This window comes from Legionella jamestowniensis (assembly GCF_001467745.1).
Taxonomy (GTDB): Bacteria; Pseudomonadota; Gammaproteobacteria; order Legionellales; family Legionellaceae; genus Tatlockia; species Tatlockia jamestowniensis.
This window is the reverse complement of sequence record NZ_LNYG01000001.1, coordinates 115,343-173,013: the sequence shown is the minus strand read 5'-3', so window position 1 is coordinate 173,013 and position 57,671 is coordinate 115,343. Positions and strand designations below refer to the sequence as shown.

Genomic DNA, 57,671 nt, shown 5'->3' with positions numbered 1-57,671 from the left:
TGGAGAAATAGGAAGCAGCTAGATGTTCAACCCACACTAACCCGTTCGTGAAACGTCCTTGATAATAAGGTGGAGACTGGGGCAATTTTTGATGCATGTATTCATAGAGATTGCCGTTATCCGATAAACTATCACCAAATACAACTATGTTATTTAAAGGTTTTGCAGCTACCAATCCTGAAAAAAGAAGGATAAAAAAGGTAAATAAGGTTTTCATCTGCCACCTAATCAGTTGATTTTCCATAGAAAAATGTCGGATTATATAGAGAAATGCGTAAATTAGCAATTTTTACATCACGCTTTTATTGAAGACATGAGGCATTCAAAATTATTACAATAGTTTTTCCCCTACATAAGCCATCAATTTTAAAAAGGATTTTTTATGACAGAGCCTCAACGCCAATTTTTTTTAATTTTTTATACAAAATTATTAGCACTTCTTAAAGACAAGGAACATTTGTTAAAAGCACAGGCCGATTTTGAGCAGAACGACCAAAACCCCCAACGTTATGCTTGTTTATCATTGGGGCTTGGTAAGTGGACTAATGTCGATGCGCGTCTTTTTAGTGCAGCAGTAGCAGAAGCTTTAAGGGAAACAACATTAGCATTTTATGCTGACAATGAAGAAACGCTGCAATTCAATCAATCCTGTATCGATTTACTTAAAAATAGACGTATTCCTAAACTCATTGCACAGGTGGATCCAAGTAAGCCTTTTGAGAAAGTTGAGCAAAGAATTAACCAAGAACTACACCAACTTTCTCAAACAGGATCACTCTTAAACAATCGCTATGCTTTATTCGGGGGCATGGCTGCTGCTGCAGTTATCACTGCAATTACTGTAAAGATGATTCGTCCTGAATTCTGAGCAATTTTCCGTCCTCCCGAACGAAGTGAGGGATCCCCTTTGTGTCAGGAGATGTCTCACTTCGTTCGACATGACGTACGTCTTTGGGAGCAAAGCGAAGGATTGTTATCAGGTTAGGCACTACCCAAAGAGGTAAGTTTAAGTTGACGACCACACACCCGTGCGCTGTTCAAATCTTGGAAGACTTTTTTATTCATGCCTTGTGGTAATCGTACTGTGGAATGATCGTCATGAATCTTAAGACCAGTAATATAACGACTTTCCAAGCCCGCTTCATTAGCAATCGCACCTACAATATTACCTGGTTTTACTCCATGAATGCGTCCTACATCTAAACGAAACAACTCCTGCGGGTAATCTTCACGGGACTGTCTACTTTTCCTATCAGATTTACTACGATTGTTAGATTTAAAATCCCTCTCTTTTTCAAAATGACGAGTTTCCTTAGCCGCACGCACAGGTTTGGGCAATTCAGTTTTCCAGGCTTTATCCTGATTCAGTAGAAGAGCCAATGCAGCTGCAACATCCACGGCGGAAGCTTGGTTTTGTTTTAAAAATTCTTCAATAATATGTTTGTAAGACGGCAAATACTCATGCTGCAGGCGCGTTGCAATATTAGCCATAAAACGTTCTTGTTTTGCCACCTGAATCATATAATCATTGGGCACAATAATTTTTTCAATACGTTGTCGGGTATGACGCTCAATAGTATTTAACATGCGCCCTTCTTTAGGGGTAATAAATAGGATAGTAACGCCGCTACGCCCGGCACGACCCGTTCTTCCGATACGGTGAACATAAGTCTCACAATCAAAAGGAACATCATAGTTGATAACATGAGTCACACGCTCCACATCCAAACCTCGTGCAGCCACATCAGTCGCTACCAAAATATCAATGCTACCCTGTCTAAACTGAGCAATCACTTTCTCACGTAAACTCTGGGTTATATCACCATGAATGGCCATGGCGCGATGTCCTTGCTGCTGCAGCAACTGAGCTACTTCTTCCGTACTGCTCTTAGTACGCACAAATACGATAACCCCTTGATAATCCTCGACAGCTAATACGCGTAACAAGGCATCAGGTTTTTGAGCCACTGAGGCAAACAAAAATCGCTGTTCGATTGCTTTTACAGTCGCGGTTTCTGAACGAATTTCTACCGATGCAGGATTATTTAAGTAACTATTTGCTATTTTGCGAATTGGTGTAGGCATTGTTGCTGAAAATAAAGCGATTTGTTTTTCTGTTGGTAATTTAGCCAGGATTGTTTCCACATCCTCAATAAAGCCCATTCTTAGCATTTCATCTGCTTCATCAAGCACAAAAGTTTTTAAATTGCCTAGTTGTAATGTAGTGCGGTCGAGATGATCAAGGATACGTCCTGGAGTCCCAACGACAATTTGAGCGCCATCCCGTAATTGCTTTAATTGTCTTCGATAGTCTTGCCCACCACAAAGAACGGCAACGGATACGTGGTTCATACGGGTACTTAACAGCTCAAATTGCTCTGCAACCTGAATGGCTAGTTCGCGTGTAGGTGCCAGAATTAAAGCCTGGGTTGCCTGCGAATTGACAGAGATGCGCTGTAAAATAGGTAGTGCAAACGCTGCCGTCTTACCTGTACCCGTTTGGGCCTGGGCAATTACATCCCGTCCTTGAAGAAGTAAAGGGATCGTTTGTGCCTGTACCGGTGAGGGCGTTTTAAACTTCATGTCCTCAAGTGCTTTTAGTAATGTATCGGATAGATTGAGGGCAGTAAAGTTTAATAATTCTTGTGTCATAGAAAATCCAAAAAAGAGTCAATGTGGCGTGCTAAATTTGTGAAAAAAATTAGCGCAGTATAATAGCAAAATAAACAAGATGATGCACGAAATTATTCTTCTTCACCCATTGTGATTACTTGCGCCACCCGTAAATCATTACGCTACGAGTGACTATTATAAGACCTTTGAGGCGAAAACTCAATCTATTTGTAAAATAATGAGACATTTTTGATATACTTACATTAGAACAAATACTAAACTAAGATTCAGGATGAACAGGTCTAATGACTGAACATGTAATAAAGCGACCTCTTGTAGTAGTCCGTAATGCTAACATTAGTGACATTCCAAGTATACGCAAGTTAGTTGCGCGGGCTTATCCAGATAATATGGAGACTTATTCGCCCGATGCACTTCGCGGACAAATTCATCATTTTCCCAAAGGCCAGTTTGTTGTTGAATATGAAGACCAAATCGTAGGCTATTGCGCAACATTTAAGATTAGTGGTGATATAGCCCTTCAGCCCCATACCTGGAATGAGATTACGGGTGGCGGTTTTGCTTCTCGCCACGACCCCAATGGCGATTTTTTGTACGGGATGGAGGTTTGCGTTCATCCAGAGTATCGTGGGTTACGGATTGGTAATAGATTGTACACGGCCCGCAAAAAATTATGCCAGCTTGAAGGTTTAAAAGGTATTGTTTTTGGGGGTCGAATTCCCCGCTACTATAAACAGCATAAAAAATATCCTAATGTGAATGATTATGTCAGTGCTGTCATCAACAAGGAAGTCAGGGATCCTGTATTGTCATTTCAGTTGCGTAATGACTTTCAACTCATTAGTGTACTCCCCAACTACCTTCCTAATGACAGACAATCGATGGGCTACGCTGCTCACTTAGTCTGGTATACACCCATTGCCATGATTACAGAACAGTCCAAACAAAAAATCACACCCGAACCAATCGTTGATAAAGTTAGACTAAGTGTGGTGCAATACATGCAACGGCCAGTCAAGTCTTTTGAGGAGTTTTCTCAACACGTTGAATATTTTGTTGATGTGGTTGCCGATTATTATGCCGATTTTGTTCTTTTCCCCGAACTATTTACCATGCAATTATTATCCATCCAAAATGTTGACTTAAGTCCGGATAAAGCTATTTTACAACTGACTGAATATACAGAACCTTATTTAGAATTAATGTCTTCGCTTGCTGTTAAATACAATATTAATATTATCGGGGGAAGCCACCCTACCAAAACGGAAGATATGATTTATAACGTGGCTTATGTTTTCTTACGAGACGGACAAGTCCACGAACAATATAAAATTCATCCTACCCCTAATGAACGCTATTGGTGGAATATTCATGGGGGCGATCAATTAACTACGATTATGACAGATTGTGGCCCTATTGCTGTATTAATTTGCTATGATTGTGAATTCCCAGAATTAGCCAGACATGTTATCAATCAAGGGGCCAAGCTGCTGTTTGTGCCGTTTTGTACGGATGAGAGACAAGCTTATATGCGCGTTCGCTATTGTGCCCAGGCGAGAGCCATTGAAAATCAATGTTATGTTCTTATGGCAGGCAATGTAGGCAATCTGCCTGGCGTCGCCAACATGGCCATTCAGTATGCACAAAGCAGTATTTTTACACCTTGCGATTTTCCATTTTCGCGGGATGGCATTGCTGCCGATACCACGCCGAATGTTGAAATGGTTTGTTTTGCCGATCTAAGCATGCATAATTTAGAGATTGTACGCAATCAAGGTACTGTTCTTAATCTTAAAGACAGGCGTCATGATTTGTATTCTGTTCGATGGAAACATAAGTGATTCGTTTAATTTTGCAGGAAACCTAATATCCCTTCTTATTTATAAAAAATAGTTTTTGACATAAAAAACAAAAATGGTTGATAATTTTCCACTCATTCTGACTATTTAAGAGAAATCTCATGCGACTTAAAAGACTGACTACAACCTTTGTGGCCCTATTTATTATCAGCAGTGCTTGGGCGGAGAATATTACTATTATTGGCTCAAAGGAACATCTATTAAAACAAACAAAACCGAACGTATCCTTAAATAGTGCATCTGATAACGCTATCGCTAAAAGAATTCAATTACTACAGGTTCAATTATCAGAGCAAGAAAAAATTCGTTTAAAAAATCGTGCGAAAGAAGCTTTGCAGCATACTCGCCAGTTTTCAATGCACGCAGTAAACCCACCCAGCAAAGTACAACTGGGAATGAATAAAGTTCCCGTGCTTGACCAAGGTATACATGGAACCTGTGTGACTTTTGCCGTGACGGGTGCTCTTGATGCAATAATGAACAAAGGGGATTACATTAGTCAGGTCTGTAATCTCCAGCTCGGTAGTTATCTAGAGAAACATGGTTATGGTTTAAGTGGATGGGATGGCAGCTATGCGATTTCTGTCATTAATCAAATGGAACAATATGGGGTAGTTAACAAAAAAAATCAAAAAACAAAAGGGTGTGGTGGCCTAAAAGAATACCCTACTTATTCATCCCACAACCCCAATTCGTTTATTGAACCTGAGAAATATCGCTCAATGAGTGAACTTATTTTCGGCAGTGTTGTCAATTGGTCTGATGTATATCAAAAAAATGATCCTGTTAAGACTTTAAATGACGTTAAAGGAGCGCTTGAGTCAGGAGATAGGTTGGTTTTTGCAGTCCTGCTTCCAAGGACTGATCTGGGTGTTGTAGGTGCAGTGGGTAAGCATAATACCTGGTTTGCCAAAGACAGTTGGGTTTTAACCCCTGAAATAGCAAAGGATGTCGACAACGTAGAAGATGCACATGAAATGATTATTACAGGATATGATGATAATGCGGTGGCTGTTGACGACAAAGGAAAAAAACATAAAGGGTTGTTAACCTTACGTAATTCCTGGGGTGATTCTGTGGGTGATTACGGTGAGTTTTATATGTCATACGATTACTTCAAATTACTCGCCTTTGATGTGACGCGATTTTCACCCCCTTCCATTTAAGTTTATTAAAAATCAATAGCAAACTGTCTAAGGTGGCAGTTTGCTATTGATCTTCTATTACATAAAAACAAATTCATCCGCTTCCGAATCAATCTCGTTTTCAAGGGTTGCTGTCGAGGAAGTAGTTACTTCAGATTGCGGTTTAGGTTTACTTGGCCATATTGAACACCAAATACCAGCACTACGGCTGCTACTTTTTGAAGCTTTTGCCCCCTCTTTCGCCTCAGTGCTTTCTTTATTTTCCATGTATTCGCCAAGCAAGGCGAACGCTGCACGCGTATAATCACCAAATTGGTAAGGTTTAGCAGCAGTCGATGAGGAAGAGGAAGCGGCTGACATGGAAGAATTGGCTGCCAGTAAGTATTCTTTAATCAGTTCTTTTGCCTTTACCAAATCAGCAATACTTACCTCAGAAAGTTTAGCTGGATCTTCATTTGCTAATTTATTGTTATAGTCAATGGCTGCAGTCACCAAAAGATTATAACGAGGACCACGCTGCAGCGGTTGGATAAGGTAATCAGCCAGACCAAGCTTGCCCGGATAACTCTCCGAAAGATAAATACTTAATTCATCAAATTCGGCAGGGTTGCCTGACGTTTCTTTCACATAGATTTCATACCAGCTTGCATACTCCCGATATAAAGTGAAAAAAGCCTTGAGCAATTGAATTCGCTGAATTTTTAATTGATTAAGGGAAGATGAATCAACATCGTCTTTCAAAGACATCGTTACATTGAGTAATAACATGTCAGACACGTTTTTTAATTGCGGAAGATAAACCCCCAGTTTGGCGAAAAGCTCATTATCAGGCATTCGCGCTGCCGGTATTTCAAGTAAACGAGCCAAGGATTCATTATAGGTTTTTTCGGTATCTAACATTTCTTGAATCGCTTTGTGCTCAGTGAGTGACTCTTGAATTTGATTAACAGGTAACATGAAAAGCTCCAAACAAAATGCAATTTGCGCATTAATTAAACATGGCAATAGTAACATTCGGTTTGTTAAGTAAGGCTTAATAGAAAAGGCTTTCAGCACGAAACTTTGGCAATGTTAAAAAACCAATTGGAATGATGACAAGATGTCTAGGATAAGGCCGCAGCAGATAGTTTAAAACGAGTTATTTTAAATGAAATTACTATCTTGCACAAAAATCAAATTTTATGCCGTCATTGCGGACAAGGTGAAGCAATTCCAGAACAGATTTTTGTTCAAAAATCGTACTATATTGCTTCGCTGACGCTCGCAATGACGCGCTGCCAGGTTTTGTCTTGCAGATACATATATCTATTAATTAAAATTTTTTTTAGAATGTGCCATCCTTTGCGGTATACGCCTGCTTTTATAGGAATGAAAACGGTTAGGACTAAATGGCAAGGGATCCGCAATTAAATCCTCACCGGTCATCATTTCAGCAAGTAAACGACCAGTCACCGGTCCTAACGTCAAACCATGATGTGCATGACCAAAAGCAAACCAGAGGGAAGTATGGCGAGGGGCTTGTCCAATGATAGGCAGCATATCAGGCGTACAAGGCCGACATCCCATCCAGGGCAATTCATCAAGGCGCTTGGTGATAGGAAATAGTGTACGTGCAATGGGTTCTACACTATTAAGTTGCACCGGTGTTTTTCTGGAATCTCTTGCCGCAAATTCAGCACCGGTAGTCAGTCGAATGCCGCGTGTCATTGGGGCTATCACGTAACCATTTTCTATATCCAGAACAGGATGAGTCAATTTTGCACCATCTTTTGCTTCATAATGCATGTGATAACCCCGTTTCACCGCGAGCGGGAAACGATAACCCAGACGAGAGAGAAGACTATCTGACCAAGGGCCTAAGGTAATGACTGCTGTATCTGCCTTCACGATGCCTTGCTCTGTGTCGACTGCCCACTGGTTCGCCAAGGTATTTGCATTTCCAAAGAAGAAACGCCCGCCAAGGTGTTCAAAGTAATTAGCATAGGCTTTAACCAAAGCACCAGGATCAATTACCGCTTCAGACTGCGTATAATGAAGTGCTCCTAGCAGAGAGTTATCAAGCGCTGGTTCAAGCTTCCGTAATGAAGTGGGATTAAGAATTTCAAACTTGATGCCGTGTTCCTCTCGGCATTTTTCCGCAAACTTAGTTTCTGTATCCTGTATTTTTGCAGAACGAAAAACCTTAAACCATCCCCCTGCCCTTATTAGATGACTTACTCCGGCTAACTCTGCGAGCTTATGGTGCTCGCTTACACTGTGCGCAATTAAATTGGCATAGGAACTCGCAATCTCAGCATGTCGCAAAGGGTGTGAATTGAACCAATACTTCCATAGAAAAGGGGCTAATTTCACTAACGTACGCGGATGATATCTTACTTCAGGCGAGCGATTAAAGGCATATTTAATTAATGAGGAAAGTTCTCTTGGAAACCCATAGGGATAAACGCCCTCCCGCTGAATTAACCCCGCATTGCCAAAGGAGGTTTCACTACCCGGGGTTTTTACATCAACCAAGGCGACGGAGCGACCACGCAATTGTAAATGCACAGCCACTGATACGCCGATAATCCCACCACCAAGCACCAAGACATCAAATTTCATTCATTACATCCTTTTAAATTTCCTACTTCCCGACTACAGGACAAGTTCCGGTGAGAGCTAAACCAAAAAAGGAACAATCTCGAATCACACTATTCTCTGAACTTAAAAAATTAATTCCGGGTGTGTTATTGGAGGTCACACTCAGTGCTGAGTTAAATAAAACAGCAGAGCTAGAATTAACAGCCTCAACGCCGACAGCCCTTGCATTGTTTCCTGTAGCTGCGACATTATAAGTCATGTGCGTACCAATACGCCTATTGCTGGTAATATTATTGTCAAAGTGGCTATCACTTAATTCTACCCCTTTAGCAAGCGCTACCTGAGTACCATTTGCCTGCGCAGTAAATGTTGATGGCAAGAAGGTTCCATTTCTACTTGTAACCTCATTAATAAAAGTATCGAAGGCCGTTAACGCCTTAGAGGTTGCTGTATTAGTCGAGGTAGCAATGCTTGTAATATCCATTCCTGCAAAATTTACAGTAGCTGCTGATGTGTTTATTCCATTAGAGGTTGCAATATTAGCTGAGTTAGCACTACTTGTAATTTCTATTCCTGCAGCATTTACAAACCCTGCTGTTGCATCTATTCCAGTTGAAAGACTGATTCCGTTTGTTGTTTGGTTCAAACTATCAACAGTTAGTGTTGAATTAATAATAACGGGGCTACCGCTATTAACAGTAATTCCTGCTGCTGTGGCCGTACTATTTACTCCATTACCAGTACTAATGACATTCGTATTTAATGTAGAATTTCTTATGTTAACAGGGTTCGTGAGATTCATGCTAGCAATAGAAATCCCTTGAGCATTCGCATCCCCTCCCGCTAAATTTCGTACGTTAACATTTACCTGTACATTATTCAGTTCTTTCTCTTCACCTCCTGATAATACTACACCTCGACCTGTTACCGTATTTGCTGTTCGCTGGGTTGCATTTACATTGATGATGTTATTGACGAGTCTGACACCACTTCCACTGAAAATAATCACACCCGAGGCGGTAACATTGACATCGTTCGTATTATCTACAAAAGCCTCCAGGCGGCTATTTTCAATAGTAACATTGGATATGCTTGAGTTCGCTTCAGCGCTCATTATCACCGCGTTTCTAAAACCAAGCGCATTACTGTTGGTGCCAATTACTGAATTTGAAATCGTTACATCACCCCCCGTAATACGAATTCCATCCGTAAATTCACTATTATCATTCAGGAGGAGCATAGAGTCATAGGTATTACCTCCGGAAAGGGTAAAACCACCACTTATTGCCCTTAATTGCGTCAGAGTAAAGTCGCCATTGCGTCCATACACAGACTGTCTTGGGTTTAATGCTAATCTGGTCAGGAAATCGGCCTGTTGCACCACAGCGGAGGATGAAAAAGAGGTGCCGCTGAACGTGCCGTAATTACCTGGGCCCAGATAAAGATTTGCAGCGGGTGAAATTGCATCAATTGCATCTACCGTGGTTTGGCTAAAGGACGTATCCAAACAATTATTCTCATAAGTACAATTGCTAAACCCATTGGCTGCCACAAAGGGAGTGCCTGCGCTACTGAAAAACCAGATATTATCGCGAGTCAGTACGCGAACCCCAGTATTGACGTAAGCCTGTTGACTAGGGATACCAGAGCCAGTATTCCAGGTACCTAAATGGCGTCGAATCGGATCAAGCAAGCGATCCTCTACCTTAGGCTGTTCGCCTTTTTCCATTGCCCCAAGTGTGAGACGAATGCCCAGTTGTGCGGTATTTCTTTGAACCCTGTCGTAACTATCGCGCAGCGACACGGTAAAATAATTGTTCAGTGGCATTTCAACACCACCAATAATGCCGTTAATATCCCGTGCTTCTTTAAAAGAAAAATGATAACCACCGGTATAAAAGCGAAGGTTTCTAAAGACAGGCAATGTGAGACCTACTTCACCATCTACCCCGTTTCCTACTTCTTCTACCAGGTTAATTAAATTATCAAATTGATTATGACCTGTAAAACTGATGTATTGCGTCGTACCTAATTGCTCCCCTAAAAATCTTCCTTCAACTTTTTGTTTAGGAGAAGTGGGGAAATACCCGTTCACATGAATATCCCAGTAATTGGTCATTAACTCCAAACCAGGATTTACTACCGGAAAATGAGGTCCTCGCGCGACACGGTTAAAATCGCCAAATACATAGGCACCCCATAAAAAACGGTCATCATAAATACCCCGATAACCGCCACCAATACTTCCTAAATAACCATCATCATCGCCTGTCTTGCCCAGGCCATCAATGTAGAAGATTCCGCCATGGTTTCCGAAAAGAGGAACCAGCGCGTCCGCTTCCCCCAGTGTTTCGTCACCAAAAAAACCCTCGCCTAACACTCGAGGCATAAAGGGAAAAAGGCTGGGATGAAACTCAGCCTGCACTTGAGAGCTGGCAAATAATAATGAAAGGCTCAAAAAAGATAGTTTAGGAAAACGTGACATGAAAAATCCATTTCTTACATGAGGAGAGACAAAATATAAGGGATTAGAAGCAGTTATTCAATACGAGCAATTAATCACTCCCTAGTTTATGCACAGGACAAAATCTCATCTTTGCGAGTGCCCAGCCCTCATCGGAGCAAATATTGGAAAAGAATCTACACGGAAGTTCTAGTGCCACATTCAGGAGATCCTTCAAGCGACTATGTCGCTTTGAGGATGACGTATCGAAGTCTTTAGGAATGTTTACATTGCGTCATGAATTGACGACAAGATTTCTCCACAGATCATTTACAAAAATTGACGAAATGTAAAATAGCACCACACCTCAAACACGTCAATCCACCTTAACGTATCGAAGTCTTTGGGAATGTTACATTTCGTCATGAATTGACGACAAGATTTCTCCACAGGTCAAACACGTCATCCTGAAAGCGACATAGTCGCTTGAAGGATCTCCTGAATGTGGGACTTAAGAGTAAGCCTGTTATCGCCCTGTATTAATGACTAATATTATAAAATAGCTGCCAGCCGACAAGCCTGATTAATGGCATGTCTTGCGTCCAATTCCAATGCTTTAAATGCCCCGCCGATTAAATGGACCGATTTACCTTCCTGTTTTAATGGTTCATAGAGCTCTCGTAATTCCTTTTGCCCGGCACAAACAATAACTGAATCGACATGAAGCAATTCTTTCTTTTCATTCCTATGTAAATGCAGACCTTCGTCATCTATTCGTTCATATTGGACACCTGAAAGCATTTTAACATCGCGATGTTTTAAACTCAGGCGATGAATCCAGCCCGTTGTTTTACCCAAATTTTTACCGTGTTTTTCTTTCTTGCGCTGCAATAAATAAATCTGGCGCGAGCTTGGTGTTTTTTGCGGGGTTTTTAATCCGCCTCGATGTTCCATCTGAATGTCAATCCCCCATTCATCGTAGAATTGTTTTTCATGCTCCTTGCCACTATGCGTTAATAATTCAGCCACATCAAAACCAATACCACCTGCACCAATTATTGCTACTCGTTCTCCTGGTGCTTTTCTCCCCTGAATCAACTCAATATAACTCATGACTTTGTCATGGTTAATTCCTTCAATATCGGGAATGCGAGGGGCAATACCGGTTGCCAGAATAATTTCATCAAAACTTGCCAGCAACTCTTTGGTAGCTTGGGTTTTTAAGCGCACCTCAACCTGAAAATTTTCCAATTGATGGGTAAAATAATTAATGGTGTGCTGAAATTCCTCTTTGCCGGGAATTTTTTTGGCCAAATTAAATTGTCCTCCCAGCACCTCACCTTTTTCAAAGAGTGTCACTTTATGACCACGCTCCGCTGCAACAGCAGCAAATGCCAATCCCGCAGGGCCTGCACCTACTACCGCAATCTGTTTGGGTTGGTCCACTGTTTCATAAACCAACTCGGTTTCGTTACAGGCGCGAGGATTGACCAAACAGGAAGCGGTTTTATTGACAAAGACCCGATCCAGGCAAGCCTGATTACAAGCGATGCATATATTAATTGCTTTTGTATCACCCGCTTTTGCTTTTTGGGGAAACTGTGGGTCAGCCAGGAAAGGTCTTGCCATTGAAATCATATCAGCCATCCCTTCTTCAAGAAGTCGGTTAGCAAGCTCTGGGGTGTTAATACGATTTGAAGTAATCACAGGGATTGATATTTCTGGTTTAAGCTTTTTGGTAATTGGGGTAAACGCCGCAGGGGGCACCAGGGTGGCAATGGTAGGAATGCGTGCTTCATGCCAGCCAATACCGGTATTAATTAATGTGGCGCCTGCCTCTTCAATGGCTTTTGCCAATTGAACAACTTCTTCCCAACTACTGCCTTCATTAATCAAATCAAGCATTGATAAACGATATATAATAATGAATTTTTCCCCAACCGCCTCACGAACACGGCGTACAATTTCAACAGGGAAACGCATACGATTAGTAAAAGAACCACCCCATTCATCAGTACGTTGATTAGTATGGGCCACAATAAACTGATTAATGAGATAGCCCTCGCTACCCATGATTTCCACACCATCATAACCCGCCTGTTTGGCAAGACGCGCGCATCGAGCAAAATGCTGGATGGTTTTTACAATGCGGCGCTTACTCATGACCCAGGGTTTGAAAGGGCTAATAGGCGATTTCAAATTACTTGGTGCTACCACAAACGGGTGATAACCATAACGCCCTGCGTGCAAAATTTGTAAAGCGATTTTACCTCCAGCATCGTGCACCGTCTGGGTGATGAGTTCATGGCGCTGCTGTTCTTTCGTTGACGTTAGTTTAGCGGCAAAAGGCGCTAAGCGACCTGCACGATTAGGTGCAAAACCTCCTGTCACAATTAAGCCAGCGCCTCCTAATGCTCTTTCTTTATAAAACGTGGCCAAACGTAGCAAGTTTTCCTTATCTTCCTCCAGGCCTGTATGCATTGACCCCATAAGCAATCGATTTTTTAACTGGGTAAAACCTAAATCAAGCGGCTGAAATAACGATTTAAAAGGGGTGTTATCAATTTTCAATTCCATTGAGTACTCACTAAAAACAATTAAACTTAAAGTATAATATACTTAAAGTGCAGACAGGAGATAAGTTATGAAAAATCACGAAAAAAAGGATCACCCCGAAATCAAAGACATAAAAAATATTTGTGATGTGTCACCCAATACAGAGCAAACAAAGGATGTTTGTGACGTCCATAAGAAAGAAACTAATCGCAAGAGCGAGCAAAAAAAGAGCAAATAGCAAACATTTGTTTGCTCCCTTTTAATAGTTTACTATCTTATTTTTTAAAATAATAATGCAGGGAGCACTAATGCATAAATTACCTACTTTTTTTCTCGCTTCTCTTTTGAGCGTTTCTAGTTTTGCCGGCCAGGCTGAGGCTATCCTTTATTCAACAGCAAATGGCAATAAAGAAATCGGTAAGGTACTGTTTAAAGATACCGATTACGGTTTATTGATTATCCCAAGCCTCGATGCATTGCCGCCTGGCCTGCATGGATTTCATCTACATCAACATGCCGATTGTGGTGATAAAGGAAAGCATGCAGGTGGCCACTATGATCCGAAAAAGACCGACAGCCATCAAGGTCCTTATGGCAACGGACATTTAGGTGATTTACCGGTGTTATATGTAGCAACTGATGGACGTGCAACTACCCCTGTTCTAGCTCCACGATTAAAAACAAGCGATCTTAAAGGGTTGTCCGTGATGGTCCATGCAGGTGGTGATAATTACAGTGATAATCCACCCTTAGGCGGTGGCGGTGATCGAATCGCTTGTGGGCCAATTAAATAGAGGGTAAATTTTTTGAATTCCGCAAACTAGCCGATGTGGGTGCATAAAGCACGGTACGTGGGCAAGAGATACACCATAGATATTACATTCAAGCAGGCCCATAATTACTCAAAATGCCTACCTCTCTACTTTAAGTGTCTACCTTCCGCGCTTTATGCGCGGAATCTAGCTTTTGGGATTTGTGGCGAGCTCTATGGCAAGGGTCGCGGACGTAGAAAAGTATATCTAAATTATGGAGTAGGCTGATATCTATTGGATACTCCTCTCATCTATAGGTCAAGACTTACCACAGTACTATGGATAACAGCGCTAATGCGACCAATGCGAGAAAGGGCCTGTGCGGAAAGACCATGCTCCCTAAGTTGACGAGTATGGGCACTAATACAGGCACCACAACCATTCAATATGGATACCGCCAACGACAACACTTCGAAAGTCGCCCGATCAACCCCTGGATTCATCATGCCCTGCATACGTAATCCAGCAGGGATTTGCGCCAGTTCAGGCTGCTCACTTAAATGAACAAAACGGTAATAGACATTGGTCATTGCCATTAAACTTGCAGCAAGTTTAGCGCTCTCACTCATTGACTCTGCGTGGGGCAAAGTCAGTAACTCGTCCACTAATTGCTTCTTTCCTAAATGATAAGCCACAGCAAGCGCACTACCTACAACCTGTTCTTCACTCAAGCCATCCGTTTGCGTTAAATCAAGGACCTTACCTAAATTAATGCGCATGTCTTTTGCAAACTCTGGTAATTGCTGTTTAATTGTCTCAAGCATAATTTTATCCTTTATTGGGGGTCTTGACGCCAATAGCGCCAAAACCGCTCTTCACCAATTATTCAATATGAATTGTTTCTTCCCCTTTCTTCCAATTGCAAGGGCAAAGCTCATCCGTTTGTAATGCATCAAGCACACGTAGCACTTCTTGTGGATTACGTCCCACATTTAAATCAGTGACCATGACAAAGCGAGTGACTCCTTCGGGATCAACGATAAAAGTAGCGCGTTGTGAGACCCCCTCCTCTTCATCAAGAATGCCTAAACCCTGACTTAGCTCGCGTTTTATGTCAGCTAACATTGGAAAAGGCAAATCATGCAGATCAGGGTGCTGTTTGCGCCAGGCTAAATGAACAAATTCACTATCGATGCTGGCACCTAGGATTTGTGCATCTCGATCATGAAATTCACTATTTAGTGTGCCAAATTCTGCTATTTCGGTTGGACATACAAAGGTAAAATCTTTTGGCCAGAAGAATACTACCAACCATTTGCCTTGATAGGTTTCATTGGAAATAACTTTAAAAGCATCATGCACATCATTACTAACGGTGGCCTTTAAATGAAATTCTGGAAATTTTTGCCCTACCTTAATCATTTTATTCTCCTAACTATTTATTGTCCTCTTTAATGTAGCTTGCGATATTTGATATGTAAAATTGAATGTTTTTATAATATCAATAGAAATAATTGATTATTGAAGTGTAAACTTAAAACTTTTTGTTTATTTTTAAAATTCCGTATGGTAAAAATGGCCACTTTTATTTTTAAAAATTTAAGGAGAAGGTAGTGAAGCCCATTGTTTTTTTTACGGATGCAGGCAAAGATGGCGATGATTTATTAGCGACTATTCACAGTATTTTACAAGCAAAATCAGCAGGTATTATCCCAATGGATACCCCCATTCATTTGGTCACTACCGATGAAATACCCTGTGACGACAAAGGAATTCAGCATCCTGAAGGACAATATGGCTTACGGGCACTTTATCTCACCATGCAGCTTGCCAAGCTTCAGCAACAATTAAAATTACCTCCTGAAGCTTATCCAACCATTCTTGTGGGACCTCAAACAACCTATTATTCCTTTGATCAAGAAAAACAAAAATTTTACCATCAAGAAACAGACAGTTTTGCTTTTTATCCTGGTGAAGAAATAGAACAATACTATTCTAAATCAGACATCGATAGGTCTGGGTGTGGCTTAAAAGATTCCAGTGTATGGGTTGAAAAACTACAGCACGCTACTCCTGATGGCGCAACATTGGTTAGCATTGCAGGGTTTGATGCCGTAAGTGATTTCATTGCTGCAATTCCCTCTGAGCAGCAGCAAAATTTCAGCCTGACAACGATGGGTTATAACAAACCATATTCCGATGCAGACTATGAATTAAGAACAGCGAGTAAGCATTTCCCTTATAATGCCCGCATTACTGATCCGCATAAAGCCTCTGAAGCAATAATCAATATACTGAAACTCAATGGTTTTCATGTCGTGTCAGAAACCACCCGCACCCTCCCCAAATATGATCAAAATAATTGGTTAGCGAGCTTTTCAGAAATTATGGCCCGTGCGTATCCTCTCCATACAGGACAATATTCCGAATCGTTATTGTCTGCAATGGTAGCATTCTTAAAACATTCTAAATACCATGGATTTTGGCCTCATGACGTGGTTAGCACGTTGGCGGTGTTGCTTGAACATGGGCAGTGGGAAAAACTTGAATTACCGAAACTGAAAAAAGAAATGCTTTTCACCAGCGTTGAAAACGCCCTGGCCCAACAGCTAAGTTTCCGGATGGTGGGAACCACAGGAGTAGTCATCGATTCTACCGTGGCTACAGAAGAAAACGATATCAAGTTGGGTACCGAAGGCCAATTTTTTACTTACGGCAAAGAACTGGATCCCATTTTCTTTACTTCCCTGCTTCATTTTTTAGCAATAGAAGCCTTGCCCGTTGAGAATAAAAAAGCATTCACTTCATTACAAGCCAGTTATAAAACTATTTTGCAGTTGAAAGCACGACTTTTTGAATTAAAGCAAACTGCTGACAGCGAGCCTGCGGTATTACAAGCACTTGAACAAGAAATTAAAGCACTTTGGACGCTGACCAGCCTTAAAGAGTTACAAAACCAGCTCGCTTTAATGATGGAAGATGAACTGCTAAGCGAAGACATTCAATATATTTTAGGTACAGAAAATACGGGGTTCTCGATAGCTAAATTTACTACACAGCAAGCGAAAGGTTTTCACCATTTCATAAGCACCCTCATCACCTGGGGCGAACAATTAAATGATAAATCCATGTTGAGTGAAGAGTTACTGAAATGGATTAAAGAGTTAGCCGAATCCCTGCAAAAAATGAAATTTGAGCTAACCGAACCCATGGTAGCCAATTTGCAAAAAGCCTTGCTGCAAGTTTCCCCCGAGAAGAAATTTTCACCATTAACAACCGCATTAATGAATGAATTGCGGCTGATGAGTTTATACACCGATAGGGTAAGGGAATTGCTTAAAGAAAGAGGCACACTTGGCATTGAGTTTAAGCGTACCGGGAACAGCATGTTATATGCCATCGCAGCACTTAGTGGCCATCTGACTATCCCATTCCCGCGCGGTATTTATGGCATGACCGAGCAGTACAAAGCCTTATTAAGTTTACGTGATCAAAAACCTTCTTATCGACAAGCTTTTCTCTTCCATCTTGCTATACACGATGCGGGTAAAGGAGATGTGATTAAGAATCACGATGCGGGTAAAGGAGATGTGATTAAAAATGCGGTCAGGATGAATGAAAAGGGTAATTATTTTATTGCTATTGAAGATAAATATTACCAACTAGAACCTAATGCTTTGCAAGAAGTTCATAGGGAAGATTTTTTAGCGGCAACAGAACATGTTGATCACGATACAGCACTTGAAGTGTATGCAACAGCAGGAGCAAGGCTAAAACAATGTTCCCTGACTGAGTTTTTAATCTGGGGAGGTCCCTCCACTGAAGTAAACGATAAAGAAACATTTGCCGTGTGTGATGAATTAATTTCTCTATGCAATGAAACAAACATCGCACAAATTGTTCAGGGAGAGATACCATTTATCGGTGTTAAAAAAGGGCTGGATTTATTTTTCGAAGCTTACGCGCAAGATTCAGAGAAAGCCAAGCTCATCTTTATTCATCACTGTTATGATATTTTTGGTGCGGCACCGCTTGATTCTTTTGCCAGTATTACTGGTGGCTTTAGTCCAGAAATTCACATTAAGATTAATTTGCTTTACGAAACGTTATTAGAAGTAGCGCAAGAACAATTGGGCGAAAAAGCCAGTAGTGAAGCCTATCATCGCTATCGTCAAAAGCTAGCGAAAGCCATTCCAGAAATTGCGGTTTTAGAAAATTCTCAAGAAACGGTTATTCTTGCTAAAACACGCGTTGCACAAATGCTACGTTGTCATTTATTTAAGACAGAAACAAATGCTCAGACCAAACAACAAACCATCTCTGAAAACGGCGTTTACGATGAGCATACTCGTTTGTTTGTCAGGAGTATCGAAAAAGCGGTTAATAAGTTGCCTCAACCACTCCAGGATGAGCTCATTGAATTCCTTAACAGGAATACATATCAAGTGGGTAAGCCTGCTGTGATGGTTATGTATGGTCCCAAATTATTATTAACAGGGACTACCGGCGCTGAGTTTGCACCTGTCGATCCTACGGATGAGCAAGTCCTTGTTGATTGTTTGATTCCAATGTTAAGTCTTTATCACGATTTATATGATTTTCAGGCTAATAGATTGCAAGCAAGCTCCACATCTTACGGTGTGATTGACGTCAATGACTTGGCTTTAATTGTGCAACGTGTATTTCCATGGTATCAAAAAGCAGCATTTGCAGAGAAAAATACCTTTGCATCCTTGCTTTTCACCCTGCAGACAAAAGGATTAGCCAAGGAGTTTTTAGCTAAACTGGGGGATCCTAAACTCTTACAGAGTGAGTCACAGCAGCTTGCTAAACTAACCGAAGTTATTTCTACGTTTGATGTTCCTTTTGAAGTGACTGAAGCAGGATTGAGAGTCAAAGTTAGTCCAAGCCTATCAAAGGAAAGTCCTTTAACGCCTGCAACTAAAAGTCCTGACCCCAAAGTCGAAGAAGTACCTTCTGAACCAAAGTTATCAACCTTAAGGGAAAGTGAAGTAAAAATGCCAACGATAGATAAAATTTCTGGTATCCTTGCTGCCATTGACGAGGGACAAACAAAATTCAGAAAACAGGAAATCTTGCTTGAAGAAGTTAACAAGAGACAATTTTCTGTAGAGGAATTTAACTCCCTTTACATGAAAATTAAAAACATTGAAGCGTTAAATGAGCACCGCAACCCTCGTTTAGATAGTTTCTTTGGCCTAAAAAATACAACCTCATGGCGTAAGACACTATCAATATTCAGAGGGCTTGCTTTGAAAGCTTTAGAGGCTGAAGTGAATTGCTGTGACAATGCTGACAAGCAACTTGACATGCTGGAAACAGCAAAAAAACTACCTTTATTCTGTGAACATCGCAATAACTCGGTTTTTAGTGGGGCATGGGGTAGGACAGCAAGTGTTAGAACAATTGATGAGGCTATCAAAGAGATAGAAGAAAAAAGTTCTCTTTCTCTTTCTTAGCTGCAGCTTAGTTCTCATCAAACCTGGTTAGCGCATTAGCGACAACCAGGTTTTCTTTTGCACATTAAAATGACGGCCATGCTCTTGCACTATCCCAGTCTAATTTTGATTGATTCCTAACTAGTTTGGTGTTTAAATACACTATTCTTACCATGGAGAAATTCTATGTCCAAAGAAGAAATAATTTGTCGCCTTGTTCGTACGATAACTCAACACTCGTTACAAAAAACGTGTTGTCGGTGAAATTACCTTCTCTCCAAGAGCTGCTTGCTTATGAAAATGAGCAAGTGGTTCGTTACTTCTGTCATTACCATGCTGCATTCTCCTATGAAAAAGGCCGACAACTGTTCTCCGATTTTCTGGCTTGGCTGTGGTTAAATGCTTCTCGTAAAACCATTAACAAACCGACTTACCTGTTTGGCCCGTTACTAACACTGGATAAAATCTGGCATGTTTTTATTTTGCATACACGAGATTATGTAACCTTTTGTGAGCGTTATTTCAACGCCTACTTCCACCATGACATCGAACCCCTTGGCTCTGAACATGAACTCAGTCCAGAAGAACTTGCTGACTTTCTTAGCGATGCTTATGAATTGATTGGCCCAGAATGGATTGAACGGCATTTCAGTATGCTTCTTAACGAATAATTGAGTTTTTATGCTGTATGAAAGCAATTGTCAACGGAGTTCAGATAACGTATTATCTTTAACTCGACAATCTCGTAAACAAAGCTAATTTTGTCAACTATTGAGACTGCCGAGTGAATAGACCTCATTACTTTTTCGGAGTGAAGCCATGACAGCCGAACGCTTTTCGGCCTCTATTGTGAACCGACTGTCATTACCTGGCGCCCAACAAATGCCTCAAGGCTATTATCGCTCTAAATTGTTTATTGCGCCTTTTACAACCAATCCGCTGGTTGCAGCAGCAGGTCCCTTGCTCTCTCTTCTCGAACGACTATACATCACGCCTACCCTACCATCCATTACTAGTATTCGTGAAAATATTGACCATGAATTACGGGCATTTCATAGCCGTCTAAGTGGCAAAACGTATACGGAAGAATTTGATGCTATTGCCCATTACCTGTTATGCGCAACCATCGATGAATTACTAGGGAAAAACTATTTGCGCCTGTACGGTAAAATTGCTGAATTTAAAGCATTCACACCCTCTTCCCACGATAATATCGGACCGGAACAACGGTTTTTTACCATTGTCAGATATATTAAAGAAAGGCCTAATCAATATTTGGATTTAATTGAATTAGCCTATTATTGTTTAATTACAGGTTTTGAAGGTGAACAACATGGCCGCACGGATGGAAGACAGGTTTTAGATGATTTAATTGAAGAGTTATATCAGCTCATTAAACAACATCGTGTCAACAAATCACACCAATTATTTAAAGAACAGAGGCATATTGATAATTTTCCCAAAAATTATAAACCGCTTATCATTAGCACTATCCTGGCTTTAAGCGTATTGGCAGGTGGCTATTTAGTAAGTCATTTTTTACTTGAAAACCAGGCTAAATTTGTCCAGTTCGGACATACTGTAGCAGCTAAACTGGATGACTGATGGATAAATCGTTAACTGAACTTTGTGACGCGCTCAAAAAGATTCTGAGTTTTTTAAAACCACAAAATACTGCTATTTCATTCTTGATACTCACAGGGAAAGTTAATCAGGGTAAAACCACTTTATTGCGCCAAAGTAATTTAACCTATTACCCTGTTGAAACAGACAGCAGTGCGAACTTCTTTTACAACCAACACGGAATCATCCTTGAACTGGGTGAGTCATGGCTTAATCAGAGTGAAAATTTGCTTGCCTACACCTTGAAACAATTAAATCGCTGCCACAGTAGTGTGAAAGTCACAGGCATTGTTTTATGCGTGGATAGCAATGAATTATTACTTACCGAGCCTGTACAACTTTCAGAGCATTGTAAAGCCCATACACAATTGTTAGAACGTTTTGCCCATGGTTTAGGGTATACGGTTGATGCAGCGATTATCCTGACAAAACTGGATGCTTTGGCAGGATTTTGTGATTTTTTTCAAACTGATCATGCTAATGATCTAATCAAGCCCCTTGGTTTTTCATTAAATATTGTCAAACAAAGAAGAGGTTTACTTGATCATTATCGTCAGCAATTCGATCAAATGATTGAATTGTTAAGTCATCAAATTATCAATAAATTACACCCTGCCCGTTCGAGCGTCAAACGTACTTTGATTCGCGAATTTCCATTGCAATTGGCAAGCCTGCGAATACCGGTGCAATCCTTAATACAAAATTTACCATTGCAACTTTTCCGCTTACAAGCGATTTATTTTACTAGTGCGGAACAAGGTGGCTTAAGTATTGATAAATTAAATAAAAAAATTCAGCATGAATATGCGTTAACTGTCCAGGATAAATATCCGCAATCAAACAATTATCGTGCTTATTTTATTGAGGGCGCTATAAGGGCTTTTCAAGAACAAACAAAACGCTATACAGCTCAATTGAATAACACACAGAAGTGTCTAATTGGACTTGCGGCAAGTATCGTCAGTCTATCCTTAGTCTGGGTTGTCCAACAACATTTCAAAACATCTCGTCTTCTAGATGAGGCTAGCAAGGAACTCATTACCTATGAGACTTTTCTGGGACAAACCAACGATAAGACGTCAGCGCTTTATCACTTATCAATAGCCGCGGCCAAATTGCAGCAAATACCAACCAATATATTATCTGTTACTGCCATCGAACAATTAAAAAATCAACTTCATAACAATGCCAAACATCGCCTGCATGATGATTTTCTTCCTGACCTTCTGGCTGGCATTGAACGTATTATATTGGATCCTGCACAAACTCAAACAGCACGCTATCAGGCTTTAAAAATATACTTAATGCTCGGAGAACCAGAACATTACGTAGAAAAAGAGGTTACCCAATGGTTTAGCGATTACTGGCAAACAACCCATCAGCAAAGTGGATTGCACAAAAAGTTAACCTTACTGCAGCATGCTTTAAGAAAACCAGTGCAACCAGTCGCCATTAACAAACAGTTAGTCAGCGATGTTCGCAATTACCTTAATGCGTTACCCGCTACTTATCTCTATTACACCCTGGCAAAAAATAGCTTCCCTGCTTCCAGTCAATCTATTGCTGTCGAGGGCTTTGAACTGGCGAGTAAAGAGTTGCCCTATTCTTATACTAAAGCTGGATTTCTTGAAATTATAGCGGCACTCCCTAAAATTGCTGCACAACTACAACGTGAAAACTGGGTATTGGCTCGTCAGGATTTAAATAACTTGCCCGCCCAACTTGAACAAGCGTATTGTTTTGAATACGTTACCTGGTGGCAAAATTTTATTCGTCGCACCAGGCCTTTGCATTATCAGGATTACCAACAAGCAAGGCAGCTTACGCAGACGCTATATCGAAATAATGCATTAGAGAAACTCGTTAAGCTGATACAGCAACAAACTGCACCCGATGCCAATGACAATGCAGTTCTGTTTAATCAAAAAATTGCCAATGAATTTACCAATTTAAATTTAATGAGTAACTCTGCCATTAATGATTTAACGCTGAACATCAATGAATTGGAAAAATTTCTAACGACACTATCTCTGGTTAATGACAATGGGCGTACTACTTTTGAGTTAACCAAAAACCGTTTTCAAGGAGGCACTGCTGCTGATCCATTGAGTAACCTTTATAATAAAACCAGGCAACTACCGGAACCAGTTGCGACATGGACAAAACAAATCGCTGATGATACCTGGTTTATTTTTATCAGTGAAAGTAAAGCTTATCTTAATCGCCTGTGGGAGCAACACGTTTATAATGAATATCAGCTCACGATCGCAAACCGCTACCCACTCGATCCTTCACGCACAGAAGAAGTATCACTTGCTGATTTCGACCATTTCTTCTCTCCACATGGTACCTTAAATAACTTTTTCAGTAACTACTTAAAACCATTCCTGGATACATCCTCTCCTCAATGGCAACCTAAAGAAGTGAATGGTTATGTGATGCCCATTTCGAATGATATTACGAATGAGCTGATTCGTGCCAATGTAATTACCAACATGTTCTTTTTACCGGATAATGGAACCAGTAAAATTGAATTCAGTCTGCAAAAAATCAATCTGGATCCTGTCATAGCCAATCTTCAGTTAACCATTGGTAAAACTACGCTTACTGATAACCAAGGCAGCGACTCCTTCACTCAGTTCAGCTGGCCACAGAGTGATGCTAAATTAAGCCTGGACTCTATCGAAGGCAATCATTATGAGCTTGAAGAAATTGGACCTTGGGCATTCTTTAAAATGCTGCAGAAAGTTAACGTTCTCGTAGATAGCGAAGACAGTGCAAGTTTACAAATCCTGTTTGAAGTGAATGGCAATTCCGGCCGTTATTTGTTGAAAACACAAAATCAAATCAATCCTTTTAGCCCAGGAATTCTAACGGGATTTGTTTTGAAAAAAGAAGTTACTTGACGATGCAATCTTTTCCATCTCCAACGTGCTTGATGCACAATATCCATAGATCTCGCCACCAAATCACAAAAGCTAGATTCCGCGCATAAAGCGCGGAATCTAGCTATTTTGATAATTAGGTGTCGCTTAATGTGACATTCTTGCAGTTGCGTCCTTATCCAACGTGCCGTGATTTATGCACCTGTTCTAACAAAACTATCAACGCTTGCTTATCGATAAAACCCACTGCATTAAGTTTATCCAAAGGTTTACCATCAGTATCGAAAAACAGCATTGTCGGAGTGCCATAAATAGCAAAAGTTTCCTTGATTTTCTTCACTTCAGGATTGGCGGTATCACTGAGATTGACTTTCAAATTAATCAAGCCTGACATTGCTTTGGACACTTCAGGTTGATTAAAAACCTTTGTATCCATTTCCTGACAATCACTGCACCAGGACGCATAAAACTCTAAAAAGACTGCTTTATGAGTTTGCTGGGCTTCGGCTAAATGTTTGTTTATCGCTGCCAAATTATCTACATGTATAAAGGGGGCTTTGATTGTGTGAATGGTCCTTGATTCTTGGGAGGCAACAATAGTCGAGATGGTTGAATAAGCAAGAATCCCACCGCCCATCAAGATTATAACCCCGACCCCCTGAATCAGTTTTCCCCATTGACTGGTTTGGGTGCGCAAACTGCCCATACTAATACTGCCTACAATCAATAAAGCAGCCCAAGCGAGTTTTACCCATGTATCAGGCAATAATCGCCCTAACATCCAAACCGTCATGGCCAGCATCAAAAACCCAAAAAGCTGTTTAACCTTTAGCATCCATGAGCCTGTCCTTGGCAATAAGGCGCCTTGACCAGCCCCTACCAACATTAAAGGAATACCCATTCCCAAGGCCATTACAAACAGGATTACGCCTCCCATCCAGGCTTCTCCACTTTGCCCAATGTAAGTTAATACGCCTATCAATGGTGCAGTTACACAAGGAGAAACAACCAAGGTAGAGATTATGCCCATGAATATCACTGAGACCACATTGGCGTGACCACTCTTTTTGCTTAATGAGGTCAGATGAGTAGTGATTTTTTCAGGTAATCGCAGTTCAAATAAACCGAACATTGACAAAGCCATCAATACAAAAACAAGACTAAAAAGAATAATGACTACAGGTCTTTGCATCCAGGTTTGTAAAGTGCTTCCCATATAACCTGCCAGAACGCCTGCAGCTGCATAGGTTATAGCCATACCTAAAACATAACTAGAGGACAGTTTAACCGCTTTAGCAGTCGATAAAGAACGTTGCCCTACGATGATCCCTGATAAAATGGGTACCATCGGCAGCACGCAGGGAGTAAAAGCTAACAAAATGCCAAGACCAAAAAATACACTTAAATAAACCAAGGCACTGTGATTTTGGATAAAGTGCATTATTGTTAATGGATTTGAACTTTCAAATCCTGGTGAAAAAGACCAGACAGCGTGTGAAATAAGCATAAGCGTCAAAACGCCTGCATAACGTTTTAAATTGTTCATAGTTGATCCTGTTAATCAAGTATTAGTAATTAGTAAATAATCAAATTGTTACTGATTTGCAGGGCGATTAAAGTACAATACTCTATTAAGCGCACCTGACTAGCAGGATAAAATGGGCGGTTTGAATAATCTAAAATAAGGTGGGAAACAACGGATTTTTTTATAAACAAAAAAAAGTAGCCCAGCAAAAATCAAGGAATATAAATCAGCACTTATTCCCCATTCAGCCAGGGTATAATTTGTTGACGTTTGGCAAGATGATAATGCAGTGTTCACACCTCCTGAACACTTACTTACCGTACTGTATTGCATTGTAGCTAACGATTGCGGGGAAATCCCATGGCGAAGCAATGGTTTTATCGAAAATAAAACCAGGCTGGCAATGATGACATAATAAAACAGGCGAATTGTTATTTTCATTATCTCATGATAACAATACCCAATCCCTGTGTAAAGTTTACTCAAGAAAACAATTTATCATTGTTCACTAATTCTGGTTGGATTAAGAGGAAGAACAGACAAGAGCAGTGCCTCCAGTTTAGTTACAAGGAAATGTCGGGCTCCTTCACTGGCATATGATTCAGTATTTAAATGATTGAATTACTCCTATTTTCCAAAAAAAACTCTCAGCAAATTTTTTGCTGAAGAGTTTATCAGAAGACACTTTATTGAGCACTTCCATAGCTACGTGATTACGGGCAGGCTTCTGGATGCTCTGGATTGCATGAACCTGTTGATCACATCAGTTTAATGATTTTTTGGCAGCATTTTTACGTTAGGATCTTTCGCATACGCATCAAGAATATCATGGACCAATTGCTCAATAACACTGGCTTTTGCGTCCTCTTCAATAAGGCCTGTTTCTTCCCTCATTGAAGCCAACCGCACTTCAATTTCTCGAGCCACAGAACCATTGGGGAATAAGGCCGCTAATAAACGCCTTGCTTCAGCAGGACCTAAATGACGGTACAGCTGATTTCGCACGCTGGCATCTTCAGCTGTTGTACTAAATGCCCACAACTCAACAGGACCCAAAGTAAGTGTTAGCAATTGCACGTTAACACCGCTTTTAGTCGCATATTGAACCAGAAAGGTTGCCCCTCCTTGACGAGGTCCATGCACACGCGTACGCAAGGCAGTCTTTGCGGTATTTGACAGCCCAAAGATCTGGCTTGTTTTTTCTACAGCTTGGGAGGGACCAGCATCCATTACATAAATTGCCGTACTAAAATCAATCATAATGGGATCAAAGTCTTCTACGGATTGAGAGAGTAATGCAATTTGCACTTTCCACTTACGCCCTTCCCGCATATCAATAATGACTTGATCGCGTACAGCAGCTGATTTGGAGGTTCGATGGAATTCGTCATAGACGATGCGTTTTGGATCTTCTCGAATTTCCAAAACCCTCTCCTTGTGATATTCCTGGTACTGTTCAGGAATATTATTCAAACTTTCTTCCGTTAAATAATAATGGCGTGCCAACACATAACGAGCCAGCATGTACATTACAGCAGTTTGCCTATCGGCTGCATCCCCGCCGCTTTTAGCCACTTCATCCAGGTCAAGAGAGACAACACGGGCATCACCGATATCAAAACTCGTCACCCTCGATAAAATGGGATATTCACGTACTGCGCCTGAAATCATTCGGGAAAACGCATTAATCAACGACTCCCCTGTAGGGGCAGTGACTTTTTCATATAAATCTTCAATAGAAGGAGTTCGACAAATGGAAGCCGCATCAGCAAGTAATGGCATAGCATAACGCTGTGCTAACATTGCTTCATGTACAAACCCTGCCGAATAAAGCGCATCGGTGACTTCCCACCAGGTCGATTTTGAATCTTTTACAAACCCAATTTCTTCAAGAATACTGTCAATAAACTCTTCAACACCTTGTGCATAGGGGGTGGGATTAAATTCATCGGCAAGGCTTTTATAGAGTTCATCAACAATCATTCCAGCCAAGTCAGCCATACCATCATAGGGTTTTGTAGCTCCTAAAGGTGTAGTTAACAGGGTTAAAAAGTTAACTAAAAAAGAACGTTCCAATGCTGTTGGATAACGGCAACCTAATTGAGTATCAAAAGGGTTGATGGAATAATCAGGTGTCATTCGCAATCGATGATAAGCAACAAGATGGCGTTGAGAAGCAGGAAGCGCCTCTTTCAGTAAAGAAATTAACCCACTACTGGAAGGACCAATATCAATAATCGCAATACGAGGTAATCGTGTTAAACCTCCAGACAAACAAAGTGCCAGATTTAATGCATTGGATAATACAGATTTACCAGAACCTGGCCTTGCATACACCAAATCAATCCAGGTTGTTTGCTGGGTAGAACCAGGCTGGAATGGCCAGGGTTTACCATCGGGGGTACGAAACAGCAATGCACCCGTTTCCCAGGGGGAAGCGGGTCTTGTAATAGGCAACATGGTTATCACATGGGATAAAGGTGCAACCGAAGGGACGGCTGCACTATTTAAGGTCGTTGCCAACATACTGGATACAAAACCTGCAAAAGGATCACCACAAATTTCTGAAACATCCGTTGAACCCCACCCCTGAATCGCTTTAACTAATTCAGAGCTACGTCGTCTTAACAGAGGCAATTGATCTTCTGGCGCCCAGGTAGTGGCAACCACGCGTAAACGGACAATAGTATCATCAGTGTTAAGTTGCAGGTATTTTAATAAATTTACAGAATCACTAATTAAGCGATTTTGAGCGGAAGAAAAGCTTAAAATCGCAGCAAGCAGTCCCTTAAGCTTCAACGTATTTAAACCTTCACTTTCTACTAAAAAAGCAATTCGCCATGGGATGTGGGCAGGCAGGATACGTGAAAATAAATTAATAAAAGGACGAATGTCTTTGGGAAAAAGATCAATGAACACGGAGGAGTATAGTTTATTTCCGACTCTAACAGTTCTTAAATCAAGATTCTCAGCATCCCGGGGTATCACTTGTTTTGCTAAAGAAGGCCATAATAGATCAGAAGGATCACCATTGAAACCATTAATTTCCCGCGGCATGATAGTATCGCCGGGTAACGTTGCCTTCCAATCATCAGCGGTAAAATCAGGATCTGCCGTCATACGGATAGCATGAACCGCATCATGCACCTCCATGAGCCTGGCAAAAATATTTAAAGCATCCAAATCATTGATGATTGCTCGGACATAAGCTTCGTGGGTATCCCGCAATTCTGGAATCGCTGCATAAACCGTTTGTGTATTTTTAAATGGAGGTGCTTTCATATCCTTAAGCATCTTCAATTTTGTTTTATTGGCGGTTTTTACTTGTTCTTGTGCCAAATTGTAGGGTCGAGTATACAAAGCAAAATAGACGCGTTCTTCAGCACAATACTGGGCTAAAAAATTTACTCGTTCCGTGAATAAATCATCTAGACTTAATTCTAATCGTCTGGCAGTCGCTTCGGCCGGATCATAAATATCTTGGATTACTTTTTTTATATTTTGCTTATCGTGACTAAAATAAACTTGGAGTGCGTGGCCAGGACGTCCCATAGCAGCCTGAAATGCATTACTTAAGCCTTCTACCAAGCGCTCAAATTCTTCAGCACCCGCAAGCGCTGTAATTCCTTCAATTTTTAAAATTGATAATAGAGTGCCATCGTGATTGACTAAAACAGTGGGGCTATCAGCTGTCTCCAGATCACAATAAGACTCAGTTGTTTGTTTTAACGATGTACTTAACCAGGAAAAAAAGGTATCAACACCCTCAAAAAATGATTCTGCCCATTTCCCCATGTCATTTCCTACTTAACGTGAGTTCAACGGAAGCAATATACCACTTACGTCAAACTATTATAGTATTATTTACTTTCTGTAATTTCTTCCAAAGCACTCGCTGCCCATCGCTCAATTTGTTTGCGGAATTTAGCACGCGATGGTAGCAACCGAATATTTTTAAATAAATTGTCTGCCACTTCCGGTGTCACGCCTGAATCAATAATGAGCTGTCCAAAAATTGCTGGGTCACTTGTCCCTTCACCGTATTTTTCTTCAACGATTTGCGAGCGGAACTTAAAACTTCGATAAATATTTTGAGCACTACTTTTATAACCTGTATCATTTGTAATCGCGCAAAACAACACATGACATAAGCTATTTAGTTCAGGTTGGCTAAGCTCAGGAAGGTAAATCAAAGTACCGCCTCCATATCCACCTACCCCTACAGATTCAATAAAAAAACATTGAGCACAGAAGCAACAAGCTGTAACTAAATTGGATAGGCGATTATTGGTAAAATCATGATCAAGATTCACAACTTCTTGGAAAAGTTTTGCTTGGAAGCCGCAAAATTGACAAGTATAACGATCTCGCTGAAACACTTTTAGTTCATAAGCTTTAAAACGTTCATCAGCTTTCCTGGCTGAATAAAGACGCCAAGAACCAGCACTTGCTACAAGTTTTAAATTAGTACGTTCCTGGATAGCCGCCATTTAATACTCACAATATTTAAGATAATAAAAAATCAGGAAGTCAATTAACTTGGCTTCCTGATTTTTGTAGTGATATTAACCGCCAGAACCCGTGAAGATTGTTCCAGTAGGACCAGCCACAGAACCGGCTTCACCAAACATCGTCTGACCAGTTACACCCAGAATAGATGGGAGGAATAACAAAGCCGCAGCAATAAAAACCAGCGCAATGGGAGTACCAATTGGAATTTGTGTCGGGTTATCCTTGTGCTGTTTAAATTTCATAATTGCACCAATGGAGAAACCAAGCCCAGCCAAATAGGAACCCGCAGTAATTAGCTTAGCTACACTAGTGAAAGAACCTGTAATACTGGATGCCATATTCCCCAAGGTTTTCTGACTTGCAACCGCCTCCCCTCCCGCCAGCATCATCAAACAGACGCAGACAGTAAATATAAGCAGTTGTGTTAAATTGCTCTTTAAATTTAATGGTTTTTCCACTTACTTTCTCCTCTGTAAAAAACTATTAACTCGTGCCATAAATCGTATTATTAATGATTTGTAGCGTTGCTACAATGTTCATTGCCAACATACCACCAAAAACATGAATCAGTCCTTTTCCAGTCCCGCCTGGTGGCTGTCCCTGAGATGCGGAACGGGCGATAAGAACCCATCCTCTAACAAAAGCTATTACGCCGATAACTTGAATAATAATTGCTATCGGTCTACCTATAACACTGCCAGTACCAAATACTGCTGATATCGCCTGATTGTTACTATCTACAGGGGCATATTGCAAAATACTGGACGAACCAAAGGACGTTTGCAACAAAATAGCCAAACCTGTCGGAAAATAAATTAACATGCCGGCAACTAACAAATACATTAAAGGTTCTTTAATACTGGTACTGCTAGACATCATGGTTCGAGCCTCACCATATGCTTTTAAACTATATATTGCTTTAAATGCAAATGCCAGACCTAGTAAATAAGCTGCACCGGTAACCAATCGTTCTACCGGGATTAAATTATTTGCAATATTATTCAATATATCGGCTTGATTATTTAGCCAATTGATAACAGAACTACCAGTATTATTTCCAGTAGACATAGAAATTGCCTCAACTATCTTGCTGACTAAACCTTATCACCCTACCAGAACTTGTGAGCACTCTTCCTTGCCTGGAATCAATCAGCTTAATTACACCATAACCTGCTACTTGCGTTCCTTCTCTAACGGTAATTGTAGACCCATTTTGCGCAATTAACCACGCTCTCCCCGGTATTATAGCTTGAATAAAATAAGAAGGTGGTGGAGGCGCTTTTATCACAACTTTGCGAACAGGTTTTGGCTTAGTCCGTATTGTTAAAACAGAGATCTCTTTTGATTGTTCTTCCACTCGCGTCACAATAACAGTGAGGGTCTGGTTTAGTTGTGCTATTTTTGTAGCCAGGGCATTAAGGTTTGTATTTATAGTTGCCAGTTGACTGTTCAACGAATCCATTTCAGAACGAAGATTCTGCTGATTAACTTCGAGTGCTGATAACCGTTGAGTAATTTCAGTAGTATCAACTGTAGGAGTTGGCTGAGTCACTGGCGGAGTTGTTTCTACAGGCGGGGGAAGTTCAGAAGGAGTAACGGTTTGAACCTGTGGCTGCTGCGGCGCTAGGGTTGCAGGCTGGGATGTAGATGTAGTCGCCAATGACGGTACGGTGTCAGCGGATTGAGGCTTTTTAGTAAAAAGAGGACCTAAAAACTTATAAGCTAACATGGCAATAATGATAACAATGACAGCAACCAATGCATTGCGCCTGATATTAGTATTAGACTCTTTTTTTACGGCATCACTTGAGGTGGTTTCTTCATTTGTATCAGGACTGATTACATCTAAATCAGAAAATTGATACTCATCACTGTATTCATTCTTATCGTCGTCGTCTACCATGTCTTACCTACTCATCAAGTTAAAGTGAGGTTACATCTTGAGTAAATAATATACCCAAGCCAGTACCTGAATAAACTTCTACCGTTGTTGGCGTGCTAAATTGCTGCTGTGCCACTTGTCCCCAACTTTTTCCAACAGTTGCCAAACCAATGATGGCATTTTCTAAAGCAGAACGACCAATACCGTTCTGTACGGTGATGTTATCGCCACCACCAGTACCACCAATAGTTACCGTGGTATTGGCTGATTGAAATGCATTACCAAATCCTTCAATAAAAGAAGAAGCGAACAATGATCCATAACGTAAAAGATAATGGTGGTTAACCTTGCTGGAAATTGCTGTTCGAGCCGTGTTGGGATCAATAGCATAAGCACTAATCGAGGTAGTTCTTGGAGCACCTGGTACAGACATGGTGTTAAAACTAATAACCATTTTATCTGCATTACTTGGCAGATTAAAACTACCTATTAATTTAGCCCCCTTAAATCTTCCAGAAACAATCGTGGCTAGAATTGGTCCAGGTTGATCACTGTTTACGGATGTATCCAATACAGCAAACATAACATCACCGGTTTTAATGATGGCTCTTTGACTGGTAGAACCAGGACCACCCCCTGGACTTATCGTCTGAGTTTGGTCAGCGACTTGCCCAGATACACCAGCAGTGGTTTGAGCAGCTGCAGCTTTTGCAGCTTCCGGCTCTGAAGTAGCATTATAGGATTGCACTGATACTTTCTGCCATGCTTGTAAAGATTGGTTTGCAGTACCCAACATCTGTGACATTCGTTGTTGGATTTTTTGCTGGAAACGTTGATCTGCAAGTTGCTGACTTTGTCTATTTAAAATAGCTTGCAGTTGTTGAGCGTTAGCTGCCTCGGCTGCAGCCGTTGGTTGTGTCCCTGGACCCGCAATACTGGGTATTCCTCCAGGAACACCAGGAACGGCAGAAGGAGCCCCTTCCTGAGTCACAGCAGCCAACCCTGCAACTTCAGAACCAGGAAAACCCGCTGCCTGTAATTCTGCGTCACTAAACCCTGCGCTTTTTAATTCATCAGCAGTAAACCCAGCATCTTTTAAATCTTTGGCCGTATATCCTGCATTCTTAAGATCAGTTGCACTAAAACCTGCATCCTTTAAATCTTTAGCACTGAAACCAGCTGCTTTTAGCTGGCTTGCAGAAAAACCAGCATTCTTAAGATCAGCTGCGCTAAAACCTGCATCTTTTAGTTCACCTGCAGAGAAACCAGCATTTTTTAGATCAGCTGCGCTAAAGCCTGCTGCCCGTAACTCTCTGGCAGAAAAACCTGCATTTTTTAAGTCTGCAGCACTGAATCCGGCATTTTTTAATTCAGCGGCTGTAAAGCCTGCGGCCCTTAATTCAGCAGCAGTATACCCTGCCGCTTTCATCGCAGCGGCACTGCATCCCAGAGTTTGCCTAATAGTAGCAGCTGACACACCCGCAGCTCTTGCTGCCCGCAATGATGCAACGCTGCAATCCGCGTTTCTTCCAGCAGCAATTGCTGCAGCAGTACCCACACCCGCTTGACGTAATTGCTCGGGCGTAAAACCTGCCGATAGGAGCTCTGCGGGAGTAAATCCTGCAGCGGATAACGCCTTGGCACCATACCCGGCATTTTTTAATGCTTCTGCACTACATCCATTCAACTCACGAATTCTTCTTGCAGAAACACCTTGATTAAACAAATACCTTAATTTCGCCGGGTCACAACCCGCAGCACGGATTGTAGCGTCAGAAAGACCTGTTGCTGCTTGGATTTGATCCGGTGTGAATCCAGCTGCTAAAAGTTGTTGTGGAGTAAATCCTGCATCCGCCAGTGATTTGGCATCAAACCCAGCTGCTTTTAATGCATCAAGACTACAACCATTTAAATCTCGAATTCGTTTCGCAGAGACACCTTGTACGAGGAGAGCCCTTAACTTATTTGGATCGCAACCTGCAGCGCGAATGGCAGCGTCATCAACGGGACTGGCAGCTGCAATTTCAGCGGGAGTAAATCCGGCATTAGCTAGATCGGCATCAGAAAAGCCAGCGTCCTTTAAAGCTTGGGCACTATAGCCGGCAGCTCTAAGTGCGGAGGCACTACAACCATTCAGTTCACGTATTCGTTTAGCTGAAACACCTTTTGATAAAAGAATTTTTAATTTATCGGGATCACAACCTGCAGCACGAATTGCATCATCACCCACTGGGCCTGCAGCAGCAATCTGGGCAGGGGTAAAACCGGCATTCGCCAAATCAGCATCCGTGAATCCAGCCGCTTTTAATGCCTCAGCACTGCAGCCTGCATATTGTCTGATAAGCTTGGCACTTACTCCTGCAAGACGTTCCTTTTTTAACGTTTCAATATCGCAACCTGCACTTTTAATATCAGCAGGGGTAATACCAGGAGGCAATTCCGCTTCGGCGGCAGCAATCTCTCCGGGAGTATAGCCAGCATTACTTAATTCATCAGGAGTAAAACCCGCATTAAGCAGATCTCTAGCACTGAACCCTGCTTGTCTTAATTGTGCGGCTGTAAACCCTGCATTTTTTAAATCAGCTGCGCTAAAGCCAGCATTCCTTAATTCAGCAGCAGTATAGCCGGCAGCCTTTAATTGAGCCGCACTACAACCACTAATTCGCCGAATCGCTGCAGCAGTTACTCCTGCAGCACGTAAACGTCTTAAAGCATCTACCTGGCAACCTGCGTTACGTACATCGGCAGCTGTTATACCATCAGGCAAACCACTTGCCTTAGCGATTTCATTATCAGAAAAGCCCGCTCCCTTTAACTCACCATCGGTAAAACCACCATCTTTCATTTGTTGGGCAGTAAACCCTGCATCTCTTAATTCGCAAGCATTAAAACCACAAAGTCGCAATCTTCCGGCATCAAATCCAGCATCTTTCAATTGGCGGGCGTTGAACCCTGCTGCTCGCAATTCTTTACATGAGCAAACCTGTTCCAAATCGGTAATCTGATAACCGACGTCTTTTAACTGCGTACAACTACAGCCAGCCTTTAAATCAGTAATTGTTGCACCCTGATTTACAACATTGGTGACAGCCGCTTTACTACAATTACTATTCTGGAGTGATTGAATCCATAAACTACGTTGAGGCCCAGCTTCATCCTCACGAGCAAGTGTTGCAAATCCCACACCCCCTTCTCCTTGCTGTGGACCTACAGCTTGGACACCCTCTCCAAGGGCTTGAGAACGAATAATAGTTGGAATAGCACTGCCTCCCGTTTTCATCGCCTGTTGAGCCTGGGAGACATTTTGTTCCTGTTGCAATTTTGCATATTGTACAGTGGGATCGATGGCGCCGGGTATGGACTGAATACCAGGGACAGTGGCTACAGTAGAGGTACCTCCATTGATATCCCCAGTCCCCCTTAATCGTATAACACCCACGGCAACAGCAATAATGAGCAAGAGTACAGTGAAAATAATAATTACCCGAGTCCGGGTATTGGTAAACAGTGCTTTTAGATTTTCTTTTTTTCCTGCCATTTATTATAACCCTTCTACCTTAAGTTGCATGACTTTTCCGTGCCAGGAAACAAGTAATACAGGAGATTTTTGCATTTCATAAGCATGCATGCCATCCGCGCTAGTCATACTGGCTATCCAACCGGGAGACAGGATGGTGAGGTTGGTTCTGACATACATTCTTTCATTCAAAAGCCAAGCTCGAGCATCGCCGCCACTTACAGTCAAACGCTGACTGCCTGGAGGAGGTACACCATCTAATACATGTAACAAGAGGTCATTAGCACTCGGAGGAATGCCTTCTTCCATAGGCATGGCTTTCGCATTCGGACCAATACCTTGTACCCGCAAATCCACTCGGTAGTCAACAGCCTTTTGGCCTGGAATTAAAGTCAGCATAACTGGTGTATTAAGGCCACGCAACCTTACAGCAAGGTTACCATAAGTATATAATTTTAATGATTGAATCATTAAGGTATTCCCTGTTTTATCCCATTGGATATTAAAAGACGCAGGATCACCAAGATCATAAGCACTAATGGGCCAAGGAGAACCAGTCGAGTCTAAAAAAACAAGTGAAGAGACAAATCCTTGGGATAAGCGAATGACAGGAGGGGTTGAACCAGGTGATAAATTCACAAATTGTGATGTTGCGGTGGGTTTTGGTGGTGTACCTGCAGTCGCAGCCTGGGCATATTCAGAAGCATTATATATTTGTTTTAATCTAACAATCTGCTCTGGCGTTAGAGGAAATAATTGACGAGTTACCCCTTCAAAAGCCTGAGTATCAATGAGTTCGTTATCCGCTGCCATAGAGGCCGGACTCGTATTAGCCTGTGCCTGTTGTTGGGGTGGAGGTGGAGGTGCTGGTTGATTAGGAGGCCTCTGCCCTGTGGCCGCAGGGGCAGCTGTAGGGGTAGCAGCGGTACCCGCTGGCTGTTGCGCTTGATTCGGTTGGGCTATGGGTGACACAGCACTACTGGTTTGTGAAAGTTTCTGCTGCAATAGCCGAAGCTGCTGTAATGCCTGTTGAGCAGAATCTGATTGCTCAGCCCCATAACTTAAATGTGTGGAACCAAGAATTAGGACGGTAGCTATACCGATACACCGAATCGTTTTTTTATTTTTCATTGAGTTATTCCACCACTAGCCGGCCCTACAACAAACTGTGATATACCAATACCACGTGGAGAGTTCAATGTTGACACGCGTGTTATCAACATAGTTACCACATTGTTTTGCTGAGAAAATTCGCTAGCACTTTGGTAAGTTACCAAAATTGGCATCTGTACTCGCCAAGAATACCTTCCATTCAATATTCCCTTTTGTAATATGATTGGAGCACGGGTAGCAACTGCTGAAACAATCAATTTCTTTGCTTTTACCGCATCCAAGTTATTCGATTCTTGCAAAGCATTTAAAAACTGAGTCCAACCTTCTGACGTAAAAAAGCCTGATGAAGCTTGAAGCTCCTCCCTATAATTTACAAAATTGTAAGTAAATGCTGCAATAGCCGCCTGGTTTGCCCATTGTAAAACGGCAGAATCCGATTGGTTCGGCTCATTTAAAGGAAATAAGGGGGTTATTCGTCCATTAATACTGGTTGCAAAGTATTTAGGCGCAGGAGGATGGGTTAATAAATAAAACGCAAGTGAGCCTAAAATACAGTTTACGAGAATAGAAATTAAAAGAGCTACCATTATCTTGCGTTGGCCATCACGGTAAAATGTATTTCTCATCGCAACAGTTGTTAAAGCATCTTCAGCCATAGTTACCTCGGTTATTGCGGTATGACCCTCGTTTCATCTTCATTAACGGGATCAGGTTCAAGTAAGGGCGTACTCGAATCATTCGGTGTATCACGTGAAGTTAGCTGCACAGGCGGCGTAATCCCACTGGTTGCATAAAAATCAGGTTCCGGCTGATTAAAATGAATATAATAAATTAAAACACTCAATAAAATATTTATAATCAGCGATACAATAACAAATGTTCCACCCTTCCGATAGGTACGAATATAAAATGCTTTAGAACGTTTTATCGTATCCCACGTTTCTCGACCCACTCTACCCTCACCTATATAATTGCATCTCGGAAAGTAATTTCAATACGCGAGTTGGGTGACTGATCGCCCCCTTGAGTGTAAGCCATGATAGGTTTATCACTTCCCGCGCCTATTGTAAAAATAAAACGGCTATCAACGCCCTGTGACCATAAATAATCCGCTACCGCTCTGGAGCGGGCTAACGTCAAGGCGTGCTCACGTTTCGCAGAAACGTATTTACTGCTGTAACTGGTAACAGTAATGGCTACTTTCCGAAACTGTTTTAAAAAACTGGCGACATTATTTAATAAACCGTAAGACGGCCAGGTTAACCGTGGCGATTGATCCGCAAATAACGCGGCTGAAGGTATACTAATTAAATATTCAGAGCCAATAGTTATTACTTTAACCCCACATTTCGCTAACCGTTTTTGCATAAGTATTACTTCTTTATCAGAAGCACCAGCTACTTTTCTGGGCAACTTAGGCCCATCCATTACCAAAACACCGCCCCTATGACAGCCAAATAATAGTAGAGATACGAGCAAAGTGGCATGCCATGTTGCAAACCCCCTGAAGCCAACATGCAATTGTCTCACCTTATACCCTCTCACTTATTAGATTTCTCATTTCATCAAATAAAAACATACAAATCATTGCGTTACAAGCCATTGTTGCAAATTAAGTAATGAAGTGCCTAAGAAAAAAGCATTCTGTGTTTGTACGTGGAGCCAATCTGGAATTTTAGAGCTCTTCTGAAGCTTTGGCGTTTGCTTTTTCACGTTCACTAACTATCTTCTCAGAAAGCATATTCACTAATTGTGACAAATCTGAAGCGCTAACATCATCTCGCTCCTGAGGAGGATAAGTAGTAGCCATTTGAAAGTCCTTAATTAACTCATTTGCCACAGTACCCGCATATTTATCCTTCGCACCACTAATACGTTCGATGATAGAAAGATAATTTCTCGTTTCATTAATTGCTAATAAGGACTTTGAAAATTGCTCCACGTCCTTCACTAGAAGAGGCTGGGCATTCGCTGCACGACGAAGCTTACTGAAAATAGTTAATATTCCTTCTTCCTCTTCTTCAACAATTTCTTCAATTGGAGCAGGTTCATTCTGACCATGAAAGGCCAATAATGCAGCTACACCTCGTTCAATAGGTTCAGTAACAGTAGACTCTCTTAGTGCTTTGGTAATTAAAGTGATTTCTTCTGTTTCTACTTCTTTATTAATACTTAAATCACCACTCTCAAGTATCTTTTGAAAACCAGAAAGTTGCTTTTGTAATTTTACTAAGTATTCATCAGGTGGCGGCTCTACCTTCAAGAATTGATTAAGTTTCAATTGTTTTACCGGCTTGGGATTGGCATAAAACATCCGAGCCCGAACAATTTTTGATTTAAAGAAAATATGGGCCTCACCTTCGGTTTGCTCTTTCAGATCTAATAAATCAATACGAGCCCGTTTCTCGAAAGAAGAACTTTTAGTGTCCAGATAGCTGTTAGCCATACTGGTTTCTTTTGTTTGAAAGGAATCAACTTTTGTAACGTAGGCTTCACCCGCTGTTTTAGTAAAGAAATCCCAAGTTTCAGTAGGATCCTCAAGCTTCATACAAATTTTAATGTTGGTGTTTGCACCAATAGATGCGGCCTCTTCCTTGGAGGCTTTCTGGAACGCTGGTAAATCTTGTCCGGCAAAAATTGCAGAGAATCCTAACGAACGAGCCTGGGCTGGTACGACAGCAAAACCTTGCACGGCGTAATACCCATATTCATCTAGAATGCACATATACGGTGTGGGGGAATTAGTGGGTTTTCTTTCAATCACATCTCGATAATCCCCTTCGACTTGATCTCCCAAACCTGCAGCCATCATCGCTTTTAATGAAGAGACAATTACCTTGCCTAAGTTGGATAATTCATCGGGTGATTTTTCCAAAGCAGGTAACAGTACTACAAGAATACGACGATTAAGTACGACGTCTTTAAAATCTACCTCTGCCAAGTTAGTACGAATAATATGTCCATAGGTATCCGCCAATGAAGAAAACACACGAACCAACTGCATGGTAATAAAACCATGTTGCTCCAGTACTTGAGAGACTTGCTTTCCCTTTTTCTCTTTATTGTAACCTGGTAGGTTAAAGACATAGTTGCGTAACGGGTCCGTAATTAATTTGGGAACCGATTCAATATTAATGCTTTCCTGCTCATCACGTGGAAAAACTTTATCAATAACGATAGATTCCAACCTTCCTAAATCAAAATAGTTACGAATAGTATTTGCATCAAGTAAGATTGCACCTTCGTCACGCATATAGACGAGCAGTTTCATTAACGCTTCCACGAAACTGATAGCCCGGCCTTTCCACATATCACCGTCTGAGGATTGACCTGAAGAGCCCATTAAACTAACGACGAGCTGCGTTAACATACTTGAAGAGCCTTGACAAAAGGGGTTAAGAGTATTGGATAAGCGTCTTTCCTGGGGGCCTACAATATCGCGAGCACCAGTCATAAAATTAATCAACAATAAATCATCTTCCCGCCCCATGCTGCGGACCATGGAGAATACTTTTGCATAGAGTGAATTATCGCCTTTCCCATCAACATAAATAAATCCACTTGCCTGCACCAAAGCATTATAAGCCAGGGAAACTAAGGTTTCTGTTTTACCACTACCGGTGGAGCCAAAGATAAGGGCGTGGGTTCTTAAATCATCGTTTGCAAACCAGAGTTCTTCTTTTGTCTTTCTATCATTCCCAAAAAACGCAATCCCCCTCGCTATATTCGGAGTTCCGATACCCGGTTTTAGGTCATTGTAATCTTTAACCCTTGCAATTTTGGGTAATCGAAACGGAAGTTTTTGTTTACGAGAAAATGCATACAGAAAAAAGCCAGCCCCCAGAAAGAGCATAAGACTGGACACTTGTGATAAATAATAAGCCGTAGCCGCCAAGGACACCAAAACGATGGACACATTAGTGGGATCGGAGAAAAAATCAGCGATACGCTGACCAAGCGTACGCGTATCTCTCAACAGCTGGGTGGGATCTATTTCATGACGTGAATCAATACCTCGCATCATGGTTCTAACTCCTGCAACTCTTTTGGTGTTAATTTCACTTCTTTCACTGCAACTTCCAGCGCCTTAATGGCTTCATCTATCATTGGTACAAGCGAGCGACGGCTCATCACTTTTTCAGCACGCCAATGTGCAAATGGGCCAGCTACTTCTGCAAAAGGGGTTTGCCGTCCTACACAATTAAGCATATACCATAATCGACGATCGATAGGCTTTAACCATAAAAACTCTGAAGTCGGGACTACACCATCTTCGCGGGCAGCCTCCAACAACGAGGCCATTACAGTCAGCAGATAAGCATGTTTTGCTACTATCTCCTGAACAATTTCAGTATTCTGATACTTCTTTAATATAGGCTTTGCTACAGAAAAATCAATTTTGCCTGTGGCATAAGATTTATCGAGTGCTTCTAAAATACTACTGGCAGAATTTCTATCTCTATTCATACGGGCAAGGAACACTGCTGCCAGAGCCGAGGCTTGTGGGGGGCAACGTTCAAAGCCGTCCCAATAAGGTCCCAATTGCAGCGTAAATACGCGTTTGGCATCACCTTTACGTACGCCAGCAGTCATTTCCTGCCCAGGGTCAGGATTATCTAAAAGTGCATCATCTTTTTTAAGTAATTTATATTTGCGGGCAAATTCCATCGGAGTAAGAGCCATTGCCCAGGGCCCTTTGTTAATATCAGCGCTTACTAAATCTTCTTTAACAACAGGCATAATTGCCTTCCAGTTATGCTGCTCCTGTGCACGTAACGTTTTCATATTGTGTGCTCTGCGAAACTTAAGTGTGATATTTGATTTATAGAGAAAAACTCCCAGGACAATAAGGATGACTACCACTGGATAACGAATATAATCACCAACGCTTTTAGTTAAATCAACAAACTGTTCCCAGCCTACAGTCGCAGGATCAATGGTTTGCATTAAATACACGTCATTTTCCAGCTGCGCATTACTAATAAAAAAACTTATTAATTTTGCTTGCAAAATATTTAAGTGGAATACAAAAGAAACAATGTATTGATGCCCCATTTTCCAGACAAGAAAAAGGGTTAAAAACACCAGTACCATAATCCATACTGGCGCCATTGAATTGTCACCGCCGCCTTGTTGCTGTGGTTGTTGAGCCATCCGCTTTATCAGAATAAAAAATAGTAATTACAAGAAAGTATATACTCTCTTTGGCGATGGCGCGACCACTCTAGTTTATTCTGGGGAGAAATTTTTTACCAAGCGCCCTTTTATATAACGATAAACCCCAGATAGATGAACAAAGCGAACAATATTATCGAGATTTAAGGAACGGTCTTTCAAGGTTAGCAAAGGTCGTCCAAAACGATCGGCTGGTGCTTTATCTGCAGACATTTGCAGGATATCACTTTGATTAACATGGGCAACGACATAAGCTTCATTAATCTTATTTTGCTTGGATTTTATAAGGTTTTTAACATCCTGCTCATTCGTATAAACTGGCCTGGATATTATTTGCCGTGGCAAATTGGCAAGAATACGTTCCCATGCCTGCACGTTATTGCCTTCTGTTGTATAAAGACTTATAAAAATTTCCTGCTGACCGGACTGTAACAACATGGCTTCTTTTTGGGTAGAAGCATTACTTTTGGGGGCCTCTGTTGTACTGCCAATTTGATTCGCAAAATTTTGCCGGATTTCACGTAAATTCTTACCAATAACCCGTAAAAAATTAGACTCATCCCAAGGACCCTTTTGAATGGTTTCATCCAATGCCTCTAAGATAGCTTGAGCTTGTTCTGGTGTTAATTCGTCTTTCATGAAAAAATATATAGTGCCAATCTGCACGAGTAATTTAAACAATATGAACAGTATAACAGCATTCAGTAAAAACGCTGCATACTATTAGTATATGTTATTTGTATTAGGTTATTAGCCCATACCTGGGGTTGAAGGCATTGAGGGAGTTTCGTCTTTTTCTTTAGATTGAGTGTTTAAATCCTCTTCTTTTAACTTAGCGGCCGCAGTAGAATCAACCACCTGGAGTATTCGACTCTGGAGTCTTTGCAGAAATGCTTTTGCAGAATTATTATTTTCATCTTTTTTAATAGAAGTCACAGTATTCAAGGGTCCTTCGGCTTTTTTATGCAGATCAGAAATAAGTTTCTGCACATCGGCTTTAATTTTCTCGTTTTCATTTTTAACGGAAAATTTACCCATCAAACTATAGCTGTGTAATGCCTTAAAGACTTTGTTTTTGTTATCATCAGGTGCTGGCATTTCATTTACTCCTACTGCTTACTTAAGTTTAGAGTAGCATTTGTATCCTTAAGAAAAACTTAACTCATTCTAAACTTTCGCTTTTTTTACAATTAAAATTTTTTTATAAACCATCAGTCATACATTAATTCATCTAAAGGGGTATAATCCCTGCTCGGACCTCCTTGAATTAACTCATTTAAAACATCCGTCATACAAAGCAGGCGTAATGCATTCGGCGTTACTTCATCAAAAACAACCCTTATCCCCAATAAGGCATTCTCAGCCTCATCAAAGGTAACGCCTAACCCATAGCCAAGACAAAGCGAACATAATTGGTCTGCTCTGCGGGCAATCGCTGGTAGTAAACCTGTTTCAGAAAAAACTTCTTCAAAACTCACAAAGCGATCATTCAAATAAAATTTGGCGTTCATACTACTAGCAATCAAGGCCATACTTTTTTTTATATCCGTTTCCATTAGTGGCGCCACCAAGGTTGTGAACTTTTAATGGATCCTGCCAGAAACTGTCTCAGCCACCGTAAAAAAACCGGCACTGTGAAACCATAATGCTCAATAATGCCAAAAATAAGGGCAGAAATAAGAACCAAAATACCCGTCCAGATTCGAATATGCATTAAAAAAAGAAAAATAGGAAATGCTGCTCTTGCATCGACCATAAAAAAACGAGTACTTCTTGCTGAGTCACGCCAATGGGCTGTTTCAGCAAAACCACCAGCCATATAATCCTCTTACCACTTGACTTCTATATTAACAGTATATCGTTCGGCAGTGAGAATTCAAGCAATAAAGATAGTCTATAGAGCACTAGTGGTAACATATTAATTTATCAATACTCTTATCTTTAGCGAACTGCTTCCTTAATCTTAACTTCCATTTCAGGGGTCACTTCAGTGCTGCGTGCAGGGAGTTCGTTTGTACCTCGTTTCCCACGGAGTTCGATATCTTCAATGAGTAGCTCCATCACCGCTATTTCCCGCACTTGAGCCTCAATGATTTGATCTGCAAGTTTACGGACGCGTGGATCGCTAATGCTGGCCTTACGAGCATTATTGATAGCAATTGAATGATGGGGAATCATTGACTTCATAAAGTTGATGTCTTCAATCAAAATCTGACTTCTATTCACAAACAGTAGGATAACGCCACCTATCACGGCCAGAATAAGGATTCCAATTTTTGTCCCCACTCCTTTATACATCGACCACATGAAGCCCAGCATTACTATAGTCATAACACACCCCATCACTAATGAGGCAATCAGGCGATTAACACTAAACACTGCATGGTCAAACGAGTAGATGAGTTGATACATAAGGAAGAACATAATAAAGGTTGAAGTAGCGATCATTGCCGCGAATCGCCCCCAGCTCATACCTTCCCTTTGCTTGATATGATTCATTTATGATTCCCTTCATATTGTAATAATTGCAATGATAACTTTATCTTGGGAAAACTGATAGGTTTAGCAGGGGGTAGCGGTTTAGCTTATTAGGAATATGGTGTGTTACTAAGCTGGTCTTTTTTAATTAAACATTCTTGTACCAGTTTTTGCATTGAAGATTCTTTTGCAGACGCCTTGGCGTTACTTGTTGAAATAACCGGGGCAGCTTCTGTAGCGGATTTATCGGACGAGGTCTTTTCCATTCGAACCAACATGTATTTTGTGCTATTTGCCATCACAACCTCCGTGATAATTCATAACTACATCATATCAAGTGAAGATTAAGGCTTTATTAAGTCATTTAAATTTTTTTAGCAAAATGGCTTAAGATTAACAGAATGACAAAAAATATAACCTTTCTTATTAAGTTGCCTGAATTTGCCCGGAAGCACAAGTAAAATATGTAAAATACCTGCAAGACAAATAAGGCATATCATCTTTTGATGCAAAACCTTACAATAACTTAACATTTACAGTGGTTTATTTGAGTTATTATTAATGCATAAAATTTAATCTAAAAAAATGCATACCATGCGTAAATATAACTCAGAAGAAGCTCTGCTATTTGCGTGGCGACAAAAACTTGCGACGATTAAAACAAATAGAGAGTCATTAAAAACTGAATTACTTAATATCCTTGATGCTGAAAAAAGTACATACCTTCGATTGTCGCGTTTTTCCGACAAAAGAAGGGAATTATTAAGTGAGGAACACCAGCAAGGTTGGAGTTGGACTGCCAACTTTAATTGGTTATGGAACTTCCTGTCTTTTATATCGTTTGGACGGTTTACAATTAATCCACAACCGGGCTCAAGATTACGCGATGCATTATTAACCCCCCCAGAAATTAATACTGAGTTAATCACCGCAGATGCTAGTTCAACTGAAGCACTTCAGTTAGATGACTTGCAATTTGAAACGGCCCTTTTCTCTGAACCTCAAAAAGCCTTTCAAGATTTTCACAACCGCTCTAGACAACTAACAAATGCAGCAAGCCCCACAGAAAAAGGACGTGTAATTGAACGATTGGAAGCCTTGAAATTAAGGCTGTCACCCCACGATTATCACCACGCTTTAACGCAATTATTTGAACAGGCTCCCCAGGAATGCCTCACTTACTATTATGCGCTTTATCGTAAAGAAAACTCATTCGACGTCCTTACTGAGCATGATTTCATCGAATGTTACCTGATGGCTGAAACATTCGTGAGATTGTATATTTCACCCGAAAAAGAAATTCCCTCGAACATTGAGTCTCACCCTTTTATTTTTGCTGCGCAGGAATTAGTTCTTATTTTAAGTGTTTTAAATGGCAACACCAAAATTGATCCCATAGAAAAAATGCTCTCTGAACCCTCTTTTACTGCAGCAAGAGAAGGCGTTTACCTGGAGGTTAAAGAGCAAATTTTAACAGCGCTCGAACAACATATTTCCCCTGAGCGATTTAACTATGATTCTTACCAAACACAGTCAAAAGTAATGGAAGACTTATATCAACACATTAAACCTAAACCACACCCGTTGCTTATGCAGGTTACCCGATTAATCGTCGAAGTATTTATCCGCACTCATTATAATGTGATTGAAGAAAAACGAAGGGAATGGTTGCCTGGGCATTTCAATTACCTGACCTTAAAATTTTTCGCTGAAAAAATTTTAGGAACGTTACCCGCTAAATTTGAGATCGATTCGATTGAGGATAATAACGCGCTGTTAGCCCCATATAACTATTCTTCTGGTATCCATCCAACCTATCGGGCTGCTGAAAAGCATGCGGTTGCTATTCTTGTCTCTGGAAGTTTTTTCACAGGGAATAGTCTTAACACTGCAAGAAAACTATGTTGTGAACATCAGTTATCGCCACAGGAAAAGGATTGGATTTTGTACCGGGTTCACTCGGCGTATCCGCATCTCATACCACAATTAGAACCCCTTTTAAAAAGATTACAAATTTTTTCCTCTCAGTATTTATCTACCTGGGAGAAAGCTTCTTTTTCTGGCCATTCCCCTGAAGCCCTCATAGGGACGATTGAAAATGGGATTAAAGAAAGTCAAAAAGCCCCAGATATTGATAATGAAAACAAAGTTAACACTCAAGTTTTACCTGTCTTTTATTATTTGATTAATCATTGCCAGTTAAATACAAAGCAATTAGATGTCATCTATAATAAATTTTTACCTTACTTCAAAGCACATTGTATTACCGGTGAACTTTTCCAACACTGGCAGCAGCAAATTAAAAAACACCACAACGAATTATTACGTTTCAATGCCAAAGGCGCCCTTTTTGAGTCATCCGAGTTGGACTTGTTATTAACAGAAAATCCAGAAATTGCCTCTGTCCTTAACAAGGATAAAAACCCATTTAATCGTATCAGCACCTTGTGCTCCAAGGTAAATTTAGCGTGTAAAGGAGAGCACATTGATTTTGCAGCTGCCCAACTTTATGCACGTCTGGCAGTGAGTAATTTTTCGTCTCTATTGACTGATACGACTAAAACCCTTACAAAAAAAGAAGCTGTAACAGCAGCAATAGAACTTTTAAAAGACGATCTAAAGCCTTATGTATCCAAAGAACAGTATGTTTTATGGTATGAAAAACTTATAGATTTAGCCACCTCTCGTCCATCAAACAACGAAATCGCGTTCTTCCGTACAGCTGAAGATTCAAAGCAGTCTTCTGATATACCCTCTGAGGTAAAATCACAAAACCATGAATTATAAACGTATCCTACACTATCTTTGCTCACCAATGGATTCTCGCTTACTTACGAAACTTGCTCAAATGGGCAGTCTGTAATAAAGTGGTGGCCATGCGGTATAGACACAATTACGAATGAGAGTATTCTGCACAGTATTGGCATTGCTAGGATTTATTGCTAGTGCTTATTTTTTCCAGCAGAATGCACCGATAATCCTGCAAAGCATCAAAAACCTGGGCTGGCTTGCCCCTGTTTTGTTTTTGCTGCTGTATTGTTTTGCCACTCTATTATTGTTACCAACCATGGTGCTGACGCTTGCTGGTGGGGCATTATTTGGTCCTTTGTTTGGTACATTATTAAATCTTTTAGGCGCTACATTAGGCGCTGCATGTGCTTTTTATATTAGCCGGCATTGGGCAAACAATTGGTTTGCCAGGAAAAAAAATACCCGCGTTAGCAAACTAATTGCCGGTGTTGAAAAAAATGGTTGGCAATTCGTTGCCCTACTGCGTTTAGTACCTGTCATTCCTTTCAATCTGGTGAATTATGGCTTAGGACTTACTCAGATTAAATTCAGCCATTATGTGATGACGACCTTTATTTTTCTAATGCCAGCTGAAATTGTTTATACTTATTGTGGTTATGCTGGAATGGAAGTTTTAACCCAACACATACCTTTTTATAAAAATTCCAGTATTTTTATTTTAATTATTTTGGGGTTATTATTTTGCGGTGTAAAAATTATTAGATATTATCAGCAACAGCGCATTAAAAACTGTAGTCTCTTACCAAAAGATCTCCTAGTAACACCATCAAAGGATGATTAGTTGTAAAAGGAACATGATCTAACATTGAAACAGCACGTATCCCCTGTAAAACATTGCAGGTAAACATTGCGTCAGCTTTCATAAGCGTTTTTTTATCAAGCGCCTCTTCAAAACAAGCAATGGCATTTGCTTTACATATTGCCAATAACCGCTGGCGGATTATTCCGGCTAAAATGCCACTCTTCAACTCCGGAGTAAATACTTTGTCATTTTTAATAATAAAAAAATTGGCTACAGAAGTTTCAGTAGCCTGCTGCTTCTCATTAAAAAACAAAACATCTTCTCCCCCAGCCTCTTCGGCTTGCCGGCGTGCAATAATAGCCTCAAGATAGTTAATTGATTTGATTTGATAAAATGGGTTATTACTGGCGCGAACCCATGGGGCACTAATTAATTTAAGAGCCTCAATTTTTTTTGTATAATGAAAAGGATCGAAAATTAGACGGGATTCCGTGGCTTTTTCCGTTAATCCTCTGGGAGCACTTCCCCCACTAAGAATTACTTTAATGCCACCGTGCTGCATTGATACTGCTTGAATGCAGCGCAATAACGTTGCCAACCAAAGCTCATAAGAGACGTCAAAAGGAATACCCAACAATGCTGCAGCCTGTTGAAGGCGCTGCCAATGAAGGTTAGCATAACAAGGTTTGCCGTGAACAATACGAAGTGTTTCAAAAAGCCCCTCTCCCAAGAACACACGGTCATCCATTGGGAAAGGAGCATTCTTCCCATTTTTATTCAGAAAGATGAGCGTAGACATTAACTAATAATCAACAAAATCATCAAGTTCATCACGCAAACGTTTTTCTTCCAGCATATTTTCAAGACGTCGACGCGCATCGAGTGTTGAGTCTACAAGTGTATCGGTATTAATTAGTTCCTCTTCAGGATTTATGAAGGGATCAACTTCATCATCTAAATCATCATCAAACATGTCACTCATGTCATTCTCTCAAAGCTTACTCGCTATCCGCTTAGTAGTGGATATAGCTACCAAGCACCAGTAAATTCGACAGCTATATACCTTATTTTTTTAATCATGCATAGAGTTTTATAAAAAATTTTTTCTTCATTAAGTTTAAGACTTGGAATAGTATAGGCATTCTGCGTGGTAAATTTTAAAAGAGATAGTTAATATGGCCGACCGCTTTAAACTTGCCCTAAGAAACAGTTGTCGACAAATTCGCGAAACGCTGCCTACCTCTTACCAGCAAACCGCCTCCAACCAGGTTTGCTCCCGGATTCGCTCGATGAAATATTATCGTTACGCTAAACGTATTGCGCTTTATAAACCCGTAGGCGGCGAAATTAGTCTGAAGACTCTATGGGACTCCGCTCCATTACAAGGGAAGTTCTGTTATTATCCTGTACTCAATAATGATAAAACCCTTTCATTTTTACCAGCAACCCCAGCAACCACTTTTGTTAACAACAAATATGGCATCCCAGAACCGGACGTCGATAGGAAAACCGCTATTCCAGTACAAGAACTGGATATTATTTTTATGCCTTTAGTGGCTTTTGATGAAAAAGGAACACGTTTAGGGATGGGGGCCGGTTACTATGATCGTACCTTGGCCAATGAAAACCCTCCTCTGCTTATTGGTGTGGCTTATGAGTTTCAACATCAACTTCATATTGAAGCTCAGCCCTGGGATGTTCCTTTGACAGCAATAGTTACACCACGTGCAATTTATTGGAGTAAACCATGACCCGTTATTGGTTAATGAAATCAGAGCCTGATTGTTTTAGCATTGATGATTTACGTAATGCGCCTAATCAGACAACACATTGGGATGGGGTACGTAACTATCAGGCCCGTAACTTTATTCATAATGAGATGAAGATAGGGGATCAAGTATTTTTCTATCATTCTAATTGTAATCCGCCAGGGATTATCGGGACTGCCGAGGTAATGAGTAATGCCTATCCCGACCATACAGCATTTGATCCTGAAAGTGAGCATCCTGATCCTAAAAGCACACCCGATAAGCCACGTTGGTACATGGTGGATATACGCTTTAAAGAAAAATTCAAACATCTCATTTCTTTAGATACCCTAAGACAATATCCGGAGCTTGAAAAAATGCTTCTTTTGCGCAAAGGCAATCGCTTGTCTGTTTTACCGGTAAGCAAGGAAGAGTGGGATTTTATTATTAAGTTTTTAAAGCCTTGAAAATGAACAATTCTTCACTTGCAAGGGACCGCGCTTTAAAATATTGCTCTAAAGCGCATCGTTGCCTACTTCGCCGGTGCGAATGCGCACAACCTGCTGTAACTCATAAACAAAAATTTTTCCATCACCAATTTTTCCCGTATAAGCTGCTTTACAGATAGCATCAATGGCTGCTTCAACCATGTCATCAGGTAGAGCAAGTTCAATTTTAATCTTCGGTAAAAAATCAACGACATACTCAGCCCCCCTATAAAGCTCTGTATGTCCTTTCTGTCGGCCAAAGCCACGGATCTCGGAAATCGTAACCCCAGGGACGCCAATTTCCATTAAAGCCTCGTGCACGTCATCAAGTTTAAACGGTTTCACAATCGCTGTGAGCATTTTCATAGAATCCCTCATAACAACGCATCAATAATACATGACTAACAGCCGCAAGTTTTGCTAGACTGTAGCCCACCAAAAAACCTGGATCTTCTACACATCTCTGAAAACGCTGTCCAGCCCTACTTTCCGACGTCCCGCGACTTGTCCGCTGGATCCAGAAAGGCTGGCTAACACACTGAACCCCAGGGACAAGCTGTGGGTGTAGGCAGAGATGTGATCAAGAGACAGAAAAAAACACGCAGGAGATATGCATGTTTGATTCAAAAAACCTTGACGATTTAGCAAAAAGCCTATTTGCCAGTTTACCAACCAGTTTACAAAATTTTGAAAAAGATATTCAACAAAAATTCAAAGAAGTATTACAAACTGCCTTTGCACGTTTAGACTTAGTGACTAGAGAAGAGTTTGACGTTCAAACCAAGGTATTAGCAAGAACACGTGAAAAACTTGATGATTTACAACGGCAACTTGAAACACTTCAATCAAAAAACAAAGTAGATAAATAGCAATTTCTTCTCGCCATTCTTGGCAAGAACACGATAGAATACATAGCGATTAGCAAAGTCCAGCTTTTAAAATCAGGAAGATAATCATGAATCTCGCTATTAGCAAAACGCGTAGTACCTTGGGTATACATGCGCAATCTGTTTCTGTCGAAGTCCATTTATCCAATGGCTTACCCAGTTTTACTATTGTAGGGCTTGCCGAAACTGCTGTTAAGGAAAGCAAAGACCGAGTACGTAGTGCCATTATTAACAGTCAATTTGAGTTTCCCTGTCGCAAAATTACTGTCAATCTTGCACCTGCCGATTTACCTAAATCAGGAAGTGGCTTTGATTTACCCATTGCCCTGGGTATTCTTGCTGCCTCAGGCCAATTACCTGCTGACAAGCTGGCTTCACATGAATTTATCAGCGAGCTTGCTTTAAGTGGCCATTTACGCGGAATATCAGCTATCATTCCTGCTGTCCTGGCGGTGCGTCGGGATAATCAAAAATTAATTATTGCTGCCGCTAATGCTGAGGAAGCCTCACTAGCCGGTTATGATGGTGTGTTTAGCGCCTACAACTTGCGCGAAGTATCCAGCTATCTATGCCAAAATATACCGCTTAAATCTTTACCTAGGCGTCCTGAAGTTAGTTTTGTCGATGATAAGCTGGATTGGTCTGATGTAAAAGGCCAGTACCACGCTAAACGAGCCATGGAAATTGCGGCTTGTGGAGGACACAGTATTTTATTAAGCGGACCACCCGGAAGTGGTAAGACAATGTTAGCCAAACGTTTCGCTACCCTTCTTCCTGAACTTAGCGAAACTCAGGCTCTTGAATGTGCTGCTATTAACTCCATCCGCGGACGACTACCCAATTTTAATAATTGGCGCTCCCCCCCTTTTCGCTCGCCACACCATACCGCATCTCAAGTTGCACTGGTAGGTGGTGGCAACCCACCAAAGCCAGGAGAAATTTCATTAGCACATAATGGTGTGTTGTTTCTTGATGAATTGCCCGAATTCCATAAACAAGTACTGGAAACCTTACGAGAACCCTTGGAATCTGGTAATATTTGGATTTCACGCGCAGCTTCTCAAATCGAATTCCCAGCACAATTTCAACTTGTTGCCGCGATGAATCCCTGCCCTTGTGGCCAATGGGGAAATCCTCAAGCGAATTGCCTTTGTAGCCCTGATCGCATTACCCGTTATTTAGGAAAATTATCAGCTCCTTTACTTGACAGGATTGATATGCAAATCACGTTACAAGCATTGACACAAGAGGAATTAATTAAACCAAACCCGACAGTTTCAAGAGAAAGTGCACGAATCAGACAAACTGTTGAACAAGTGAGAGCACGTCAACTAAGCCGACAAAATTGTGTTAATGCCCAACTTAGCGCTAGGGAGTGTGAAGAATTTTGTAAACTGGGCAAAGCAGAACAACATTTTTTAAGTGAGGTAATGAACCGTCTCAAACTATCGGCACGTGCCTATCATCGTCTTTTAAAAGTAGCCAGAACTATAGCTGATATCAATAATTTCGAGACGGTGAATTTAAGTGCTTTGCAACAAGCTTTATCATTTAGACAAAATTTGCAGTTACCTAAATAAACAGGGGAAAGACTAGGTCTATTTTGGTAATTGCCCATAGTCCGACACACACAGCAGACACTTTCTGAATCTTCTATACATCTCTGCCTACACCCCGCGGACACGCTGCGGGGTGTAGGCAGAGATGTGATTAAGAGACAGAGACACTTAGGAGTTTTAAATGGGATGTCAGTAAGCCCTCATTAAATTTTGGTCAGCGCTTCCAAAATAGCCATACGCATAAAGACCCCATTAGTCACTTGTTGCAGAATAAATGATTGAGTGCCATCTGCAACATCACTATCAATTTCAACCCCTCGATTTATAGGGCCAGGATGCATGACCATCGCATCAGCTTTTGCATATCGAAGTGTCTTGTCAGTAAGTGCAAAATTTTGACGATAGGACTGCAAATCCAGATGCTCATCTTCCTGAAGTCGTTCATGTTGAACTCGCAAACAGATAACCACATCAGCACCGTCCAAACCTTTAGGTAGGGAATTCGTTACATAACCAAAATGAACACGCTGCGGTTGCCAAATTTCAGGAGCCACCAAAGCCAGCTCTTTAACACCTAGGCTTGAACAAAGACATTGCAATGAATTTGCTACGCGCGAATGACGTATATCGCCAACGACTGCAATTTTAAGCGCGCTGAAATTGGGTTTTTGTTCACAAATAGTCATAAAATCCAATAGAGCCTGGCTTGGGTGAGCATGCTGACCGTCACCAGCATTGATAATTTTCACTTTGTCTTTAAATCGATCGGCTAAGATTTGCGGCAAGCCATTTTGTCTATGACGGATTACAAATAAATTAATTCCCATAGCAGACAGTGTACTAATAGTATCTTCAATCGTTTCACCTTTCGCCTCGGAAGATGTTTGTAAGTTTAAATCAATCACTGTCATTGCCAGTCTCTTGGCCGCCAATTCAAAACTTACTCGAGTACGCGTGCTGTTTTCATAAAATAGAGTAGCTACAGTATGATGGGAGTAATTAGGATAGCGTTGACTGTTTTTAAAAAAAAGCGCTCGCTCTAATAGTATATTGATTTCCTGACGGGTTAATTGGCTGATTTCTAGAAAATTTTTCATGTCTTATTCGGGAATTGTAGCCACTGCTGAAGAATAATACAGGCAGCAAAGCTATCGACTTTGGATTGCTTAATTTTACGGTATCCCCCTTCTGCAAACAACTGTGAACGTGCTTCCACAGTAGAAAGGCGTTCATCGACTAAATGAACAGGTAGTACGAATCGCTTCTCCAATTCGTTTGCAAAAACACGAGCAGCTGCAGTTGTATATTGCTCACTATCATCAATACAAGTAGGCAGACCTACAATTAAAGCGTCTGGCCGCCATTCGGAAATAATTTTTTGTATCTCATCCCAATTAGGAATACCTTGTTTTGCATCGAGTGTAGTCAGTGGTCTGGCAGTTAAAGTAATTCGTTGTCCAACGGCAACACCAATCCGTTTATAGCCAAAGTCAAACCCTAAATAAACACCTTCAGGCATTAAAACACCTCTATAAAAAATGATTATGCATGACCTACGATGGAAGTTAATTGGTTCATTTTAACGCCAATAAGGGAGCCTGCGTATTCCCACCGTTCAGAAAAAGGCACTTCATACATTAGTTCAGGCGTAAAAGGGCACACTAGCCATGTGTTGTTGAGAACTTCCTCTTCTAATTGATTCTCACCCCAGCCAGAATAGCCCAAAGTCACTAACGCATCTTTAGGGCCTTTATCCTCAGCGATAGCACGGATAATATCATTAGAGGTAGTAACGGTCACGTCGTCCCTTAAAGACAAACTTGAGCGCCATCCACCAATAGGACGGTGAATGACAAAACCTCGCTCAGGCTGTATGGGTCCGCCAAAAAGTAAGGGTTTTTGATTACTTTCAACTTTAGAAGGTTCAATCTGCATTTGTTCAAAAACCAAGCTAAGAGGGTATTGCATCGGGCGATTAATTATTAAACCTACCGTACCTTGAACATGATGTTCGCAAATGTAAATAACTGCATGATCAAAATTGGGATCCGTTAACGACGGCATCGCAATCAATAGGTGGTTCGCCAATGAAGAAGTTATTTTCATGGCACACCCCCTGAATTGCGATTTGATTTATTATAAGTATACACTAAATAAAATGCATTCACTGGGTTAAAGACGAGCCTAAATTTTTGCTATTTTACAAATATGTACTAAAAATTAAGACAATACTCTCCAAAAAAATTTTTCTATAGACTATCTCTGCAATACCACTTAGAGTTAGAAGGAATAAATTTTAAATTGTAGAGGTTTATTCTAGATTTAGTAGAAGGAAGTATTAACGTGGAAAGTCTTCAACTCTCTAAAAAAGATATTTTTTTCCTGCGCGCACTGGAATTAAATGAATTAATTTTGCTTCTGCTTGTTATCGGCCTTATTGCTGTGCTGGTTACTGTCTATTTCTGGGACAGACGCCAGAAGCGTCATGCCATTTTGCGCAATTATCCGGTTTTGGGTCATTTTCGTTACTTCCTTGAGTTTTTAGGTGAATTCTTCCGTCAATACATTTTTGCTAACGACAGGGAGGAAATGCCATTTAACAGGGCTGAACGCTCCTGGGTTTACCGTGCGGCAAAAAATGTGGATACAACCATTGGTTTCGGTTCCACCAGACCCTTACATGATATTGGAACTGTTTATTTTGTGAGTGCGCCGTTTCCTCCCCTCGCCACAGACAAAGCAACCATTCGTCCAGTAACCATTGGCCCTTACTGTAAATACCCCTATACCTCCAGTCATATTTTTAATATTTCAGCGATGAGTTATGGTGCTATCTCCAAGCCAGCCATCCAAGCTCTGGCACGGGGGGCTAAAAAAGCCGGCTGTTGGTTAAACACAGGGGAAGGCGGTGTTTCTCCTTATCATCTGGAGTCAGGCTGTGATGTTGTTGCCCAGATAGGGACGGCGAAATATGGATTTAGGGATAAAGAAGGAAATCTCTCCGATAAACGCTTGCGTGAACTGGCTGCAATAGATTGTATTAAGATGTTTGAAATTAAACTAAGCCAAGGTGCCAAACCTGGGAAAGGAGGAATTCTTCCTGCGGTCAAGGTAACGGAAGAAGTTGCCGAAATCAGGGGAATTCTACCTCATGTGGATTCCATTAGCCCTAATCGCCATATTGATATTAGTAATGTGGATGAATTATTGGATAATATCGAACATATTCGAGAAATCACAGGCAAACCTGTTGGTTGCAAATTTGTACTAGGCAGTTACGAATGGGTGCATGATTTATGTAAGGCTATTCATAAAAAAGGCATTAAATTCGCCCCCGATTTTATTACGCTTGATAGTGCAGATGGCGGCACGGGCGCATCACCACAAGGTTTGATGGATTACATGGGCATTCCTATTCAAGAATCCCTCCCAAGGTTGGTTGATATCCTTGTCCTTTATAATTTGCGTGAGCGAATTAAAGTCATAGCCAGCGGTAAACTGATTACTCCTTCTGGAGTTACCTGGGCTCTTTGTGCTGGAGCAGATTTTGTAAACTCAGCGCGTGGCTTTATGTTGGCTTTGGGTTGTATTCAAGCAATGCAATGTCACAAAAACACCTGTCCAACAGGAGTCACTACCCATAATGCACGCTTACAGCGTGGGCTTGTAGTGGAGGATAAAGCAGAGCGTGTATACCATTATGCAAACAATATGGCGCATGAAGTTGCAATTCTTTGCCATTCTTGTGGTGTCGAAGAACCACGACAACTCAAACGAAAACACGCCCGTATCGTTAGGGAAGATGGCTTTTCCGTTTCACTTGAAGAAATATTTCCAAACCAAAAACCCTTACCGGAGTATGAAAATATTCGCTAGCTGCTCTTTCAATGTTTGAATTAATTTCTCGGCATGTTCAGGACGGTAGGTTGATAAAGGGACATCAGGTTGCCAAATACTATGGGGCCAGCATTTATCATCGCGATAACGCGCTACAATATGGATATGAAGCTGCGGTACTATATTTCCTAAAGCACCCATGTTTAATTTATCGGGTTTAAAGAAATCGTCCATTACTTTTGACAAAGCGGTAATTTCATTCATTAATTGAGCCCGATTGTTTGTAGATAATTGATATATTTCCTGGATATTGGGTTCCTGGGGGATCAAAATTACCCAGGGGAAATCGGCATTATCCTTTAAATAAATAGACGACAATGGCCAGTTACCGAGCCGGAATGAACCAACACGAATTCTATTGTCAACCTCAAAATTCATATATCCTCTTCTGTTCCAGATGAATGCAAAGCTCAGGAAAGCATAATAGCTGCTCTTTAAAGTAATTGCATGGGCAGCCAGTGTTTTTCATCATTCTGCGCGTTTCCTTAGCAAGAGATAACAAACTATTTGGATTTTTCTAACAAAGCCTGCTTATACTTACAGTAGGATCCCAGCCAATTCTTAAAAATGGATATAAATCAAATCAGAGCTTTTATTGCTGCAGCCGATTTTCAATCATTTACCCTGGCAGCTGATTATCTCTACATTACTCAATCAGCTATTAGCAAACGAATTGCCACACTTGAAAATGAAATTAAGGCTCCTTTATTTATTCGCGAACATAATCGTCTTATTTTGACGGAGGCAGGAAAAATTTTTCTTCCTCATGTCATTGAAGCATTACAAACTATTCAATCTGGCGTGTCAGCGGTTCGTCAATTTCTTGATAAAGAGAAAAATCCTTTGAAAGTGGGCGTGGACTTTCTTATAGGCAGTTTTATGCTTCCTGATTTGCTTGCTTCTTTTAGTAAAGAACACAGTAATTTAAATTTTTCAGTGAGCTATCTTTCTCCCTTAATGAGCTTCAAAGCCTTACGGAATCGTGAAATAGAAATTTGTCTTAACTGCATTAGCAGCAAAATAGCTCATGAATTTGAATTAATACCTTTATTCACCTTGCCCTACGTGATTAAGGTTTCACGCTCCCATCCTTTATTTAAAGAAAAAAATTTAAATCTGCGTAAAATTTTAGAATATCCTGGGATTGTAATGCCCAAATATGCGCCACCCAGGCAAGTTTTAGAAGAATATGTATTTAGAAAAAACCTCACTATCACTGTCCGACATGAGGCTGAGCCGATTTATGCTCTATTAAAATTGGCTAAATTAAGTTTGGGATGGTGTTTTATTCCTAAAAATATTATTGATAAAGAATTAACTACCATTTATGAGCATGAAGCATTGCACGTACCCTACTTTATTATTTATCGCAAAGGCCACAAACTTAGTCCAGATGCACAA

At 40.9% G+C, this 57,671-nt stretch carries 52 protein-coding genes (2 of these 52 running past the window's edge); 17 read left to right on the top strand and 35 right to left on the bottom strand.

Features of this window, described 5'->3' with window-relative positions:
• Window positions 1-217: the 5' end (the start) of a GDSL family lysophospholipase PlaA gene (gene plaA, locus Ljam_RS00740; RefSeq protein WP_058448227.1), read on the bottom strand. It extends 704 nt beyond the left edge of the window; only the first 217 of its 921 coding nucleotides appear in the window; its start codon is at window positions 215-217; the stop codon falls past the left edge of the window.
• A 165-nt stretch (window positions 218-382) separates the two neighbouring features.
• On the opposite strand from plaA, the gene Ljam_RS00735 reads away from it, so the two are divergent.
• The gene (locus Ljam_RS00735; RefSeq protein WP_058448226.1) at window positions 383-868 is read left to right on the top strand and encodes a hypothetical protein; all 486 of its coding nucleotides are present in this window, start codon (window positions 383-385) and stop codon (window positions 866-868) included.
• Between the two features lie 113 nt (window positions 869-981).
• Here the strand turns inward: Ljam_RS00735 and Ljam_RS00730 are convergent, their stop codons facing one another.
• Complete coding sequence (locus tag Ljam_RS00730) at window positions 982-2,652, bottom strand: DEAD/DEAH box helicase (protein WP_058448225.1); 1,671 nt, start codon at window positions 2,650-2,652, stop codon at window positions 982-984.
• 266 nt (window positions 2,653-2,918) lie between these two features.
• On the opposite strand from Ljam_RS00730, the gene Ljam_RS00725 reads away from it, so the two are divergent.
• Both Ljam_RS00725 and Ljam_RS00720 read left to right on the top strand, forming a co-directional pair.
• Window positions 2,919-4,475: a bifunctional GNAT family N-acetyltransferase/carbon-nitrogen hydrolase family protein gene (locus tag Ljam_RS00725; RefSeq protein ID WP_058448224.1), complete on the top strand. Its 1,557-nt coding sequence runs from the start codon at window positions 2,919-2,921 to the stop codon at window positions 4,473-4,475.
• A 119-nt stretch (window positions 4,476-4,594) separates the two neighbouring features.
• Window positions 4,595-5,659: a C1 family peptidase gene (locus Ljam_RS00720; RefSeq protein WP_058448223.1), complete on the top strand. Its 1,065-nt coding sequence runs from the start codon at window positions 4,595-4,597 to the stop codon at window positions 5,657-5,659.
• A gap of 57 nt (window positions 5,660-5,716) precedes the next feature.
• On the opposite strand, the gene Ljam_RS00715 is transcribed toward Ljam_RS00720, so the two are convergent.
• From Ljam_RS00715 to Ljam_RS00700, 4 genes are all read right to left on the bottom strand, one after another.
• On the bottom strand, window positions 5,717-6,595 hold the full coding sequence (locus Ljam_RS00715; RefSeq protein ID WP_058448222.1) for a RhoGEF domain-containing protein: 879 nt from the start codon (window positions 6,593-6,595) through the stop codon (window positions 5,717-5,719).
• Window positions 6,596-6,946: 351 nt separating this feature from the next.
• Entirely contained in the window at window positions 6,947-8,239 is a 1,293-nt protein-coding gene (locus Ljam_RS00710) for an NAD(P)/FAD-dependent oxidoreductase (RefSeq protein ID WP_074881696.1), read from the bottom strand.
• A 22-nt stretch (window positions 8,240-8,261) separates the two neighbouring features.
• Window positions 8,262-10,703: an inverse autotransporter beta domain-containing protein gene (locus tag Ljam_RS00705; protein WP_058448221.1), complete on the bottom strand. Its 2,442-nt coding sequence runs from the start codon at window positions 10,701-10,703 to the stop codon at window positions 8,262-8,264.
• A gap of 510 nt (window positions 10,704-11,213) precedes the next feature.
• The gene (locus tag Ljam_RS00700; RefSeq protein WP_058448220.1) at window positions 11,214-13,238 is read right to left on the bottom strand and encodes an oxidoreductase; all 2,025 of its coding nucleotides are present in this window, start codon (window positions 13,236-13,238) and stop codon (window positions 11,214-11,216) included.
• A 67-nt stretch (window positions 13,239-13,305) separates the two neighbouring features.
• Between Ljam_RS00700 and Ljam_RS15020 the strand changes: the two genes are divergently transcribed.
• Entirely contained in the window at window positions 13,306-13,455 is a 150-nt protein-coding gene (locus Ljam_RS15020; protein WP_156411899.1) for a hypothetical protein, read from the top strand.
• Window positions 13,456-13,525: 70 nt separating this feature from the next.
• Window positions 13,526-14,011: a superoxide dismutase family protein gene (locus Ljam_RS00695; RefSeq protein WP_058448219.1), complete on the top strand. Its 486-nt coding sequence runs from the start codon at window positions 13,526-13,528 to the stop codon at window positions 14,009-14,011.
• A 269-nt stretch (window positions 14,012-14,280) separates the two neighbouring features.
• Here the strand turns inward: Ljam_RS00695 and Ljam_RS00690 are convergent, their stop codons facing one another.
• Both Ljam_RS00690 and Ljam_RS00685 read right to left on the bottom strand, forming a co-directional pair.
• On the bottom strand, window positions 14,281-14,793 hold the full coding sequence (locus Ljam_RS00690) for a carboxymuconolactone decarboxylase family protein (protein ID WP_058448218.1): 513 nt from the start codon (window positions 14,791-14,793) through the stop codon (window positions 14,281-14,283).
• 58 nt (window positions 14,794-14,851) lie between these two features.
• Window positions 14,852-15,391: a peroxiredoxin gene (locus Ljam_RS00685; RefSeq protein ID WP_058448217.1), complete on the bottom strand. Its 540-nt coding sequence runs from the start codon at window positions 15,389-15,391 to the stop codon at window positions 14,852-14,854.
• Between the two features lie 191 nt (window positions 15,392-15,582).
• Between Ljam_RS00685 and Ljam_RS00680 the strand changes: the two genes are divergently transcribed.
• The 4 genes from Ljam_RS00680 to icmF all read left to right on the top strand — a co-directional run bounded on the left by Ljam_RS00680 (window position 15,583) and on the right by icmF (window position 23,957).
• Window positions 15,583-19,449, top strand: a complete 3,867-nt coding sequence (locus tag Ljam_RS00680) for a hypothetical protein (RefSeq protein ID WP_058448216.1) — start codon at window positions 15,583-15,585, stop codon at window positions 19,447-19,449.
• A gap of 239 nt (window positions 19,450-19,688) precedes the next feature.
• The gene (locus Ljam_RS00675; RefSeq protein ID WP_238583667.1) at window positions 19,689-20,099 is read left to right on the top strand and encodes a glycine-rich domain-containing protein; all 411 of its coding nucleotides are present in this window, start codon (window positions 19,689-19,691) and stop codon (window positions 20,097-20,099) included.
• A gap of 148 nt (window positions 20,100-20,247) precedes the next feature.
• Window positions 20,248-21,033: a type IVB secretion system protein IcmH/DotU gene (gene icmH, locus Ljam_RS00670; RefSeq protein WP_058448215.1), complete on the top strand. Its 786-nt coding sequence runs from the start codon at window positions 20,248-20,250 to the stop codon at window positions 21,031-21,033.
• A complete protein-coding gene (gene icmF, locus Ljam_RS00665; protein WP_058448214.1) occupies window positions 21,033-23,957 on the top strand; it encodes a type IVB secretion system protein IcmF in 2,925 nt (974 codons plus the stop codon). Before icmH ends, icmF begins: the two co-directional genes overlap by 1 nt.
• 154 nt (window positions 23,958-24,111) lie before the next feature.
• Here the strand turns inward: icmF and dsbD are convergent, their stop codons facing one another.
• The 20 genes from dsbD to Ljam_RS15015 form a co-directional block, all read right to left on the bottom strand.
• A complete protein-coding gene (gene dsbD, locus Ljam_RS00660) occupies window positions 24,112-25,482 on the bottom strand; it encodes a protein-disulfide reductase DsbD (protein ID WP_058448213.1) in 1,371 nt (456 codons plus the stop codon).
• A gap of 99 nt (window positions 25,483-25,581) precedes the next feature.
• Window positions 25,582-25,902, bottom strand: coding sequence for a lpg1681 family protein (locus Ljam_RS00655; protein WP_058448212.1), 321 nt, complete (start codon window positions 25,900-25,902; stop codon window positions 25,582-25,584).
• A gap of 327 nt (window positions 25,903-26,229) precedes the next feature.
• Complete coding sequence (locus tag Ljam_RS00650; RefSeq protein WP_058448211.1) at window positions 26,230-29,256, bottom strand: type IV secretion protein IcmB; 3,027 nt, start codon at window positions 29,254-29,256, stop codon at window positions 26,230-26,232.
• Window positions 29,257-29,321: 65 nt separating this feature from the next.
• On the bottom strand, window positions 29,322-29,951 hold the full coding sequence (gene icmJ, locus Ljam_RS00645) for a type IVB secretion system protein IcmJDotN (RefSeq protein ID WP_058448210.1): 630 nt from the start codon (window positions 29,949-29,951) through the stop codon (window positions 29,322-29,324).
• A 75-nt stretch (window positions 29,952-30,026) separates the two neighbouring features.
• Window positions 30,027-30,362, bottom strand: coding sequence for a type IV secretion protein IcmD (locus tag Ljam_RS00640; protein WP_238583669.1), 336 nt, complete (start codon window positions 30,360-30,362; stop codon window positions 30,027-30,029).
• 94 nt (window positions 30,363-30,456) lie between these two features.
• A complete protein-coding gene (locus tag Ljam_RS00635) occupies window positions 30,457-31,041 on the bottom strand; it encodes a hypothetical protein (protein WP_058448208.1) in 585 nt (194 codons plus the stop codon).
• 10 nt (window positions 31,042-31,051) lie between these two features.
• Complete coding sequence (gene icmG / locus Ljam_RS00630) at window positions 31,052-31,876, bottom strand: type IVB secretion system protein IcmG/DotF (RefSeq protein ID WP_058448207.1); 825 nt, start codon at window positions 31,874-31,876, stop codon at window positions 31,052-31,054.
• Between the two features lie 19 nt (window positions 31,877-31,895).
• Window positions 31,896-35,393 carry a type IVB secretion system protein DotG/IcmE gene (gene dotG / locus Ljam_RS00625; RefSeq protein WP_058448206.1) on the bottom strand — a complete coding sequence of 1,166 codons (3,498 nt, stop codon included), beginning with the start codon at window positions 35,391-35,393 and terminating at the stop codon, window positions 31,896-31,898.
• A gap of 3 nt (window positions 35,394-35,396) precedes the next feature.
• Window positions 35,397-36,503 (bottom strand): DotH/IcmK family type IV secretion protein, encoded by a 1,107-nt coding sequence (locus Ljam_RS00620; protein ID WP_082651542.1) that lies wholly within the window; start codon window positions 36,501-36,503, stop codon window positions 35,397-35,399.
• Complete coding sequence (locus Ljam_RS00615) at window positions 36,500-37,141, bottom strand: type IVB secretion system apparatus protein IcmL/DotI (protein ID WP_058448205.1); 642 nt, start codon at window positions 37,139-37,141, stop codon at window positions 36,500-36,502. The genes Ljam_RS00620 and Ljam_RS00615 overlap by 4 nt, the downstream gene beginning before the upstream one ends.
• Before the next feature lie 11 nt (window positions 37,142-37,152).
• The gene (gene icmM, locus Ljam_RS00610) at window positions 37,153-37,437 is read right to left on the bottom strand and encodes a type IVB secretion system protein IcmM/DotJ (protein WP_058448204.1); all 285 of its coding nucleotides are present in this window, start codon (window positions 37,435-37,437) and stop codon (window positions 37,153-37,155) included.
• Between the two features lie 11 nt (window positions 37,438-37,448).
• Window positions 37,449-38,015: a type IVB secretion system protein IcmN/DotK gene (gene icmN, locus Ljam_RS00605; protein ID WP_420795595.1), complete on the bottom strand. Its 567-nt coding sequence runs from the start codon at window positions 38,013-38,015 to the stop codon at window positions 37,449-37,451.
• A gap of 145 nt (window positions 38,016-38,160) precedes the next feature.
• Window positions 38,161-40,509, bottom strand: coding sequence for a TraM recognition domain-containing protein (locus Ljam_RS00600; protein ID WP_058448202.1), 2,349 nt, complete (start codon window positions 40,507-40,509; stop codon window positions 38,161-38,163).
• Entirely contained in the window at window positions 40,506-41,639 is a 1,134-nt protein-coding gene (gene icmP / locus Ljam_RS00595) for a type IVB secretion system coupling complex protein DotM/IcmP (RefSeq protein WP_058448201.1), read from the bottom strand. The genes Ljam_RS00600 and icmP overlap by 4 nt, the downstream gene beginning before the upstream one ends.
• Window positions 41,640-41,714: 75 nt before the next feature.
• Window positions 41,715-42,299: a Dot/Icm secretion system protein IcmQ gene (gene icmQ, locus Ljam_RS00590; protein WP_058448200.1), complete on the bottom strand. Its 585-nt coding sequence runs from the start codon at window positions 42,297-42,299 to the stop codon at window positions 41,715-41,717.
• Between the two features lie 111 nt (window positions 42,300-42,410).
• Window positions 42,411-42,758: a hypothetical protein gene (locus Ljam_RS00585; protein ID WP_058448199.1), complete on the bottom strand. Its 348-nt coding sequence runs from the start codon at window positions 42,756-42,758 to the stop codon at window positions 42,411-42,413.
• A 113-nt stretch (window positions 42,759-42,871) separates the two neighbouring features.
• Entirely contained in the window at window positions 42,872-43,216 is a 345-nt protein-coding gene (locus Ljam_RS00580; protein ID WP_058448198.1) for a type IV secretion IcmS family protein, read from the bottom strand.
• Window positions 43,216-43,479 carry an IcmT/TraK family protein gene (icmT, locus tag Ljam_RS00575; RefSeq protein WP_058448197.1) on the bottom strand — a complete coding sequence of 88 codons (264 nt, stop codon included), beginning with the start codon at window positions 43,477-43,479 and terminating at the stop codon, window positions 43,216-43,218. Before icmT ends, Ljam_RS00580 begins: the two co-directional genes overlap by 1 nt.
• A gap of 122 nt (window positions 43,480-43,601) precedes the next feature.
• Window positions 43,602-44,159, bottom strand: coding sequence for a DUF305 domain-containing protein (locus Ljam_RS00570; protein WP_058448196.1), 558 nt, complete (start codon window positions 44,157-44,159; stop codon window positions 43,602-43,604).
• A gap of 89 nt (window positions 44,160-44,248) precedes the next feature.
• Window positions 44,249-44,437, bottom strand: a complete 189-nt coding sequence (locus Ljam_RS15015; protein WP_074881699.1) for a hypothetical protein — start codon at window positions 44,435-44,437, stop codon at window positions 44,249-44,251.
• 295 nt (window positions 44,438-44,732) lie between these two features.
• Here Ljam_RS15015 and Ljam_RS00560 point away from each other — a divergent pair, with 295 nt between their 5' ends.
• Together Ljam_RS00560 and Ljam_RS00555 are read left to right on the top strand one after the other, a co-directional pair.
• On the top strand, window positions 44,733-46,925 hold the full coding sequence (locus tag Ljam_RS00560) for a hypothetical protein (RefSeq protein ID WP_131762275.1): 2,193 nt from the start codon (window positions 44,733-44,735) through the stop codon (window positions 46,923-46,925).
• A 112-nt stretch (window positions 46,926-47,037) separates the two neighbouring features.
• Window positions 47,038-47,730, top strand: a complete 693-nt coding sequence (locus tag Ljam_RS00555) for a TVP38/TMEM64 family protein (RefSeq protein ID WP_065235495.1) — start codon at window positions 47,038-47,040, stop codon at window positions 47,728-47,730.
• On the opposite strand, the gene Ljam_RS00550 is transcribed toward Ljam_RS00555, so the two are convergent.
• Both Ljam_RS00550 and Ljam_RS00545 read right to left on the bottom strand, forming a co-directional pair.
• Window positions 47,672-48,490 carry an aminotransferase class IV gene (locus tag Ljam_RS00550; protein ID WP_058448193.1) on the bottom strand — a complete coding sequence of 273 codons (819 nt, stop codon included), beginning with the start codon at window positions 48,488-48,490 and terminating at the stop codon, window positions 47,672-47,674. The two genes, Ljam_RS00555 and Ljam_RS00550, sit on opposite strands and share 59 nt — an antisense overlap.
• Window positions 48,491-48,493: 3 nt before the next feature.
• Complete coding sequence (locus Ljam_RS00545) at window positions 48,494-48,673, bottom strand: PA3496 family putative envelope integrity protein (RefSeq protein WP_058448192.1); 180 nt, start codon at window positions 48,671-48,673, stop codon at window positions 48,494-48,496.
• A gap of 193 nt (window positions 48,674-48,866) precedes the next feature.
• On the opposite strand from Ljam_RS00545, the gene Ljam_RS00540 reads away from it, so the two are divergent.
• Window positions 48,867-49,442 carry a 5-formyltetrahydrofolate cyclo-ligase gene (locus tag Ljam_RS00540; protein WP_058448191.1) on the top strand — a complete coding sequence of 192 codons (576 nt, stop codon included), beginning with the start codon at window positions 48,867-48,869 and terminating at the stop codon, window positions 49,440-49,442.
• Entirely contained in the window at window positions 49,439-49,906 is a 468-nt protein-coding gene (locus Ljam_RS00535; protein ID WP_058448190.1) for an EVE domain-containing protein, read from the top strand. Before Ljam_RS00540 ends, Ljam_RS00535 begins: the two co-directional genes overlap by 4 nt.
• Window positions 49,907-49,954: 48 nt before the next feature.
• On the opposite strand, the gene Ljam_RS00530 is transcribed toward Ljam_RS00535, so the two are convergent.
• On the bottom strand, window positions 49,955-50,293 hold the full coding sequence (locus tag Ljam_RS00530; RefSeq protein ID WP_058448189.1) for a P-II family nitrogen regulator: 339 nt from the start codon (window positions 50,291-50,293) through the stop codon (window positions 49,955-49,957).
• Window positions 50,294-50,541: 248 nt separating this feature from the next.
• Here Ljam_RS00530 and ubiK point away from each other — a divergent pair, with 248 nt between their 5' ends.
• A complete protein-coding gene (gene ubiK, locus Ljam_RS00525) occupies window positions 50,542-50,796 on the top strand; it encodes a ubiquinone biosynthesis accessory factor UbiK (RefSeq protein WP_058448188.1) in 255 nt (84 codons plus the stop codon).
• 86 nt (window positions 50,797-50,882) lie between these two features.
• The gene (locus Ljam_RS00520) at window positions 50,883-52,394 is read left to right on the top strand and encodes a YifB family Mg chelatase-like AAA ATPase (RefSeq protein WP_058448187.1); all 1,512 of its coding nucleotides are present in this window, start codon (window positions 50,883-50,885) and stop codon (window positions 52,392-52,394) included.
• 182 nt (window positions 52,395-52,576) lie between these two features.
• On the opposite strand, the gene Ljam_RS00515 is transcribed toward Ljam_RS00520, so the two are convergent.
• Genes Ljam_RS00515 through Ljam_RS00505 form a run of 3 tightly spaced genes read right to left on the bottom strand, consistent with a single transcriptional unit; the run spans window position 52,577 to window position 54,479 of the window.
• Complete coding sequence (locus Ljam_RS00515) at window positions 52,577-53,470, bottom strand: aspartate carbamoyltransferase catalytic subunit (protein ID WP_058448186.1); 894 nt, start codon at window positions 53,468-53,470, stop codon at window positions 52,577-52,579.
• A complete protein-coding gene (gene ruvX, locus Ljam_RS00510) occupies window positions 53,467-53,892 on the bottom strand; it encodes a Holliday junction resolvase RuvX (RefSeq protein ID WP_058448185.1) in 426 nt (141 codons plus the stop codon). Before ruvX ends, Ljam_RS00515 begins: the two co-directional genes overlap by 4 nt.
• Before the next feature lie 23 nt (window positions 53,893-53,915).
• On the bottom strand, window positions 53,916-54,479 hold the full coding sequence (locus Ljam_RS00505; RefSeq protein ID WP_058448184.1) for a YqgE/AlgH family protein: 564 nt from the start codon (window positions 54,477-54,479) through the stop codon (window positions 53,916-53,918).
• A 237-nt stretch (window positions 54,480-54,716) separates the two neighbouring features.
• Between Ljam_RS00505 and Ljam_RS00500 the strand changes: the two genes are divergently transcribed.
• On the top strand, window positions 54,717-56,249 hold the full coding sequence (locus tag Ljam_RS00500; RefSeq protein ID WP_082651541.1) for an FMN-binding glutamate synthase family protein: 1,533 nt from the start codon (window positions 54,717-54,719) through the stop codon (window positions 56,247-56,249).
• Here the strand turns inward: Ljam_RS00500 and Ljam_RS00495 are convergent.
• Window positions 56,223-56,648, bottom strand: coding sequence for an HIT family protein (locus Ljam_RS00495; protein WP_058448183.1), 426 nt, complete (start codon window positions 56,646-56,648; stop codon window positions 56,223-56,225). The genes Ljam_RS00500 and Ljam_RS00495 overlap by 27 nt on opposite strands.
• A gap of 189 nt (window positions 56,649-56,837) precedes the next feature.
• On the opposite strand from Ljam_RS00495, the gene Ljam_RS00490 reads away from it, so the two are divergent.
• A protein-coding gene (locus tag Ljam_RS00490; RefSeq protein WP_058448182.1) for a LysR family transcriptional regulator crosses the window boundary here: on the top strand, window positions 56,838-57,671 show its 5' portion. It continues 45 nt past the right edge of the window; 834 of the gene's 879 nt are visible here — the first part of the coding sequence; its start codon is at window positions 56,838-56,840; its stop codon lies beyond the right edge, outside the window.

Bases quoted from the DNA above. Each gene is read 5' to 3' on its own strand.
- Ljam_RS00735 (WP_058448226.1), top strand. From the start codon at position 383: ATGACAGAGCCTCAACGCCAATTTTTTTTAATTTTTTATACAAAATTA.
- Ljam_RS00730 (WP_058448225.1), bottom strand. From the start codon at position 2,652: ATGACACAAGAATTATTAAACTTTACTGCCCTCAATCTATCCGATACA.
- Ljam_RS00725 (WP_058448224.1), top strand. From the start codon at position 2,919: ATGACTGAACATGTAATAAAGCGACCTCTTGTAGTAGTCCGTAATGCT.
- Ljam_RS00720 (WP_058448223.1), top strand. From the start codon at position 4,595: ATGCGACTTAAAAGACTGACTACAACCTTTGTGGCCCTATTTATTATC.
- Ljam_RS00715 (WP_058448222.1), bottom strand. From the start codon at position 6,595: ATGTTACCTGTTAATCAAATTCAAGAGTCACTCACTGAGCACAAAGCG.
- Ljam_RS00710 (WP_074881696.1), bottom strand. From the start codon at position 8,239: ATGAAATTTGATGTCTTGGTGCTTGGTGGTGGGATTATCGGCGTATCA.
- Ljam_RS00705 (WP_058448221.1), bottom strand. From the start codon at position 10,703: ATGTCACGTTTTCCTAAACTATCTTTTTTGAGCCTTTCATTATTATTT.
- Ljam_RS00700 (WP_058448220.1), bottom strand. From the start codon at position 13,238: ATGGAATTGAAAATTGATAACACCCCTTTTAAATCGTTATTTCAGCCG.
- Ljam_RS15020 (WP_156411899.1), top strand. From the start codon at position 13,306: ATGAAAAATCACGAAAAAAAGGATCACCCCGAAATCAAAGACATAAAA.
- Ljam_RS00695 (WP_058448219.1), top strand. From the start codon at position 13,526: ATGCATAAATTACCTACTTTTTTTCTCGCTTCTCTTTTGAGCGTTTCT.
- Ljam_RS00690 (WP_058448218.1), bottom strand. From the start codon at position 14,793: ATGCTTGAGACAATTAAACAGCAATTACCAGAGTTTGCAAAAGACATG.
- Ljam_RS00685 (WP_058448217.1), bottom strand. From the start codon at position 15,391: ATGATTAAGGTAGGGCAAAAATTTCCAGAATTTCATTTAAAGGCCACC.
- icmH (WP_058448215.1), top strand. From the start codon at position 20,248: ATGACAGCCGAACGCTTTTCGGCCTCTATTGTGAACCGACTGTCATTA.
- icmF (WP_058448214.1), top strand. From the start codon at position 21,033: ATGGATAAATCGTTAACTGAACTTTGTGACGCGCTCAAAAAGATTCTG.
- dsbD (WP_058448213.1), bottom strand. From the start codon at position 25,482: ATGAACAATTTAAAACGTTATGCAGGCGTTTTGACGCTTATGCTTATT.
- Ljam_RS00655 (WP_058448212.1), bottom strand. From the start codon at position 25,902: ATGAAAATAACAATTCGCCTGTTTTATTATGTCATCATTGCCAGCCTG.
- Ljam_RS00650 (WP_058448211.1), bottom strand. From the start codon at position 29,256: ATGGGGAAATGGGCAGAATCATTTTTTGAGGGTGTTGATACCTTTTTT.
- icmJ (WP_058448210.1), bottom strand. From the start codon at position 29,951: ATGGCGGCTATCCAGGAACGTACTAATTTAAAACTTGTAGCAAGTGCT.
- Ljam_RS00640 (WP_238583669.1), bottom strand. From the start codon at position 30,362: ATGATGCTGGCGGGAGGGGAGGCGGTTGCAAGTCAGAAAACCTTGGGG.
- Ljam_RS00635 (WP_058448208.1), bottom strand. From the start codon at position 31,041: ATGTCTACTGGAAATAATACTGGTAGTTCTGTTATCAATTGGCTAAAT.
- icmG (WP_058448207.1), bottom strand. From the start codon at position 31,876: ATGGTAGACGACGACGATAAGAATGAATACAGTGATGAGTATCAATTT.
- dotG (WP_058448206.1), bottom strand. From the start codon at position 35,393: ATGGCAGGAAAAAAAGAAAATCTAAAAGCACTGTTTACCAATACCCGG.
- Ljam_RS00620 (WP_082651542.1), bottom strand. From the start codon at position 36,503: ATGAAAAATAAAAAAACGATTCGGTGTATCGGTATAGCTACCGTCCTA.
- Ljam_RS00615 (WP_058448205.1), bottom strand. From the start codon at position 37,141: ATGGCTGAAGATGCTTTAACAACTGTTGCGATGAGAAATACATTTTAC.
- Ljam_RS00600 (WP_058448202.1), bottom strand. From the start codon at position 40,509: ATGATGCGAGGTATTGATTCACGTCATGAAATAGATCCCACCCAGCTG.
- icmP (WP_058448201.1), bottom strand. From the start codon at position 41,639: ATGGCTCAACAACCACAGCAACAAGGCGGCGGTGACAATTCAATGGCG.
- icmQ (WP_058448200.1), bottom strand. From the start codon at position 42,299: ATGAAAGACGAATTAACACCAGAACAAGCTCAAGCTATCTTAGAGGCA.
- Ljam_RS00585 (WP_058448199.1), bottom strand. From the start codon at position 42,758: ATGCCAGCACCTGATGATAACAAAAACAAAGTCTTTAAGGCATTACAC.
- Ljam_RS00580 (WP_058448198.1), bottom strand. From the start codon at position 43,216: ATGGAAACGGATATAAAAAAAAGTATGGCCTTGATTGCTAGTAGTATG.
- icmT (WP_058448197.1), bottom strand. From the start codon at position 43,479: ATGGCTGGTGGTTTTGCTGAAACAGCCCATTGGCGTGACTCAGCAAGA.
- Ljam_RS00570 (WP_058448196.1), bottom strand. From the start codon at position 44,159: ATGAATCATATCAAGCAAAGGGAAGGTATGAGCTGGGGGCGATTCGCG.
- Ljam_RS15015 (WP_074881699.1), bottom strand. From the start codon at position 44,437: ATGGCAAATAGCACAAAATACATGTTGGTTCGAATGGAAAAGACCTCG.
- Ljam_RS00560 (WP_131762275.1), top strand. From the start codon at position 44,733: ATGCGTAAATATAACTCAGAAGAAGCTCTGCTATTTGCGTGGCGACAA.
- Ljam_RS00555 (WP_065235495.1), top strand. From the start codon at position 47,038: ATGAGAGTATTCTGCACAGTATTGGCATTGCTAGGATTTATTGCTAGT.
- Ljam_RS00550 (WP_058448193.1), bottom strand. From the start codon at position 48,490: ATGTCTACGCTCATCTTTCTGAATAAAAATGGGAAGAATGCTCCTTTC.
- Ljam_RS00545 (WP_058448192.1), bottom strand. From the start codon at position 48,673: ATGAGTGACATGTTTGATGATGATTTAGATGATGAAGTTGATCCCTTC.
- Ljam_RS00540 (WP_058448191.1), top strand. From the start codon at position 48,867: ATGGCCGACCGCTTTAAACTTGCCCTAAGAAACAGTTGTCGACAAATT.
- Ljam_RS00535 (WP_058448190.1), top strand. From the start codon at position 49,439: ATGACCCGTTATTGGTTAATGAAATCAGAGCCTGATTGTTTTAGCATT.
- Ljam_RS00530 (WP_058448189.1), bottom strand. From the start codon at position 50,293: ATGAAAATGCTCACAGCGATTGTGAAACCGTTTAAACTTGATGACGTG.
- ubiK (WP_058448188.1), top strand. From the start codon at position 50,542: ATGTTTGATTCAAAAAACCTTGACGATTTAGCAAAAAGCCTATTTGCC.
- Ljam_RS00520 (WP_058448187.1), top strand. From the start codon at position 50,883: ATGAATCTCGCTATTAGCAAAACGCGTAGTACCTTGGGTATACATGCG.
- Ljam_RS00515 (WP_058448186.1), bottom strand. From the start codon at position 53,470: ATGAAAAATTTTCTAGAAATCAGCCAATTAACCCGTCAGGAAATCAAT.
- ruvX (WP_058448185.1), bottom strand. From the start codon at position 53,892: ATGCCTGAAGGTGTTTATTTAGGGTTTGACTTTGGCTATAAACGGATT.
- Ljam_RS00505 (WP_058448184.1), bottom strand. From the start codon at position 54,479: ATGAAAATAACTTCTTCATTGGCGAACCACCTATTGATTGCGATGCCG.
- Ljam_RS00495 (WP_058448183.1), bottom strand. From the start codon at position 56,648: ATGAATTTTGAGGTTGACAATAGAATTCGTGTTGGTTCATTCCGGCTC.